This is a genomic window from Aeromonas sp. MdU4 (genome assembly GCF_041929505.1).
In the GTDB taxonomy this organism is placed as follows: Bacteria; Pseudomonadota; Gammaproteobacteria; order Enterobacterales; family Aeromonadaceae; genus Aeromonas.
Genome location: NZ_JBHFMW010000050.1, coordinates 1 through 46780 on the forward strand (window position 1 = coordinate 1; position 46780 = coordinate 46780).

The 46780-nt window shown below is 59.8% G+C and carries 44 protein-coding genes; 14 read left to right on the forward strand and 30 right to left on the reverse strand.

The genetic code is table 11. The features are described 5' to 3' along the window. The 3 genes from ACE1BR_RS22520 to ACE1BR_RS22530 form a co-directional block, all read right to left on the reverse strand. A partial coding sequence (locus ACE1BR_RS22520) for a retention module-containing protein (RefSeq protein WP_374874237.1) occupies positions 1-1721 on the reverse strand: 1721 nt, incomplete at its 3' end. Positions 1722-1952: 231 nt separating this feature from the next. Then, positions 1953-3614, reverse strand: coding sequence for a putative transporter (locus ACE1BR_RS22525; protein ID WP_374874239.1), 1662 nt, complete (start codon positions 3612-3614; stop codon positions 1953-1955). Between the two features lie 117 nt (positions 3615-3731). After that, on the reverse strand, positions 3732-4367 hold the full coding sequence (locus ACE1BR_RS22530; RefSeq protein WP_374874241.1) for a hemolysin III family protein: 636 nt from the start codon (positions 4365-4367) through the stop codon (positions 3732-3734). A gap of 174 nt (positions 4368-4541) precedes the next feature. Here ACE1BR_RS22530 and ACE1BR_RS22535 point away from each other — a divergent pair, with 174 nt between their 5' ends. From ACE1BR_RS22535 to ACE1BR_RS22545, 3 genes are all read left to right on the forward strand, one after another. Then, complete coding sequence (locus ACE1BR_RS22535; protein WP_374874243.1) at positions 4542-6065, forward strand: aminotransferase class V-fold PLP-dependent enzyme; 1524 nt, start codon at positions 4542-4544, stop codon at positions 6063-6065. A 90-nt stretch (positions 6066-6155) separates the two neighbouring features. Then, positions 6156-6707: a septation protein A gene (locus ACE1BR_RS22540; protein ID WP_263718680.1), complete on the forward strand. Its 552-nt coding sequence runs from the start codon at positions 6156-6158 to the stop codon at positions 6705-6707. Positions 6708-6731: 24 nt separating this feature from the next. Next, positions 6732-7028 carry a YciI family protein gene (locus ACE1BR_RS22545; protein WP_069556199.1) on the forward strand — a complete coding sequence of 99 codons (297 nt, stop codon included), beginning with the start codon at positions 6732-6734 and terminating at the stop codon, positions 7026-7028. Between the two features lie 88 nt (positions 7029-7116). Here ACE1BR_RS22545 and cysQ read toward each other — a convergent pair whose 3' ends face one another. The 11 genes from cysQ to rpoE all read right to left on the reverse strand — a co-directional run bounded on the left by cysQ (position 7117) and on the right by rpoE (position 16813). After that, on the reverse strand, positions 7117-7899 hold the full coding sequence (gene cysQ, locus ACE1BR_RS22550) for a 3'(2'),5'-bisphosphate nucleotidase CysQ (protein WP_374874246.1): 783 nt from the start codon (positions 7897-7899) through the stop codon (positions 7117-7119). Between the two features lie 201 nt (positions 7900-8100). Further along, positions 8101-8838, reverse strand: a complete 738-nt coding sequence (gene pdxJ, locus ACE1BR_RS22555) for a pyridoxine 5'-phosphate synthase (RefSeq protein WP_374874248.1) — start codon at positions 8836-8838, stop codon at positions 8101-8103. A gap of 85 nt (positions 8839-8923) precedes the next feature. Next, positions 8924-9634 carry a DNA repair protein RecO gene (recO, locus tag ACE1BR_RS22560; RefSeq protein WP_139694230.1) on the reverse strand — a complete coding sequence of 237 codons (711 nt, stop codon included), beginning with the start codon at positions 9632-9634 and terminating at the stop codon, positions 8924-8926. Continuing rightward, complete coding sequence (era, locus tag ACE1BR_RS22565) at positions 9635-10534, reverse strand: GTPase Era (RefSeq protein WP_042062104.1); 900 nt, start codon at positions 10532-10534, stop codon at positions 9635-9637. Then, positions 10531-11202: a ribonuclease III gene (rnc, locus tag ACE1BR_RS22570; protein ID WP_374874251.1), complete on the reverse strand. Its 672-nt coding sequence runs from the start codon at positions 11200-11202 to the stop codon at positions 10531-10533. The genes era and rnc overlap by 4 nt, the downstream gene beginning before the upstream one ends. Continuing rightward, positions 11203-12126, reverse strand: a complete 924-nt coding sequence (gene lepB, locus ACE1BR_RS22575; RefSeq protein WP_374874253.1) for a signal peptidase I — start codon at positions 12124-12126, stop codon at positions 11203-11205. Positions 12127-12129: 3 nt separating this feature from the next. After that, positions 12130-13923, reverse strand: a complete 1794-nt coding sequence (gene lepA, locus ACE1BR_RS22580; protein WP_374874255.1) for a translation elongation factor 4 — start codon at positions 13921-13923, stop codon at positions 12130-12132. Between the two features lie 116 nt (positions 13924-14039). Continuing rightward, positions 14040-14501, reverse strand: coding sequence for a SoxR reducing system RseC family protein (locus ACE1BR_RS22585; RefSeq protein ID WP_374874305.1), 462 nt, complete (start codon positions 14499-14501; stop codon positions 14040-14042). Positions 14502-14595: 94 nt separating this feature from the next. Continuing rightward, a complete protein-coding gene (locus ACE1BR_RS22590) occupies positions 14596-15576 on the reverse strand; it encodes a MucB/RseB C-terminal domain-containing protein (protein WP_374874257.1) in 981 nt (326 codons plus the stop codon). A gap of 21 nt (positions 15577-15597) precedes the next feature. Beyond that, positions 15598-16209, reverse strand: coding sequence for an RseA family anti-sigma factor (locus ACE1BR_RS22595; protein ID WP_374874259.1), 612 nt, complete (start codon positions 16207-16209; stop codon positions 15598-15600). Positions 16210-16231: 22 nt separating this feature from the next. Next, positions 16232-16813: an RNA polymerase sigma factor RpoE gene (gene rpoE / locus ACE1BR_RS22600; protein WP_005335411.1), complete on the reverse strand. Its 582-nt coding sequence runs from the start codon at positions 16811-16813 to the stop codon at positions 16232-16234. A 182-nt stretch (positions 16814-16995) separates the two neighbouring features. On the opposite strand from rpoE, the gene nadB reads away from it, so the two are divergent. Then, positions 16996-18603, forward strand: a complete 1608-nt coding sequence (nadB, locus tag ACE1BR_RS22605) for an L-aspartate oxidase (protein WP_374874261.1) — start codon at positions 16996-16998, stop codon at positions 18601-18603. A gap of 122 nt (positions 18604-18725) precedes the next feature. Here nadB and ACE1BR_RS22610 read toward each other — a convergent pair whose 3' ends face one another. Both ACE1BR_RS22610 and ACE1BR_RS22615 read right to left on the reverse strand, forming a co-directional pair. Next, positions 18726-19103 carry a protein YgfX gene (locus tag ACE1BR_RS22610; RefSeq protein ID WP_374874307.1) on the reverse strand — a complete coding sequence of 126 codons (378 nt, stop codon included), beginning with the start codon at positions 19101-19103 and terminating at the stop codon, positions 18726-18728. 19 nt (positions 19104-19122) lie between these two features. Then, positions 19123-19392: a succinate dehydrogenase assembly factor 2 gene (locus tag ACE1BR_RS22615; protein WP_374874263.1), complete on the reverse strand. Its 270-nt coding sequence runs from the start codon at positions 19390-19392 to the stop codon at positions 19123-19125. Between the two features lie 111 nt (positions 19393-19503). Between ACE1BR_RS22615 and ygfZ the strand changes: the two genes are divergently transcribed. Continuing rightward, positions 19504-20412: a tRNA-modifying protein YgfZ gene (ygfZ, locus tag ACE1BR_RS22620; RefSeq protein ID WP_374874265.1), complete on the forward strand. Its 909-nt coding sequence runs from the start codon at positions 19504-19506 to the stop codon at positions 20410-20412. A 6-nt stretch (positions 20413-20418) separates the two neighbouring features. Here ygfZ and ACE1BR_RS22625 read toward each other — a convergent pair whose 3' ends face one another. Next, positions 20419-21300: a LysR family transcriptional regulator gene (locus ACE1BR_RS22625; RefSeq protein ID WP_374874267.1), complete on the reverse strand. Its 882-nt coding sequence runs from the start codon at positions 21298-21300 to the stop codon at positions 20419-20421. Between the two features lie 137 nt (positions 21301-21437). Between ACE1BR_RS22625 and ACE1BR_RS22630 the strand changes: the two genes are divergently transcribed. After that, positions 21438-21863 (forward strand): PACE efflux transporter, encoded by a 426-nt coding sequence (locus ACE1BR_RS22630; protein ID WP_374874269.1) that lies wholly within the window; start codon positions 21438-21440, stop codon positions 21861-21863. A gap of 123 nt (positions 21864-21986) precedes the next feature. On the opposite strand, the gene ACE1BR_RS22635 is transcribed toward ACE1BR_RS22630, so the two are convergent. Further along, positions 21987-22343 (reverse strand): hypothetical protein, encoded by a 357-nt coding sequence (locus ACE1BR_RS22635; protein WP_374874271.1) that lies wholly within the window; start codon positions 22341-22343, stop codon positions 21987-21989. A 224-nt stretch (positions 22344-22567) separates the two neighbouring features. On the opposite strand from ACE1BR_RS22635, the gene cutA reads away from it, so the two are divergent. From cutA to ACE1BR_RS22655, 4 genes are all read left to right on the forward strand, one after another. After that, the gene (cutA, locus tag ACE1BR_RS22640) at positions 22568-22885 is read left to right on the forward strand and encodes a divalent-cation tolerance protein CutA (RefSeq protein ID WP_374874273.1); all 318 of its coding nucleotides are present in this window, start codon (positions 22568-22570) and stop codon (positions 22883-22885) included. Then, a complete protein-coding gene (locus ACE1BR_RS22645) occupies positions 22882-24678 on the forward strand; it encodes a protein-disulfide reductase DsbD (protein WP_374874275.1) in 1797 nt (598 codons plus the stop codon). Before cutA ends, ACE1BR_RS22645 begins: the two co-directional genes overlap by 4 nt. Continuing rightward, positions 24668-25159 (forward strand): GNAT family N-acetyltransferase, encoded by a 492-nt coding sequence (locus ACE1BR_RS22650; RefSeq protein ID WP_374874277.1) that lies wholly within the window; start codon positions 24668-24670, stop codon positions 25157-25159. Before ACE1BR_RS22645 ends, ACE1BR_RS22650 begins: the two co-directional genes overlap by 11 nt. 79 nt (positions 25160-25238) lie before the next feature. Then, complete coding sequence (locus ACE1BR_RS22655; protein WP_323886502.1) at positions 25239-25652, forward strand: hypothetical protein; 414 nt, start codon at positions 25239-25241, stop codon at positions 25650-25652. 43 nt (positions 25653-25695) lie between these two features. On the opposite strand, the gene ACE1BR_RS22660 is transcribed toward ACE1BR_RS22655, so the two are convergent. From ACE1BR_RS22660 to ACE1BR_RS22710, 11 genes are all read right to left on the reverse strand, one after another. Continuing rightward, positions 25696-26166, reverse strand: coding sequence for a hypothetical protein (locus ACE1BR_RS22660; protein ID WP_374874279.1), 471 nt, complete (start codon positions 26164-26166; stop codon positions 25696-25698). Between the two features lie 335 nt (positions 26167-26501). Then, positions 26502-27806 (reverse strand): NAD(P)/FAD-dependent oxidoreductase, encoded by a 1305-nt coding sequence (locus tag ACE1BR_RS22665; protein WP_374874281.1) that lies wholly within the window; start codon positions 27804-27806, stop codon positions 26502-26504. Positions 27807-27964: 158 nt separating this feature from the next. Next, positions 27965-29044: a class II fructose-bisphosphate aldolase gene (gene fbaA / locus ACE1BR_RS22670; protein WP_374874283.1), complete on the reverse strand. Its 1080-nt coding sequence runs from the start codon at positions 29042-29044 to the stop codon at positions 27965-27967. Positions 29045-29159: 115 nt separating this feature from the next. Continuing rightward, positions 29160-30323, reverse strand: a complete 1164-nt coding sequence (locus tag ACE1BR_RS22675; protein ID WP_075113155.1) for a phosphoglycerate kinase — start codon at positions 30321-30323, stop codon at positions 29160-29162. 61 nt (positions 30324-30384) lie between these two features. Next, entirely contained in the window at positions 30385-31395 is a 1011-nt protein-coding gene (epd, locus tag ACE1BR_RS22680; protein ID WP_374874285.1) for an erythrose-4-phosphate dehydrogenase, read from the reverse strand. A 60-nt stretch (positions 31396-31455) separates the two neighbouring features. Then, on the reverse strand, positions 31456-32385 hold the full coding sequence (locus tag ACE1BR_RS22685; RefSeq protein WP_374874287.1) for an ROK family protein: 930 nt from the start codon (positions 32383-32385) through the stop codon (positions 31456-31458). 110 nt (positions 32386-32495) lie between these two features. After that, entirely contained in the window at positions 32496-33563 is a 1068-nt protein-coding gene (gene hemE, locus ACE1BR_RS22690) for a uroporphyrinogen decarboxylase (protein ID WP_058053227.1), read from the reverse strand. A gap of 180 nt (positions 33564-33743) precedes the next feature. Further along, positions 33744-34523, reverse strand: a complete 780-nt coding sequence (gene nudC, locus ACE1BR_RS22695) for an NAD(+) diphosphatase (protein WP_374874289.1) — start codon at positions 34521-34523, stop codon at positions 33744-33746. Between the two features lie 247 nt (positions 34524-34770). Next, positions 34771-37935, reverse strand: coding sequence for a bifunctional proline dehydrogenase/L-glutamate gamma-semialdehyde dehydrogenase PutA (putA, locus tag ACE1BR_RS22700; protein WP_374874291.1), 3165 nt, complete (start codon positions 37933-37935; stop codon positions 34771-34773). A 336-nt stretch (positions 37936-38271) separates the two neighbouring features. Continuing rightward, on the reverse strand, positions 38272-38877 hold the full coding sequence (locus ACE1BR_RS22705) for a TIGR04211 family SH3 domain-containing protein (protein ID WP_374874293.1): 606 nt from the start codon (positions 38875-38877) through the stop codon (positions 38272-38274). Between the two features lie 143 nt (positions 38878-39020). Beyond that, positions 39021-39842: a potassium channel family protein gene (locus ACE1BR_RS22710; RefSeq protein WP_374874295.1), complete on the reverse strand. Its 822-nt coding sequence runs from the start codon at positions 39840-39842 to the stop codon at positions 39021-39023. Between the two features lie 32 nt (positions 39843-39874). Here ACE1BR_RS22710 and ACE1BR_RS22715 point away from each other — a divergent pair, with 32 nt between their 5' ends. Next, positions 39875-41125: a methyl-accepting chemotaxis protein gene (locus ACE1BR_RS22715; RefSeq protein ID WP_374874297.1), complete on the forward strand. Its 1251-nt coding sequence runs from the start codon at positions 39875-39877 to the stop codon at positions 41123-41125. Positions 41126-41270: 145 nt separating this feature from the next. Here ACE1BR_RS22715 and gltX read toward each other — a convergent pair whose 3' ends face one another. Further along, positions 41271-42686: a glutamate--tRNA ligase gene (gene gltX / locus ACE1BR_RS22720; RefSeq protein WP_374874299.1), complete on the reverse strand. Its 1416-nt coding sequence runs from the start codon at positions 42684-42686 to the stop codon at positions 41271-41273. Between the two features lie 272 nt (positions 42687-42958). Between gltX and ACE1BR_RS22725 the strand changes: the two genes are divergently transcribed. The 3 genes from ACE1BR_RS22725 (at position 42959) to ACE1BR_RS22735 (ending at position 46313) form a co-directional block, all read left to right on the forward strand. After that, entirely contained in the window at positions 42959-45061 is a 2103-nt protein-coding gene (locus ACE1BR_RS22725) for a methyl-accepting chemotaxis protein (RefSeq protein WP_374874301.1), read from the forward strand. A gap of 99 nt (positions 45062-45160) precedes the next feature. After that, positions 45161-45829: a LysM-like peptidoglycan-binding domain-containing protein gene (locus ACE1BR_RS22730; RefSeq protein WP_374874303.1), complete on the forward strand. Its 669-nt coding sequence runs from the start codon at positions 45161-45163 to the stop codon at positions 45827-45829. Between the two features lie 274 nt (positions 45830-46103). Further along, on the forward strand, positions 46104-46313 hold the full coding sequence (locus ACE1BR_RS22735) for a cold-shock protein (protein WP_040095890.1): 210 nt from the start codon (positions 46104-46106) through the stop codon (positions 46311-46313). Positions 46314-46780: the final 467 nt, after the last annotated feature.

Genomic DNA, 46780 nt, shown 5'->3' on the forward strand with positions numbered 1-46780 from the left:
TTGACTGTGGCCGTGTCGGTATCGCCGTCAGCGTCCTTGGCCACGTAGTCAAAGCTGATGTCACCGTTGAAGTCCTTGCCCGGCACAAAGCTGATGCTGCCATCCGCCGCAATCACGACATTGCCGCCCTGGACCGCGATGGTCTGCGCACCACCGGTCAGCTCGACGCCGTTGATAGACTTGATCGCCAGCCCGCCATCCGGCGCCTTGTCGTTGGCCAGCAGGGTCAGGGTCACCGAGCCATCCTCGTTGACCTCGTAGCTGTCGTTTACCGCATCGACCGGATCGTCCTGGGCAGCCACCTTGATGCTGACCGTGGCGCTGTCGGTATCGCCGTCAGCGTCCTTGGCCACATAGTCAAAGCTGATGTCGCCGTTGAAGTTCTCGTTCGGCTTGAAAGTCATGCTGCCATCGGCGGCAATCTCCACGGTGCCGTTGGTCACCGCAATGCTCTGCGCACCGCCAGTCAGCGCGACGCTGTTGATGGAGACAATTTTCAGCCCGCCATCCGGCACCTTGTCGTTGGCCAGCAGGTTCAGGCTCACCGAGCCATCTTCGTTGACGGTGTACTCGTCATCGACCGCATCGACCGGATCGTCCTGGGCCGCCACCTTGATGCTGACCGTGGCGCTGTCGGTATCGCCGTCAGCGTCCTTGGCCACATAGTCAAAGCTGATGTCGCCGTTGAAGTTCTCGTTCGGCTTGAAAGTCATGCTGCCATCGGCGGCAATCTCCACGGTGCCGTTGGTCACCGCAATGCTCTGCACACCGCCAGTCAGCGCGACGCCGTTGATGGAGACAATTTTCAGCCCGCCATCCGGCGCCTTGTCGTTGGCCAGCAGGGTCAGGCTCACCGAGCCATCCTCGTTGACCTCGTAACTGTCGCTCACCGCATCAACCGGATCATTAATATCCACACTCCCCTGATCAGTCGCAGCTGCGGTATTCCCTGCAGGATCGGTGACACTGGCCGTAACGGTATAAAAGCCCTCAGCCAGGGGCGTGACAACATCGACAGTGAAAGTGCCGTTTGGATTGACTATCGCGATAAGGGTTTGCTGATTACCATTCGCATCGGTAACCAACAGGGTCACGATACTGCCAGCCGGAGCATCTGTGGTACCAGTCAGAGTGGGAGTAGTGTCATTGGTGTTATCAGGTGCAGAAACAGTGATCACCGGCGGCACGAGGTCGATCAACTGATTGTCGGTTCCAGGCAAGGCATTGGCGATGACGCCGGTATCGACTGGATTGGTCGTATCAAACCCCGCTTGGGAGATGGTGGCATCACCGACGCGGTCGATGGTAACGAAACCGCCATTTCCGCTGGCGCCAGCGACACCACCTACGCCACCACCACCCGCGGCAGGCGCACCACCCGCAGCAGAGGCTTCAAAGGCCTTGGTCGGGTCAGCGCCACCCAAAATGGCTTGTTGCAATGCATTGATATCACTCGGGGTTCCGGCTACACCATTTTGTGCCAGCTGAGGTGCATCCCCCTCTTCGGCTGATTCACTCGGCTGACCGGCCGGCTGTACATTGAACGCCTGGTCGCCGCCCATAAAGCTGCCCCCGTCCGGAGAGACAATTACCGCCCCTTTTGGTAGTACATCCCCTTCAACCAACAGCTTCCGGCTGCCATCTGCGGCAAGCAGATAAATCTTTCCTTTGAGTTGGGTTACGGTTACGCCCTGTTCCAAGGTAATGGCATTGGTAATCATGTTCTCTCCTGAATCCTGATTTGCATGCAAAAAGCCACATCCTACTGTGCACATTGATAGTACAAATAACCAGCTCGAAAATTCGAAAGGATAGACTGATTTGAGGCTAGATCGTTCAGCTAGAGAGAAGGGTATAAAGCAGTAGGAAAAGGAAGGTAAAAACTAAATTTATCAATCATTTATATAAAAATGACAGGAGTATGAAAATTCATACTCCTGTCAGATTGAACCTTAAGCCCCCGCCCAGAGGATGATAGCCAGCAGCTGTGGCGAGATGATCCTCAGGAACATCACCAGCGGGTAAACAGTGGCATAGGAGAGGGCACTGGCACCGCTGGTAGGATGCATGGCGTTGGCAAACGCCAGCGCGGGAGGATCAGTCATGGAACCCGCCAGCAAACCACAGATGGTGAGATAGTTCATCTTGCCATAGAGACGTGCCAACACCCCGACCACCAGCAGCGGGATCAGGGTAATCGCCATGCCGTAAAGCATCCAGGCCGGGCCATCACCGTTCACCAGGGTATCGACGAAGCCAGCCCCCGACTTGAAGCCGACCACCGCTAGGAAGAGCACGATACCAATCTCCCGCAACGCCAGGTTGGCACTGGGCGGCATAAACCAGTAGAGCTTGCCGATGCTGCCGATCCGCGACAGGATCAGCGCCACCACCAGCGGCCCGCCCGCCAGACCCAGCTTGAGTGCAGCCGGAAATCCGGGTAGATAGAAGGGGATAGATCCAAGCAACACGCCAAGACCAATCCCGATAAAGACCGGCAACATCTGCACCTGTTGCAGTTTTTGCTGCACGTTACCGACCACATTGGTCACGGCTTCGATGGCATCGAGGCGGCCGACCAGGTTGAGGATGTCACCAAACTGCAGGCTGGTCTGACTGGTCGGAACCAGCTCGATACCGGCCCGGTTAAGACGCGAGATCACTACGTCATAACGCTGCTTGATGTCGAGATCGCGGATTTTCTTGCCCAATACCTGCTCGTTGGTCACCACCACCCTCTCGACGCGCAAGTCGGTACCTCGGGTCGAGAGCGAGGTCTCAACCTCCTCCCCCAGCACCAGCAGCACCTTGTGCAGCGCATGGCGCTCGCCCACCAGATGGAGCAGATCTCCCAATTCAATCCGCGAGTCTGGCTTGGGAACCATCAGCTCGTCGCCCCGCTTGAGGCGGGAGCAGATGACATCAGCCTCGTCGAGACTCGGGATCTCGCTCAGCATCAGGCCGTGCATGTTGGGGTTGCGCACCGCGATGTTGATGGTCTGCAAGCTCTCTTTGGTCTTGCCGGTTTGTTGCTCGAACAGGGCGGCTTCATCGTCGATCTTGATGCGAAAGAAGACCCTGACCAGCCACATAGTCAATAGAATGCCGCAGATGCCGAACGGATAGGCAACTGCGTAACCCATCCCCATCAGCCCCGTCGAACCATGTGGAGCACCCAGTTCCGCCAGGATCTGCTGACCCGCACCGAGCGAGGGGGTATTGGTCACCGCACCGGAGAAGACCCCGAGGATCACCGGCAAGGGGACATCGAAAAATTGGTGAAGAGCGGCAGCAACAACGCAGCCCAGGATAACCAGCAGAGCAGCAAAAGCATTGAGCTTGAGCCCGGAGCTGCGCAGAGAAGAGAAAAAGCCGGGGCCGACCTGGATGCCGATGGTATAGACAAACAGGATTAGGCCAAATTCTTGAATAAAATGAAGAGTTTGCTCATCCAGAGCGAGCTCGGACACCCCGGCAAAGTGACCGACTATGATGCCGCCGAACAGCACCCCCCCAATCCCCAGACCAACGCCATAGACCCGCCAATTTCCTAGCCAGAGCCCTAGCACTGCCACCAGCGACAATATGCTGATGGATAGCGCGATATCACTCATTGTGTGCATCCTTTGCGAATTGAACTGTCCTTAGCTTGTCAGCAAACGATGCCGCCAACTGTGTGATAACGCACGAATTTATCCTTTGGTGCAGCAAAAATACCAATTAAGGGTTAATTAAACGATATAGCCGTAAATGGCCATAAAGTGACAAATGCTGCCCCCCATCACAAACAGATGCCAGATGGCATGGTTGTAGGGAATCCGCTTGGCCACGTAGAAGATCACCCCGAGGCTATAGACCAGCCCACCAGCCGCAAGCAGCAGCAATCCTTCACCAGCCAGATGGATGTAGAGTTGATAGATGACCACCAGCGACAGCCAACCCAGCATCAGGTAGGTAAACAGCGACAACTTCTTGAAGCGATTGATGAAAATCAGCTTGAACACCACCCCGGCCAGCGCCAGTCCCCAGATCACCACCATCAGCCCGCGCGCCAGCGGCGTATCGAGCGCCACCAGCAGAAAGGGGGTATAAGTGCCGGCAATCAGCAGATAAATGGCGCAGTGATCAAACACCTTGCACCAGCGTCGCGCCTTGCCCTCCGCCATGCTGTGGTAGAGGGTCGAGGCGAGATAGAGCAGCACCAGACTGCCGCCATAGAGGCTGTAGCTCACCAGCGCCTGCGTACCCTGCCCCCACCCCTTAATCAGCAGCAACACCAGCCCGGCAATACCAAGCAACAATCCCGCACCGTGGCTCAGCCGGTTGGCCAGCTCCTCCCGGGGGGAATAATCCATCACACCACTCATGACATCGACTCCACAATAATTAGCCTCACTCTACCCAGCACCATTTCAGAGTACAAGTGTTCGCTTAAAAAATGGGGTGGCTGCCACCCGTCATCCTTTGGTGTATGCTCTGCCGCCGATGCCCGACAGAAGCGGCATAGACACCTACCCCGGTGACCTGGTCTGGAGAACCTGATGAAGTTGACTGAGCTGTTTGCACAAGCGGATCCCGCCTTTGGCGAGGCGATGAGCACCTTGCTGGAGACCTTCCACCACTCCGACGACAGTCAAGCCCCCTACCAGCGCGACCTGTTCACCCATCAGCTTGACCAGTCCCGCATGCCCACCAGCGGCTGCTCGACCGAGGCCTATCTCACCCGTCTGGCCGCTCTGGTACCCGGCGCATCCCATCTCACCTCGCCACGCTACATGGGTCATATGACGGCACCATTGCCGACCTTCACTGCCGAGCTCTCCCGTCTGGTGGTGATGCTCAACCAGAATCCGATGAAGATGGAGTCCTCCCGCCTGCTCAGCTTTCTGGAGCGGGAAGTGCTGGCCAAGCTGCACCGCCTCATCTACGGCATGGACGATGCATTCTACGGCGAACAGATGCATGCCAAGGATGCCGCCCTCGGCGTCATGACCAGCGGTGGCACCATCGCCAACGTCACCGCCCTCTGGCTAGCCCGCAACCGCGCCTGCGGCGACAACCTGTTCGCCCTCTATGAGCAGGGCTATCGCGGCGCCGTCATTCTGGGCTCGCGGCTGATGCACTACTCCTTCGACAAGGGAATGGATCTGCTGGGATTGGGCGCCCGCAGCGTCTGGCGCCTTGAGACCGACGAGCAGAACCGGCTCAGTCTGGCCGCGCTGGAGCAGGCGCTGATCCAGTGCAAAGAGCAAAAATTGAAAGTACTGGCGCTGGTCGGCGTGGCGGGCAGCACCGACTTTGGCTCCATCGATCCCCTGCCGGAACTGGTGGCCATCGCCGAACGCGAGCAGATCCACTTCCACGTGGATGCTGCCTGGGGTGGCCCGACCCTCTTCTCCCCCCGCTATCAAAACCTGCTGGCCGGGATCGAGCGAGCCGATACCGTCACCCTGGATGGCCACAAGCAGTTGCTGGTACCGCTCGGTACCGGCATGCTGCTATGCCGCCAGCCCGATCTGATGATGGCGGTCAAGCGAGAGGCCCCTTACGCCATCCGTGCCACCTCGTTCGATCAGGGCCGCTTTACCCTGGAGGGTACCCGCCCGGCCAATGCCCTCTATCTGGATGCCGCCTTCCAGTTGTTCGGCCAGCAGGGCTATGCCGACCTTATCGAGGCCAACTACGACCGGGCCAGACTGATGGCTGAGCTTATCACCAGCAATCAGGCCTTCGAGTTGATGTCTGCTCCGGTGATGAACCTGCTCTCCTACCGCTGCATCCCGCCGCATCTACAGGGCAAGCCGCTGGACGAGACGGCCAACGAGCAGATCAACGCCTTCAACGTGGCGCTGCAAAAAGCCCAGCGCGCCGAAGGGCACAGCTTTGTCTCCCGCACCCAGCGGGCGGTGGTGCGCTACGGTACCCAACAGCTCACTCTGCTGCGGGCCGTGCTGCTCAACCCCTTGATTGAAGAGCGCCATATCCGCGACCTGCTGGCCGATCAGCAGCGACTGGGGCTATCTATTGCTCGCCAACTGTTTGGCGACAGCGCGGAACCGGCTTAAAAATGAGCGGTCTTATTCATTTGCCGTTGTCCACCTTGCAGGTAGACTGGGCAAAATTTGCAGGCCATCTTTGAGGACTAGGCGCCAACAATGAAGCAATTTATTGAATTTATTCCACTTATCGTTTTCTTTGCGGTCTACAAGTTCTACGACATCTACATGGCGACCGGCGCACTGGTGGTGGTAACCGGTCTGCAGCTTGCCTATAGCTGGATCCGCTATCGCAAGGTCGAGAAGATGCAGCTGTTTACCTTCCTGCTGGTCGGCTTCTTCGGCGGCCTCACCGTCTTCTTCCACGATGACACCTTCATCAAGTGGAAAGTGACTGTCATCAACGTGCTGTTCGCACTGGGTCTGCTCATCAGCCGCTACGGCTTTGGCAAGAATCTGATCAAACAGATGCTGGCCAAGGAGCTGCAAGCACCCGATGCAGTCTGGGACAAGGTCAATCTCGGCTGGGTCGGCTTCTTTACCGTCTGTGGCCTGCTCAACCTCTATGTGGCCTTCAACCTGCCACAAGAGATGTGGGTCAACTTCAAGGTGTTCGGCCTGCTGGGCATGACCCTGATCTTCACCCTGCTCAGCGGTGTCTACCTCTACCGCCACATTCCGGCTGATCAAAAAGAGCAGCTGAAAAAATAACCCTCATCAGAAAAGGATCCTCTCATGTGGTATCTCATCTACTCCGAAGATGTTCAGGGCAGCCTGCCGCTGCGCAAGCAGGTTCGTCCCGCCCATCTGGCCCGGCTGCAAGCGCTGCAAGATGAAGGGCGCCTGCTGACCGCCGGCCCCAACCCGGCCATAGATGCCGAGGATCCGGCCGATGCCGGCTTTACCGGCAGCACCGTCATCGCCGAATTTGCCTCACTGGCTGACGCCAAGGCCTGGGCCGATGCCGATCCCTATGTGGCGGCTGGCGTCTATGCCAAAGTGACCATCAAGCCGTTCAAGAAGGTCTTTTAAAAACTGCATCAGATGCAAAGAGGCCGGAACGGGTGTGCAACCCGCTCCGGCCTCTTTTTATTGCGCGATGCTCAGCGCACCGACAAGGTCACGCTCTGGCGACAAACCAGGGGTTGAGGATGTCGGGCTTGTTGTAGGCAAGGGGTGAGCCATCGAGTTGGGTGACGCTGCCACCCGCCCCTTCCAGCACCGCCTGCGCCGCACCGGTATCCCACTCACAGGTCGGAGCTAGGCGTGGATAGAGCTCGGCGTCCCCCTCGGCAATAATGCAGAACTTGAGTGAACTGCCCATCGAGACCAGCTCGATTTCGCCCCGTCCCATATCCCCAAAGCGAGCCAGATAATCGAGCGTCTCCTGCGACAGGTGGTTGCGACTGCCAACCACCCGCCACGCCTCTCCTTCACGATGAGGCCGAGTCTGGATGGACTCTCGTTTGCCATTGGCGATGCGCCATGCCCCGAGCCCCTTGCCGCCATACCAGAGCCTGTCCAGCACAGGGGCATAGACCAGCCCCCAACGCGGTGCCCCCTCCTCAATCAGCGCGATATTGACGGTGAACTCGCCATTGCGGGAGACAAACTCCTTGGTGCCGTCAAGGGGGTCCACCAGCCAGTAGCTAGACCAGCCGTGGCGCGCCGCCATCACCTCAGGCCCCGACTCCTCCGACAATACGGGGATGTAGGGAGTCAGCCGTGCCAACGCCTGAACGATCACCTCATGCGCCGCCTTGTCGGCAGCAGTCAGCGGACTCTCGTCGCTCTTGTACTCCACCGCGAAGGGCTGGCTGTAGATGGCCATGATGGCCGCCCCCGCCGCGCGGGCGACAGGTTCAAGGTCGGTGATATCGGGGTGATACAGGGGATGCGCCATAACAATCTCGTCCAGCTCACAGGGTCAACCAGTGTAACTTTTTTGACATCAACTGCTTATAGCTGATTGTGCTGGGTTATTACGGCGCGGAAGCCATCAGGCCATTCGCTTAAGTGAACAGAGCCAGAAACAACAAAGGACGCCGTGGCGTCCCTTGTTGTTTCTGGCGACCTGTCTCAGGCAGCAGGTCTATCAGGCGGATCAGATCCCCTGACGGGCTTCCTGCATCAACAGGCGCATGTCGCTCACGGCCTTGGCCAGACCGTCGAAGGCGGCGCGGCCGATGATGGCGTGACCGATGTTGAGCTCATAGAGCTCGGGGATGGCGGCAATAGCCTTGACGTTGTGGTAGTGGAGACCGTGGCCAGCATTAACCTTGAGCCCCTTGCCAGCGGCATAGGAGGCGCCAGCGGCGATGCGCTTGAACTCGGCGTTGCGCTCGGAATCTGTGGTGGCATCGGCGTAGCGGCCGGTATGGATCTCGATAAAGGGAGCGCCACTCTCGGCAGCTGCATCGATCTGGATTGGGTCGGCATCGATAAAGAGGGATACCTGAGCACCCACGGCAGAGAGACGGGCCACGGCATCAGTCACCTTGGCCAGCTGGCCGGCCACGTCCAGACCACCCTCGGTGGTCACTTCGGTGCGCTTCTCAGGTACCAGACAGACGAAGTGGGGCTTGATGCGGCAGGCGATGCCGACCATCTCCTCGGTCACCGCCATCTCCAGGTTCATTCTGGTCTGGATGGTCTGGCGCAGGATCTCCACGTCACGGTCGGTGATGTGGCGGCGATCTTCACGCAGATGCACGGTGATGCCATCGGCCCCCGCCTGTTCAGCGACAAAAGCGGCCTGTACCGGATCCGGATACTGGGTGCCGCGGGCGTTGCGCAGGGTGGCGATATGGTCGATGTTCACACCCAGATAGATTGCACTCATTGAGAACTCCTTGAAACTCTTCATCTGTTGACTGCGCGGTCAGCGAATCACCCCGCGCCAAATATCCGTATGTCTGTAATCTGTGTCAGCCTTGCATGCTGGCTTTGCGTTTTAAAAACAGCTCCCGGCTCTTTAACTGGCGCTTGCCCAGATAGGGTTGCAGCGCCAGTCGGCTGAAACGTTTGGCCGCCTGCAGCAAGGGAGGGGTATCGAAACGTCCCTCGGCAAAGGCGAGCAGGTGGGCACCGAGAAACAGGGTACGGGGATCCGGCGCCCGCTCGCAAGCAACAAAGCCCAATTCACGCTCAAAGCCATAGAGCAGGGTCGGCTCGATGGGCGACTCGTCGTCCGCCGTGTATTCGAAATCCACCGCATAGCCCAACGCCTGCAACAGCAGGAACTCGAAGCGGCGCAGCGGCAGCTCCGGCGTCTCGCCATCGGCCAGCGCCATGATGGCACGGGCATAGGCGTCGAACACTTCGGGGAACGGGGTATGGGCTTCCAGCAGGTAGTAGACCAGCTCGTTGAGATAGAGGCCGTAGAAGAGGCGATCGCCGCCGAGGCGCAGGGAGTGGTCGGGGCACTCGACCTGGGTGAGATTCTTGAGATCCCCCTTGCCGCGCCAGGCGATGGTGAGCAGAGTAAAGGGTTGCAGCAGCCCCTTGAGAGGGGAGCGTGGCCCGCGAGAACCGCGAGCCACCAGGGTAAAGCGGCCACTATCCTGGGTGAATACCTCGACCAGCTGGCTGGTCTCACGATAGGGCCGGCTATGGATGACGAAAGCCGGGCTCAGCAATCAGTCATCACCATATCCGAGGCTCCGCAGGGCGCGCTCGTCATCAGCCCAGCCGGACTTGACCTTGACCCACAGCTCGAGATGCACCTTGTTCTGGAACAGTCGTTCCATGTCGAGGCGCGCTTCGGTGCCGATGGTCTTGATCTTCTCGCCCTTGTTGCCGATGACCATCTTCTTCTGACCATCGCGCTCGACCAGGATCAGGCCGTGGATGTGGTAGAGGCCGTTCTCTTCCACCTTGAAGCGTTCGATCTCCACCGTCACCGAGTAGGGCAGCTCCTCGCCGGTGAAGCGCATCAGCTTCTCACGGATGATTTCGGAGGCCATGAAACGGGACGAGCGGTCGGTCACGTAATCTTCCGGGAAGAAGAAGTTGTTCTCTGGCAGCAGATCCTTGGCCCACTCGCGGATCTTCTCCACGTTGGTGCCCTTCTCGGCACTGATGGGCAGGATATGGGCAAAGTTCATCTGTTGACCCAGCCACTCGAGGTGCGGCAGCAGATCTTCTTTCTCTTTAACGTTGTCGATCTTGTTGACCGCCAGCACCACCGGGCACTTGAGATGGCGCAGCTTGCCCAGCACCATCTCGTCGTCTTTGGTCCAGTGGGTACCGTCGACCATGAACACCACCATGGCCACATCACCCAGCGAACTGGTGGCGGCGCGGTTCATCAGGCGGTTGATGGCCCGTTTCTCCTCGATGTGCAGACCCGGCGTGTCGACATAGATGGTCTGATAGTTCTCCTCGGTGTCGATCCCCAAAATCCGGTGACGGGTGGTCTGGGGCTTCTTCGAGGTGATGCTGACCTTCTGGCCAAGCAGCTTGTTGAGCAGGGTGGACTTGCCCACATTCGGGCGGCCCACGATGGCGACAAAGCCGCAGTAGGTAGTATCTGTCATGACAGTTTTTCCAATGCTTGCTGCGCTGCGGCCTGTTCGGCCTTGCGACGGCTGGTGCCGACCCCTTTGATCGGACCATCCAGACCTTCCACGTCACACTGGACGGTGAACTCCTGGTTGTGGGCCTCACCCTTGACGTTGGTCACGGTGTAGGTCGGCAGGGATTTGCGGCTTCCCTGCAAAATTTCTTGCAGACGGGTCTTGGGATCTTTCTGCTCGATGCCGGGCTTGATTTCATCCAGGCGGCTGGCGTACCAGCTCAGCAACAGTGTCCGCACCGTCTCAAGATTGGTATCCAGATAGACGGCACCGATCACCGCCTCGACCGTGTCGGCCAGAATGGATTCGCGGCGAAAACCGCCGCTCTTCAGTTCGCCGGGGCCGAGGATCAGGTGATCCCCGAGGTCAAACTCCCGGCCCAGCTCGGCCAGGGTCTTCTCGCGCACCAGGGTGGCACGCATCCGGCTGAGATCCCCTTCCGCCGCTTGCGGGAAGCGGTGGAAGAGATCGTCGGCAATCACCAGACTCAAAATGGAGTCGCCCAAAAATTCCAGTCGCTCATTGTGACGGGAACCGGCGCTGCGGTGAGTCAGCGCCCGGGTCAGCAGTTCCAGATCCGCAAAAACATGCCCGAGACGGGACTGCAGTCTGTTCATCTTGATATTCATTTACTTGATTCCGCCAATGCGGTTGAAGCGCACCCCTGTCGGTACCCAACTCGGCAGCAGGGAGCCCTCTTCGCGCTCGAATTCAAAACTTATCCAGATAGCGACCGCCTTGCCGACCAGATTCTGCTCGGGCACAAAGCCCCAGAAACGGCTGTCGGTACTGTTGTCACGGTTGTCGCCCATCACGAAGTATTGCCCTTCCGGTACTACCCACTCATCAGGATAGGTGCCGGGCTGACGATAGTAACGGCCAACCAGATCGGGCATCAGCGGGTTGCGCAGGGTCTCGTGGGAGACATCACCCAGCTGCTCGGTATAGCGATCAAGGGGGATCCCCATCTGGGTAAATTCGCCTCTTTGTTCAAACTTGACATCGAGCTTCTGGAAGCCCGGGCACGTTTTCCCTTCCTGCTCTTCGCACTTGGGCCGAAGCATCAGCTCCTTGTTGCGATAGATGACCCGATCACCCGGCATGCCGACCACTCGCTTGATGTAGTCCACGCGAGGATCCAGCGGATACTTGAACACCACCACATCGCCACGCTTTGGCTCGCCGGTCTCAAGGAACTTGGTGTTGGTCACCGGATCCCGCAGACCGTAGGCAAACTTCTCCACCAGGATGAAGTCGCCCACCAACAGAGTGGGCATCATGGAGCCTGACGGGATCTGGAACGGTTCAAAGATGAACGAACGCAGGATCAGCACAAAGGTGATGACCGGGAAGACCCCGGCAGTCTGTTCAATCCAGACCGGCACGGGGGCCACCTTGGCCAGGGTTTTGTCATCCAGATGAGCGCCGCCATGGGCACGGGCCACGGCAATTTTGGCGGCTCGCTGTTTGGACCAAATCATCTTGTCCAGACACCAGATAACACCGGTGATCGCGCAGACCACCACCAGGATCAGGGAAAACGTGCTTGCCATCTATTAATCCTTTCCGACGTGGAGAATTGCGAGGAAGGCTTCCTGCGGCACGTCGACACGGCCGACGGACTTCATCCGCTTTTTACCTTCTTTCTGCTTGTTCAGCAGCTTTTTCTTCCGGCTCACGTCACCACCGTAACACTTGGCGGTTACGTCCTTACGCAGTGCCTTGACGGTGCTGCGAGCGATGATCTGGTTGCCGATGGAAGCCTGAATAGCGATGTCGAACATCTGGCGCGGAATCAGCTCGCGCATCTTCTCAACCACCTGGCGACCGCGATACTGGGCATTGTCCTTGTGGGTGATGATGGCCAGCGCGTCGACCCGCTCACCGTTGATCATGATGTCCAGACGGACCATGTCAGAGGTTTCGAAGCGCTTGAAGCCGTAATCCAGTGAGGCATAACCGCGACTGGTGGATTTCAGGCGGTCGAAGAAATCGAGCACCACTTCCGCCATCGGGATTTCATAGGTCAGCGCCACCTGCTTGCCGTGATAGACCATGTTGGTCTGCACGCCACGCTTCTCGATACAGAGGGTGATCACGTTGCCCATGTACTCCTGCGGCAGCAAGATATGACACTCGGCGATCGGCTCACGCATCTCTTTGATATTGTTGACCGCAGGCATCGCTGCCGGACTGTCGATATGGATGGTCTCGCCGTTGTTCAGCTCGATTTCATACACCACGGTCGGCGCCGTGGTGATCAGATCCAGATCGTATTCACGCTCCAGACGCTCCTGAATGATCTCCATGTGCAACATGCCGAGGAAGCCGCAACGGAAGCCGAAGCCCAGCGCAGTGGAGCTCTCCGGTTCGAAGAACAGGGAGGCATCGTTCAGGGAGAGCTTGTCGAGTGCGTCACGGAACGACTCATAATCATCGCTGGAGATGGGGAACAGACCGGCATAAACCTGCGGCTTCACCTTCTTGAAACCGGCCAGCGCCTTGTCAGCACCGTTCTTGGCCTGAGTCAGGGTATCGCCCACCGGCGCGCCGTGGATGTCCTTGATACCGCAGACAACCCAACCTACCTCGCCGCAACCCAGACCCTGGGTATCCACCTGCTTGGGCGTGAAGATACCGATACGATCGACACCCCATACCTGGCCGGTGCTCATCACCTTGATCTTGTCGTTCTTCTTCAGCGAACCGTTCTTGACCCGCACCAGAGAGACGACGCCCAGATAGGAGTCGAACCAGGAGTCGATGATCAACGCCTGCAGCGGGGCATCCGGATCACCTTCCGGAGCCGGGATGCGGGCAACGATCTCTTCCAGCACCAGATCGACACCGAGGCCGGTCTTGGCGGAGCAGCGTACCGCGTCCATCGCATCGATGCCGACGATGTCTTCGATCTCTTCGGCAACCCGCTCCGGTTCTGCCGCAGGCAGGTCAATCTTGTTCAGCACCGGCACCACTTCCAGCTCCATTTCCATGGCGGTGTAGCAGTTGGCCAGAGTCTGTGCCTCAACCCCCTGGCCGGCATCCACCACCAGCAGCGCCCCTTCACAGGCCGCCAAAGAGCGGGAGACCTCGTAGGAGAAATCCACGTGGCCCGGGGTGTCGATAAAGTTCAGCTGGTAGGTGTTACCGTCTTGTGCCTGGTAGTTCAGGGTCACACTCTGTGCTTTGATAGTAATGCCGCGCTCGCGCTCCAGATCCATGGAGTCAAGCACCTGAGCCTGCATCTCGCGGTCGGACAAGCCACCGCAAGTCTGGATCAGACGGTCCGACAGGGTCGATTTACCGTGGTCGATGTGCGCAATAATCGAAAAGTTACGAATGTGTTTCATCGAGCAAGAGTCACTCAAAATTGGTTAAGGTCAGTTATGGAGGCGCGATTTTACTGGATAACCCGGCTGACGGCCATTCTTTAGTCGCCAGCGCCAGTGAAATAGCGCCTGTTCAGTCAGGGGAGGATGCGGACAGGAACGACGACGCCAAGCATCTGCGGGCCGTAGCGCCCCTGATCCAGGCGGTTGGAAAAGTAACGAACCAGTAAAAAACCCAGCACGCACCCCAGCAGGCAACAGAGGATGGTGATCCCCTCCCCGCCCGAGAGCAGTGGTGCCAGCCAGAGTTGTCCCAACAGAGCCCCCGCCAACAGGCAGAACAGCGGCAGCACATAGACCATCGCAGCCCCGCGCAACAGACTCTCCTGCGGGATGCCGAGCCTCACTTGCTGGCCGACGCTCACCTCGGCGGTCAACCTGACCCGCAAGCGGGGAGCTTTCAGAGGAAACGCCTTGGCCACAGTGCCGGTACCGCAACTGGATTGCTGCTGGCAGCCACTACAGGCGGAACGCCGTTCGCACTCCACCCAGGCATGGTCTCCTTCAATGGCCACCACGGTCGCCAGCTCTTCACTCATCTCGTTCACGGCAACACCTCGGGTTCACACAATAAGCAGATCTGAACACGGCTTGCCCTCTTCGGCAAGCCGGAGCAACCCGAAGTCCACGCCGTTATTGAACCGCTTCGTTGCGGGTCAGCGGCTGCACCGACTCGGCGATACGCTTGGCGGTCTCGGCCGGCACCTCACCGACCACGGTGATCTCGACCCCCACCTCGTTGACGTAGCTCACCAGTGACGTCGCCCCCTGACGGATCAATTGCTGACGCACCGCCTGCTTGGGATCGACCCGGGAGACATAGACCGAGAGATCCACCAGTCCGTCGGAGAGCATCATGTAATCCACCGGCATACTGGTGGTCACCAGCTGGTGGCGGTCTTGCGACAGTACCTTGAAGCCATCGGGCAGCCAGGTGATCTGCCAGTTCAACACCTGCTGCGGCGCGGGGTAAGCATCCTCCAGCGCCAACGCATCCGGTTGTTTACTGTTGGCCAGGGTCACCAGCCAGGGCGCCGGTTTGCTCTGCAGCTCCAGATCCACCCCCAACACCTGCTCCACCAGATTGCCTTCCCGCTCCACCATGTCGACCCGCAGCAACAAGTGGTTCTGCTCATCGATCCACAGCACGAAGCCGTACTTGTCGGCCTCTTTAGGCACCAGCCTCACCACCTGCGCAACCACACCGGCAACCCGGCTACGGCCAGCCAGTACGGAGTCATAGCTCTTCAGCACCTGCGCCAAGGGCATCCTCACCAGGGTCGACCAGATGCCGGGAAAACGGGCATCCTTCAGGGTGTAGGGTTCGTGGCTGTTTTCAAAAAAAGTGTATTCATCCTGACGCTGCAGATATTCGATCGCCTTGCCATCGAGGTAGCTGAGGTGGGCCACCTCCTTGCCATCGATCACGGCATGACTGATGCGGATCGGCTCAAGACGCCCCTGACGGGCCTTGACCATGGACAACTCGAAATTCTGTTGATGAACGGCACTCTGCATCTGCTGCAACAAGGCCTCGGCCGACTTATCGTCGGCCGAGGCCTTGGCACTGATCAGCAGGAGAGAGGCCAGCAAAATACGGCTGGACTGGCGCACGTTGGGATCCCTGACGATTCGTTATTGTTGGCTCTGTCTGTCTTGCAACAGGCGCTGTTGTAACTGGTGATCACGCAGGAAGGCGTTGATCCGTTCGCGCTGCTCCTGCATCTGCTGCTCGGTCAATCCTTGCTGGCGAGCACGAGCACCATCCTGTTGCGGGTAATGAACACTCACTGGAGCGGCACTGCCACCAATGGGAATGGTATTAAGCACCGGGTTGGTCGGCACGCCATCCTGCCCCTGATAATGCTGCACCCCGAAGATGACGGCGGCGGCAACAGAGGCTGCAATGGCATATTGCCCCAGTTGCTGGCCAATTCGGCGAAACAGCGGCACAACATTGGAATCATTGGAATCAGTCTTGACCGGCGCTGCGGTCGGTTGCAGCACAGGCGTAACCTCAACCGGCTTGGGTGCCAGTATGGTAGGCTCATCCTCCAGCGCAGCCATGATGCTGTCGCTGAGATCCAGTTGCAGATTGACCGGCTGGTCACCCCGCATGGCATCGCCAATCAGGTGGTAACGACCCCAGGTAGCTTGCAAGTCGGAGTCCATCTCCAGCTCGTTCAGTACCTCTGCGTCACTCAGGTCACCATCCATCAGGGCAGAGATTTGCTCTTTGTTTGCCATAAGTTAACCCGTCTTTCCCCAGTTAATTCTCGATCAGAGGTTGCAGCTTTTTGTCGATTGCTTCCCTCGCCCGGAAGATACGGGATCTGACCGTACCCACTGGGCAATCCATGATTTCGGCAATCTCTTCGTAGCTCAGCCCTTCCAGTTCGCGAAGGGTGATCGCTGTCCTCAGGTCTTCCGGCAATGCCTCTATGGCTGAAAACACGGTGCGTTTGATCTCGTCAGTCAGCGCCAGGTTTTCCGGGGTTGAGACCTCTTGCAAGGCTTCACCACCGCCATAAGACTCCGCTTCGTCAGCCTCCACATCACTGCTGGGCGGCCTGCGCCCCTGGGAGGTCAGATAATTCTTCGCCGTGTTCACGGCAATTCGGTACAACCAGGTATAAAAAGCACTCTCGCCGCGGAATGTCGGCAATGCCCGGTAGGCTTTTATAAAGGCCTCTTGCGCCACATCAGGCACATCTCCGGGATTGTTGACATACCTGGCAACCAGGTTGACCACCTTATGCTGGTATTTTTTAACCAACAGGTTGAAAGCTGCTTTATCGCCGCGCTGGACCCGTTCAACCAGCTGTTCGTCCAGTAGATTCTGGTCGCTCATCAGAGCCGTAAAACCCCCATCAGGTTATCGTTCTTCTTTTCCGGCCCTTCCTAAGCGCACAAATTCAGACAGGGAGAATCAGAGAAAGTTCACTTCTATTGAAAAAAATGTAGAGCAAGCTGCATCCTGACCCCCGCTTGGGCTACCATGGGGCCAGTTCTTAATCCAGGCCAATGATACTTATGAAAGCAAGTGTTGAATACCTTTGCGACGTACTGATCATTGGCAGCGGTGCCGCCGGTCTGACTCTCGCGTTGCGATTGGCAGATCAGGCTAAAGTCCTGGTTCTGAGCAAGGGGCCCATCAGTGAAGGGGCCACTTTCTATGCGCAAGGAGGCATCGCTGCCGTTTTCGACGAAACCGACAGCATCGAATCCCACGTGAGCGACACGCTCAACGCCGGGGCCGGGTTGTGTGACCCGGCCGTGGTGGAGTTCACCGCCCGCCACGCCCGCGAGTCGATCAAGTGGCTCATCCAGCAAGGCGTTCCCTTCGATCAGGAGGAGAATGCCGACGGTGAATCCCAGTATCACCTGACCCGGGAAGGGGGCCACAGCCATCGCCGCATCTTCCACGCGGCAGATGCGACCGGCAAGGCAGTGCAGCTCACCCTGATCGATCAGGTGCGGGCCCACCCCAATATCCAGCTGATGGAGCGCTTCAACGCGGTCGACCTCATCACCACCCGCAAGCTCAACCTGCCGGGCAACAAGGTGCTGGGAGCCTACGTCTGGAACCGCAACGCCGAACAGGTCGAGGTAGTCCGCGCCCGCTTCGTGGCGCTGGCTACCGGCGGCGCCTCCAAGGTCTACCAGTACACCTCCAACCCGGATGTGAGCTCTGGCGATGGTATCGCCATGGCATGGCGCGCCGGTTGCCGGGTGGCAAATCTGGAGTTCAACCAGTTCCACCCCACCAGCCTGTTCCACCCCGACGATCCCAACTTCCTGCTGACCGAAGCGCTGCGTGGCGAGGGGGCCTATCTGCGCCGCCCGGACGGCAGCCGCTTTATGCCGGAGTTTGACGAGCGAGCAGAGCTGGCACCGCGGGATATCGTCGCTCGCGCCATCGACCACGAGATGAAGCGACTCGGGGCTGATTGCATGTATCTGGATATCAGCCACAAACCGGCCGATTTCATCATCAAGCACTTCCCGACCATTTATGAGCGCTGCCTCGCGGTCGGCATCGACATCACCAAGGAGGCGATGCCCATCGTGCCTGCTGCTCACTACACCTGTGGTGGCGTGATGATCGACAACAACGGCCAGACCGATATCCCCGGCCTCTACGCCATCGGCGAAGTGACCTACACCGGTCTGCACGGTGCCAACCGGATGGCCTCCAACTCCCTGCTCGAATGCGTGGTCTACGCCCAGCAGGCGGGGGCCGACATTCTGGCCAAGCTGCCGATGAGCGTCGAGCCACCGCGCCTGCCAGTGTGGGACGAGAGCAAGGTGGAAGACTCCGACGAACTGGTGGTGATCCAGCACAACTGGCATGAGCTGCGGTTGATGATGTGGGACTACGTGGGGATAGTGCGCACCAACAAGCGTCTGGCCCGTGCCAAACGCCGCATCGACTTGCTCAAGCAGGAGGTGCAGGAGTACTACGCCCACTTCCGGGTCTCCAACAACCTGCTGGAGCTGCGCAACCTGCTGCAGGTGGCCGAGCTTATCGTCAACTGCGCCCTGCAGCGCAAGGAGTCTCGCGGCCTGCACTACAACCTGGATCATCCGGATATGCTGCCGGACTCCAAACCGACAGTGCTGACCCCGGAACGGGATTGAGCCCCTCTCCTGCCATACCAATGACCCCGCTTCGGCGGGGTCATTTTTTAGGGCCATCCGGACAAAGCGCCACCTAGTTCCTTGCTCATGCAAAAAGGTTACGGGAAAAGGGATGAGAGCGCTCAGCGCCGGTCAGCGGGAAAGTTGATTGCCCGAGCCAGCAGGCGGTAGTGGTCGGGAGCGAGCGCATCGGCGAAGAGCCAGAGAGCACTGGCACGCCCCTGCTCGGGATGCAGCTCAAGACGCAACACGCCGGGCAGAATGCGGCTCTTTTTGCCAAGCCGATAAGCGCGTTCCTGCCAGCGCAGCCACTGGCCGTCCCACTCCAGCTCGAACGGGGTACGGGACAACGCCCGCCAGCTCAGGGCAAGCGCCAGCAACCAGACGGGCAGCAACAGCCCCCACTGCCAATCAGTGATGAGACCGCTGATCGGCCAGAGCAGCAACAGAAAGAGGGCCACCAGCCAGTAGCGCTGGTGGCGGGAGGGGTGAACCGGGATGATCACCCGCTCCACGGCCTTAAGCCTGGCGGTCGTGACGAGCCTGATTGCGCGCCAGGATCATCGTGATCATGGTGCTGAAGGCGGGATCGGCTGGCACTGCGTGACCCATGGTCCAGCGGAACAAGTCCGGATCATCGCTCGCCAGCAGGCGGATAAAGGTCTGCTGATCGGCGTCGTTCAGGGAGTCGAACTCGTGTTCGAAAAAGGGCATAAAGATCACATCCAGCTCGAGCATGCCACGACGGCAGGCCCACTTCAGGCGGGATTTTTCAACTGGGCTCAACATGGAACTCTCCTTACAAAGACCCGAGGATGGTACCAGCTCGATTTTCCGGCTGACAAACATTAGTTACGTCTTTACCATGCAGCTCACATACTTTCTCTCTGGAATGCCATCGTGAGCCTGCAACCGCCTGTTTTTCCTGCCGAACCGACCCGCTTCGCCCTGACCAACATTGCCATCACCCGCATCAGCGGCGAAGAGCGAGCCAAATATCTGCAAGGTCAGGTCACCTGTGATGTCAACGCGCTGCAGCCGGGGCAGAGCACACTGGGTGGCCACTGTGATCCCAAGGGCAAGCTGTGGAGCGATTTTCGCCTGCTCTGCCTTGAAGAGAGCTTGCTGCTGCTGACCACGCCTTCGGTACTGGAGCGCCAGTTGCCGGAGCTGAAGAAGTTCGCCGTCTTCTCCAAGGTCGAGATTGCCGCCGACCAGCGCCACGCCACCGGTCTGGCAGGCAAGGGTACCGATGCATGGATCGCCGCGCAGTTTGGTCTGGAGCAGAGCGGCCTGGTCCCTGGCGGCATGGCGGTGAAGATCGAGCAGGATCGCTGGCTGCTGGTGAGCAGTGAGCAAGCCGACGTGCTGCCGGCGGGTGACGAATCCCTATGGTGGGGTCTCGAGATCAAGGCCGGTCTGCCGCACATGGAGGCAGTGCATCAGGGCGAGTTCATCCCGCAGATGCTCAACCTGCAGGCACTCGACGGTATCTGCTTCAACAAGGGCTGCTACATGGGGCAGGAGACAGTGGCTCGCGCCAAGTATCGCGGCGCCAACAACCGTGCCCTGTTCCTGCTGGCTGGCAACACCGGCGAACCGGCTGCCAGTGGCGACACGCTGGAGATCCAGCTCGGTGACAACTGGCGTCGCAGCGGCATGGTGCTCAACGTCTGGCAGCATCAGGGTCAGGTGTGGCTCACCGCCGTACTGCCGAAAGATACCGAGGCTGACGCCCAATTCCGCCTCAAGCAGGACGAAGGCTCCCGCCTCACCCTGCAACCCCTGCCTTACGAACTGGTCGAGTAAGCTCGGCTAGCGAGGCACCCGCGCCAGCAGTGCCTCCTTCAGCCAGTGCCCCGCCTGCCCCAGCGGGCGGGCGCGATGCCACTGCAGCTCCAGCGCCAGCGCGTGGCTGGCGATAAAGTCCGGCTCCAGCACCACTACTTCGCCCCGCTTCAGCGGCTGATGCAGCAGAAATTCCGGAATGGCGGACCAACCCAGCCCTCGCTTGACCAATTCCAGCACCCCGAGATCCCCCTCGACCCACCACACCTGAGCCGAGATACGAAAGCGCTGACGCTCAGCACCTTCCCGTCGTCCGGTGACCATCAGCTGACGCGCCCCTTGCAGATCAACTTCCCGCAGCGGCCGCTTGCGTGCCAACGGGTGTTCGGGGGAGACCACCAGCGGCATCGCGACTTCTCCAAGGGAACGGGCGACGATCTCCCGCTGGGGATGCACTTTCTGATAGCTGATGCCAAGCTGGGCGCGGCCGGTTACCAGCATCTCGGTCACATCCTCCATCAGCGGGAAGAGCAGCTCCAGCTCCACCGTGGGGTAGCGGGTGGCAAACTCCTCCAGCAGAGTACCCAGCCAGGGCAGATGGGAATCATCGTCGATGGCCAGGGTGAGACGCGACTCCACTCCCGCCGCCAGCTCCCCGGCAATGGCCTGCAACCGCTCACTCTGGGCCAGCAAAATGGCCGCCTCCTGCACCATGCGCGCCCCCGCCTCGGTCAGCTGCGGATAACGGCCACCCCGGTCGAACAAGGTCAGCCCCAGATCAATCTCCAGATTGGCGATGGCGCTGCTCACTACCGATTGCGCTTTGCCCAACTTGCGAGCGGCGGCAGAAAAGGAGCCGGTCTCGGCAGCGGCCAGCAAGATTTTGAGTGGTTCCAGCGATGGATTCATCCTGTTACTCCCCTGTATGAGCCCGGTTGGCAGACTAATCCATCTATTTTAGCGATAGATACCAACGTGAATCCATTACCAAAAGGCGATAGATTGAGCCGGTAATTTGTTAACACACCTGCTAAAGAGAGTCATTTATGCGTACCCGTAACGACCGCCTGCGCCATGCTATCGGCTTTGAACTGATGGGCCTGTTCATTGCCGCCCCGCTTGCCAGCTGGGCCACAGGCATTCACCTTAGCCATATGGGACCATTGGCGATCTTCTTCTCCCTGCTGGCTACCGCCTGGAACTACATCTACAACATCGGCGTCGACAAACTGCTGCAGAAGTATCAGGGCCATACCCACAAGACCATGTGGCAGCGGGTGATCCATGCCATTGGTTTCGAGGGGGGGTTATTGCTGGCCGCCATGCCAATCATGTCTCTGTGGCTTGGCATTACGGTGCTGGAGGCCTTCTTCCTGGATCTGGGCTTTGCGATCTTCTATTTGATTTATGCCTTCTTCTACAACCTGAGCTACGACAAGATTTTCCCTATCCCCCGTGCCGTCGCACAATAAGGGCAGTCAGACCGGATGAGATAAGCCTCTGGCGAGGTGCTAAAGCAAGGCACCATCATGACAAGGATGATGGTGCCGGGAGAGGGGCGAAGGCAACTTGCAGGAGGGGGGAAAGGAAAAGATTCAGGCCTGAGCCTTGAGTGCTTCATCCCCCTCGTCAGCAACCGTCGCCTCCTCCGGCTGAGCCTGAGCGGCTTGCAGCGCTTCCAGCTCGCTTTGATAGTCGCTCAGGATCTGCTGGGCTACCGCCATATCCCCCTTGTGCTTGCGCTCGAACAGATGGTGCTGCACCACGCCATTGAGATACTCCACCGTGATGGGCTGCTCCAGGGTTCCCATCAGCTCCTCTTTCTCCAGCTCGGCATTGATTTCATCGGCGGTGTTGCGCAGCAGCCCGGCCAGTTGAACCAACATGCGGCGCTCACCTTCGCGCAGCAGGCTCAACATGCGGTTTCTCTGCTGCTCATTCTGTTGGGTCATACATTTCCTTACGTCGATAGGGTACAAGCCAGCTCATTCTGCCCTGTCCCCCCGATAGCGTCTATCTCATGCCCCCCCTCATTTTTGGCGCTGGCTCACAAATGGCGACAGATGCTATTTGAAGCAGCTCTGGGGTATAGTAGCCGCTGATTTTCGGGCTCTTTTCCACGTTCACACTACGCAGGAGCCCTCCGGTTTACCCCATCGAGGTGAAGATCCGCTTTATGACCGACGCCATTGTGGTGCTCTGCACCTGCCCAGACCAAGCCAGTGCCGACCTTATCTGCGAACAGCTGCTCCAGCGGCGACTGGCCGCCTGCATCAACCAGCTGGCGGGAGTTACCTCCGTCTATCGCTGGCAAGGCAAGGTGGAACGCGCCACCGAGCTCCAGCTCATCATCAAATCCCGCCAGCCGCTCATGGCCGAGCTGCAAGCGTGCATTCTGGCCCATCACCCCTATGAGGTGCCGGAGCTGCTGGCCCTGCCGGTGAGCGCCGGTCTGCCAGCCTACCTCGACTGGCTTACCGGGGAGACCTCATGACTCGCACTCGTCTGCGCTCTCCCCTGCTGGCACTCTGTGCCCTGCTCATGACCATGGTAGCCATGACCCCGGCACACGCCAGCGGTGGCGATATCCTGAGCTCGCTTGGCATTGCCGCCAGTGCCAAACCCAGATTTTTGCAGGTGGATGAGGCCTTTCAGCTCGAGAGCGAACAGCGGGGCGATCAGCTGCTGCTGACCCTTCATATCGCCGACGACTACTACCTCTATCGCCACAGCCTGCGCTTCAAGGGCAACAATCTGACCTTTCGGGACCCCGACTTGCCTGCGGGCACCGAACATCAGGATGACTTCTTCGGCAAGACCCGGGTCTATTACCAGCAGGTGACCATTGCTGTGCCACTGCGCGAGGTGGGGGAACACGCCTCCCTGCGCCTCAGCTATCAAGGCTGTACCGACGGTCTCTGCTACCCGCCGACCGACAAGCTGATCGATGTGACCCCGCTGGCCGCGGTCCCCACTGCGACGGATGCAACGCCAGCAAACGCGGCAACTGTAAGTCAGCAGGATCAGCTGGCCGCCGCCCTCGGCAGCCAGGGCTTCTGGCTCAGCATCGTTGCCTTCTTCGCGCTGGGGCTGGGGCTTGCCTTTACCCCCTGCGTCTTCCCCATGTACCCGATCCTGACCGGCATTATCGCCGGTGCAGGTCATCGCCTCTCCACCGGCCGCGCCTTCCTGCTCTCCCTGGTCTATGTGCAGGGGATGGCAGTGACCTACACCTTGCTCGGACTGGTGGTCGCCTCGGCAGGCCTGAAGTTCCAGGCCGCGCTGCAACATCCCTACGTGCTGATCGGCCTCTCGCTGATGTTTGTGCTGCTCGCCCTCTCCATGTTCGGGCTCTACACCCTGCAGTTGCCGAGCAGCCTGCAAACCCGCCTCTCCGGCCTCTCCAACCGCCAGCAGGGGGGCTCGGTCGCCGGGGTCGCCATCATGGGGATGATCTCGGGGCTGGTCTGCTCCCCCTGCACCACGGCCCCGCTCTCCGGCGCACTCATCTACGTGGCCCAAAGCGGCGATCTCTGGCTCGGCGGCGCGGCCCTCTATGCCCTGTCGCTCGGGATGGGACTCCCGCTACTGCTGCTCGGCACCTCGGGCGGCAAACTGCTGCCCAAGGCGGGCGCCTGGATGGATGTGATCAAGCAGCTGTTTGGCTTCGCCCTGCTGGCGGTACCGATCCTGCTGCTCTCAAGGCTCTGGAGCGATCAGGTCACCACCCTCGCCTGGCTCGGCTGGGGACTGCTGCTGTGCGGCTACCTCTATCATCACAACCAGCACCAGCCCCACTCGGTGGCCAAGAGCCTGCGCGGCTTCGTGCTGCTGCTGGCGATGATCAGCGCCGTGGTGGTAGGCAAGGATCTGCTGCAACCGCCCGCAATAGGCACGGTCACGGCGGGCAGCAACCAGAGTGCCCCGCAGTTTGTCCGCATCAAGACCCTGGCTGATCTCAAGGTGCAGTTGGCAGCCGCCCGCGGCAAACCGGTGCTGCTCGACCTCTACGCCGACTGGTGCGTCGCCTGCAAAGAGTTCGAACACAAGACCTTCAGCGACCCGGTAGTGCGCGAGCGTTTCGGCCAGATGGTGCTGCTGCAGGCAGATGTCACCGCCAACGACGATGCCGATGTCGAGCTGCTCAACAGCCTCAATGTGCTGGGGCTGCCGACCCTCATCTTATTCGACCGTGAGGGCAAGGAGCTGACAGGCCAGCGGGTCACCGGCTTTATGGGGCCGGTCCCCTTTGCCAAACACCTCGAGACAGTGAGCGATGCCAACTGAGTTGCGCCGACTGGTGGCAAGCGATGCGCCTGCCTTGCAGCGGCTGCTGGAACTGGCCCCTGCCTATCAGGCGGCAGTGAGCAATGAGCCCCTCTCCACACACGCTGCAGAGGAGGAGCTGGTAGCCTGCCCACCCGGCCTGCCGCTCTCTGCCAAGCACCTCATCGGCCGCTGGGAAGAGGGGGAGCTGACCGCCGTCATCGATCTGCTGCGCGGCTATCCCAATCCGGATACCGCCTATCTGGGACTGTTACTGGTGGGTGAACCCTGGCAAGGGGCTGGCCGGGGGCAGGCACTCTATCTTCACGCCTGCACGCTGGCTCGCTCGTGGGGAGCAGCCCGGCTGCGGTTGTCGGTGATTGCCAGCAATGAGGCCGCCCTCGCTTTTTGGCGGCGCAGAGGGTTCACCGAGTGCTATCGCCGCGAGGTGCCCGGCTATCGGGCCGAGGCCATCGTGCTGGAACGTTCACTGGAACCGTGAGCCGAGGTTTGCCGCCGCTGGTTCGCGTGGCACAATCTGCCCTCCCGTTTTGCTCTTTTTGCACCTGTTCGGAGTTTTGATGAAAAAGTGGTTCATCCCCCTGCTGGCCCTCTGGCTTTATGGCTGCAGTGCAGGGCCCGGAGAAGAGGATATCCGCCAGCAGGTCACCGCCAAACTACTGGCCGAGACAGATGCCAACCTGTTCGAGATCAGCGACTTCACCATCCTCGGCAAGGAGGAGCGGATGGAGGGGGTCTATCTGGTCAAGGTGAGCTACCAGCTCCACTTCAAACAGGGGCTGGATCAGCTGCAGGTACTGCACGACGAGGATCTGATTTATGACCGGGTTGGCCCCTTCCAGCAAGAGATGGGGCTAATGGAGCTGGAGCGCAAATATGGCGAATTTGAAGCCGGTCAGGTGCTGCCGCAAGAGGCCGAGGTGTGGATGATGAAGAGTGAACAGGGGTGGCGGCTGGCCGAACCAACCCGGTAACAGGCAGATCCGGCCTCACTGCAACGTAGCGGCTCAACCTGACTCACACCTGGGTATCGACCTGATACCCTTTCCGCTCAGGGGGATCGCTCGGGATTTTGTTGACCAGCTCTGACAGCACATCCTTGAGAGTGACTCCGCTATTGACCGCCCCGCTACTCTCCAGCAGCTTGGAAAACTGGCGCTGCAACGGGTCTACGGCTTCGCTCTGTTTCTCTTGCCCGACTGCTTTTCCCGCTTCACCCTGTGGATCCAGCTTGTCCAGCAGGCGCATTACATCTCTCTTCAACGGGCTCTCACTGCCGGTGTTTAGTGCAGCCTTGCGCTGTGCCTGCTCTTGCATCTGCTGTTGTTGCAGCGCTTGCTGTTGCTCTTGCTGCTGTTGCAGAGCTCCCATCATGGTGTTGATGAACGCCTCCATTGAATCCCTGATTGAGATGCTGCTCCCGCTGCGGCTCTCCCCTTTCGGCGACAGCCCGAGGTTGGCCAGCACAGAGCCCAGATCGCGTACCATCCGGCTATCACTGCCAGCCAATGACGACGGCGTAGCCCTCTCCGCGACCTGTCCAGTGGGAGAACGTTGCCGTTGCGCCAATGGGCTGAGCCCACCTGACGCTACCACATTCATCTCCATCTCAGCCCTCCTTCACTCCTTTTCTGGCTAGCGGATCCGCCCTTGTCCGCCTGGCAGAGAATCACTCTCCTACCTAAAAGATAGCGCCAACCGGAAGGGATTGGCGCGAATGCATTTTTTGGTCTATCAGGCGGAATGATAGTGCCAAGCCGCTATAAACAAGGGCCAGCAACAGAGCCGCTTTCAGCCATCACCGTACGGGCTGACAATACGCATCAGAAGATATCCTTCATCCGGTGCCACAGCATTCCCAGCGCCAGCAGCGGGGAGCGCAGCGCCGGACCGCCCGGGAAGGTGATATGGGGCACGCTGGCAAAGAGATCGAATCCCCGGCTCTCGCCGCGGATCGCCTCGGCCACCAGCTTGCCCGCCATATGGGTCGCGTTGAGACCATGACCGGAGTAAGCCTGGGCATAGAGCACGTTGGGGTGCTCCTTCAAGCGGCCAATCTGCGGCAGCCGATTGGCACCGATCCCGATCATCCCGCCCCACTGGAACTCGATGGCAGTCTCGGCCAGCTCGGGGAAGACCCGCAGCAGCTTGGGTAGCATAAATGCCTTGATATCCTTCGGGTCTCGCCCCGAATAGTTGCAGGCGCCGCCAAACAGCAGGCGCCCATCGGCGGAGAGTCGGTAATAGTCGAGCGCCACGTTCTGGTCGCACACCGCCATGTTTTGCGGCAGCAACCGCTGGCGCAAGCGGCGATCGAGCACCTCGGTGGCGAGGATGTAAGAACCGGCGGGCAGCACCTTGCCACCCAGATCGGGATTAAGATCATTGAGATAAGCGTTGCAGCCAATCACCAGATAATCGGCAGTGACCCGACCGTGGGCGGTGGTCACCTCCACCTGCTTGCCGTAATCGATATGGGTCACCCGGGAGTGTTCAAACAGGGCTACGCCGAGGCTGGCGGCTGCACGAGCCTCGCCGAGCGCCAGATTGAGGGGATGCAGATGGCCGGAGCCCATGTCGATCAGGCCGCCGATGTAGCGATCCGATCCCACCACGCTATGGATATCTTCGCGCGGCACCAGCTTCAGCTCGTGCTCATACCCCAGACTCGCCAAATGGTCGAGATCCTCCTCGAAACCGGCCAGATGGCGCTGACGGGTAGCGAGGTCGCAGTAGCCCCAGGTGAGATCGCACTCGATGTTGAAGCGCTCAACCCGCTCGCGCACCAGCTGCACCGCCTCCAGCCCCATCAGGTCGAGCTCGCGTACCCCTTGCTCGCCAATCCAGCGGGCAAACTGGCTGGTATCGTGGCCGATACCGCGAATAAGCTGGCCACCGTTGCGGCCTGAAGCCCCCCAACCGATTCGGTTGGCCTCCAGCTGCACCACCTTGTAGCCTGCGTCAGCCAAGTTGATGGCGGTGTTGAGGCCGGTAAAACCGCCGCCGATGATGCAGACATCCGCTTTCAGCTCGGCTTCAAGTTCCGGCCACTGCTGCGGATCGTTACGGGTCGCGGCGTAATAGGAGGCCGCATGCTCCTGATATCCGATGTGCTTTCCTGCCTGCATGTTCAGCATCCTGCCTTGTTGCAAATTGTTTAATAAAATAAGCAAACTTGTTTCGATAATACCCAGCTAAAGCACGGCAAACCAGCAGCACCGGATCACAGAAATGCAAAAGGCGCCCCGAAGGGCGCCTTTTCATGCAATCAAGGTGCTGTAACGAATTACAGTACGTCGATAGCGTTCAGGTCGGAGAATGCTTTCTCCAGACGAGCGATCATGGAAGTCTGACCTTCACGCAGCCATACGCGCGGATCGTAGAACTTCTTGTTCGGCTTGTCGGCGCCTTCCGGGTTGCCCAGCTGGCCTTGCAGGTAAGCTTCGTTCTTCTTGTAGAAGTTCAGCAGACCTTCCCAAGTTGCCCACTGGGTGTCGGTGTCGATGTTCATCTTCACTACGCCGTAGGAGATGGACTCGCGGATCTCTTCCAGAGTGGAACCTGAACCACCGTGGAATACGAAGTCCAGAGACTTGGCAGGGATGCCAAACTTCTCGGAAACGTACTTCTGGGAAGCGTCCAGGATGGACGGGGTCAGCTTGACGTTACCAGGTTTGTATACACCGTGTACGTTGCCGAAGGAGGCAGCGATGGTGAAACGCGGGCTGATCTTGGACAGACGCTCGTAAGCGTAAGCAACATCTTCCGGCTGGGTGTACAGAGCGGACTGATCCATGTGGCTGTTGTCGACGCCGTCTTCTTCGCCACCGGTGCAACCCAGTTCCAGCTCCAGAGTCATGTTCATCTTGGCCATGCGGGTCAGGTACTCGCAGCAGATGTCGATGTTCTCTTCCAGAGACTCTTCGGACAGATCCAGCATGTGGGAGGAGAACAGCGGCTTGCCGGTTTCAGCAAAGTGCTTCTCGCCCGCTTCCAGCAGACCGTCGATCCACGGCAGCAGCTTCTTGGCAGCGTGGTCGGTGTGCAGGATCACCGGTACACCGTAAGCTTCGGCAACGGCGTGAACGTGCTTGGCACCGGAGATGGCACCCAGGATGGCAGCTTTCTGACCTTCCAGCTTCAGACCCTTACCGGCGGTGAACACGGCACCACCGTTGGAGAACTGAACGATAACCGGGGCTTTAACCTTGGCGGCAGCTTCCAGTACGGCGTTAACGGAGTCGGTACCAACGCAGTTTACGGCCGGCAGAGCAAAGCCGTTCTCTTTAGCGATGGCGAACACTTTCTGAACGTCATCACCAGTGATCACGCCGGGTTTTACGAAGTCGAAAATTTTCTTAGACATGTTTAATCGTCCTGTCTCGTATGCCGTTAATAAAAAATGGGGGGTTCATCATGAACCGGCACAGCGGGCACATGATAAACGAAACGGGAGGCTTTTGCCCCCCGTCTCGGGTCAATTAGGCTTTGGCGCGCTGTTCCAGAATCTCAACAGCCGGCAGAACCTTGCCTTCTACGAACTCCAGGAAGGCACCGCCGCCAGTGGAGATGTAGGAGACTTTGTCAGCGATGCCGAACTTGTCGATGGCAGCCAGGGTGTCACCACCGCCAGCGATGGAGAAGGCCGGAGAAGCAGCGATGGCTTCAGCGATGATCTTGGTGCCTTCAGCGAACTGGTCGAATTCGAACACGCCAACCGGGCCGTTCCACAGGATGGTCTTGGCGTTCATGATGATGTCAGCCAGGGCCTTGGCAGAGTCAGGGCCGATGTCGAAGATCATGTCGCCGTCGGTCACATCAGCAACAGACTTGATGGTAGCCGGAGTGGACTCGGAGAACTCGGCACCTACAACCACGTCGGTGGTCACAGGAATGTTGGTCTCGGCAGCCAGTTTCTTGGCGGTGTCGATCAGGTCGTGCTCGCACAGGGACTTGCCGACGTTGTGACCGGCAGCAGCGATGAAGGTGTTGGCGATGCCACCACCGACAACCAGCTGGTCAGCGATCTTGGAGAGGGATTCCAGAACGGTCAGCTTGGTGGATACCTTGGAGCCGCCAACAATGGCAACCATCGGGCGCTCGGGCTTCAGCATGGCTTTGCCCAGAGCTTCCAGTTCACCCGCCAGCAGCGGACCGGCACAAGCAACCGGCGCGAACTGGGCCACACCGTAGGTGGAACCTTCGGCGCGGTGAGCAGTACCGAACGCGTCCATTACAAAGACGTCACACAGGGCGGCGTATTTTTTGGCCAGCTCTTCGGTGTTCTTCTTCTCGCCTTTGTTGAAACGGCAGTTTTCCAGCACAACCAGCTCACCGGCGGCGACTTCTACGCCATCCAGGTAATCCTTGGCCAGGCGAACCGGGCAGGACAGAGCGTCTTTCAGATAGTTGACAACCGGAGCCAGGGAGAATTCTTCGTTGTATTCACCCTCGGTCGGACGACCCAGGTGGGAGGTGATCATCAGCTTGGCGCCTTTTTCCAGAGCCAGCTTGATGGTCGGCAGAGTCGCAACGATACGTGCATCGGAGGTGACCTTGCCGTCTTTTACCGGTACGTTCAGGTCAGCACGGATCAGAACGCGTTTACCCGCCAGATCCAGGTCAGTCATCTTGATAACAGACATATTCAGTCCTCTATATTTTCCAGGTAATGTTAAAAACAGTAACCTTGTCCCCGGGGCAGGCTCAGCCTGCGGCCATCATGGCCCGGGTGGTATCCAGCATCCGGTTGGCGAAGCCCCATTCGTTATCGCACCACATCAACATCTTGACGAGGTTGGCATCGCTCACCCGGGTCTGGGTACCATCAATGATGCAGGAGTGTGCATCATGATTGAAGTCTACGGAGACCAGAGGTTCTTCCGTGTAATCCAGAATACCGTGTAATGTACCTCTGGATGCCCGTTGCAGGGCTTGATTTACGTCACTAACTGTCACTTTTTTACGAACAGTAATACTGAGATCCATCGCTGTTACATTGATGGTCGGCACCCGCACCGCGATCGCCTCGAACTTGCCGGCGAAGTGAGGCAGGATACGCTCCAGCCCCTTGGCCAGCTTGGTATCCACCGGAATGATGGACTGACTGGCAGCGCGGGTTCGGCGCAAGTCACTGTGGTAGGCGTCGATGACTTGCTGATCATGCATGGCCGAATGAATTGTCGTAATAGTACCACAATTTATCTCGAATTCTCGATGCAATGTTTCAATCACCGGCACCACGCAGTTGGTGGTACAGGAGGCGTTGGAGACGATCCGCTCCCGTCCGGTCAGCGCCTGATGGTTGACCCCGTAGACCACGGTGGCATCCACATCCGCGTCGGCCGGATGGGAGAAGAGCACCTTGCCCGCCCCCGCCGCCAGATGCAGCTCGGCATCGGCTCGCGAGCCGAACACCCCGGTGCAATCGAGCACCACATCCACCCCCAGCGCCCGCCACGGCAGCTTAGACGGATCCCGCTCGGCAAACAGGGAGATGAGATCCTCCCCCACCAGCATGCTGCTGCCCGCCAGCTGCACCGGATGGTGGAAACGACCGTGACTGGTATCGTAACGGGTCAGATGCACCATGGCCTCGGGGGCTGCCAGCTCGTTGATGGCGACGATCTTGATGGTCTGGTCGCGCCCGCTTTCATAAAGGGCGCGCAGCACATTGCGACCGATCCGCCCGTAACCATTGATGGCAATCTTGATCATCGAGAATCCGTTTCCTTAAACCAGCAACAGGGCGACGCACCGGCCGCCCGGGAGCCCCGACTACGACAGCAGGGCCTCCTTGAATTCACCGCGGGCCAGCAGTGCGGCCCCGAATACCCCGGCACTGTCACCAAGGGCAGGAGCAATAATGGGGGTTGCGAAGCGGGGATTAAAGAGGAAGGGCAAAATAGTCTCTCGTCCCACGCTGTAAAGGCTCTGCACATTACCCACCCCGCCACCGATGACGATCACATCCGGGTCGAGAATGTTGACCACGTTGGCCAGCGCCTGACCAAACAACAGATGCAGCCGGTCGATGGTGAGCTTGGCGATGTGATCGTGGGCGGTGGCGGCCGCAATCTGGGCGAGCGAGAGGCGACGCTTGGCTTTGGCCTCGTACCAGGCCTCCAGCGCCGGGCCGCTGATCAGGGTCTCGACGCAGCCACGCTTGCCGCAGTAGCACTCGGGACCATCGGGGGAGAGCACATTGTGGCCCCACTCACCGGCGATGCCGTGGTGACCGTTGAGGATCTGGCCGTTGATGACGATGCCGGAGCCGACCCCGGTGCCCATGATGATGCCGAACACCACTTTTGCATCGGGATGGTGCTGGCGCACCGCCCCCAGATGGGTTTCTGCCAGCGCGAAACAGTTGGCATCGTTGGCGATCAGCACCGGAATACCCAGTTTACGCTCCAGATCTTCCTTGAACGGCTTGCCGTTGAGCTCGGTGGTATTGCAGTTCTTCATCAGGCCGGTCTGCGGATCCCGCGCCCCCGGTGTGCCCATGCCGATGACGGTCGGACGCTGGCCGATCTTCGCGGCGCACTCCTCAACCAGCTTGGCGATCTGGCCGATCATGTGGTCATAACCGCCAGCCCGCTCGGTGGGAATGCGGTGGCGCAACAGCACCTCGTCGCCATCCAGCACCACGCATTCACACTTGGTACCGCCAAGATCGATACCCCAATCCAGTGACTTGCTGTTCATCTTGCCTCCTGCGCTGGCGCCGCGGCTCATTGGTGGCGACGCCTTTTTAAATGTAAAACGGGGCCTTGCGGCCCCGGATATCAATCAGTCTCTCTTCGCTCGCCCCGGCCTTAGCGGCCGTGATACTGGGCGGAGAGCTCGTGTACCGCGTTGACGAACACGCCAGCGTGCTCCGGGTTTACATCCTGATGGATGCCGTGACCCAGATTGAAGACGTGGCCGTTGCCCTGACCGAAACCGGCCAGAATGGAGGCGACCTCTTCACGGATGCGGGCCGGGGTGGCGTAGAGCATGGAGGGATCCATGTTGCCCTGCAGCGCCACCTTGTCGCCGACCCGGCGCTTGGCGTCGGCGATATCGGTGGTCCAGTCCAGACCCAGCGCATCGCAACCGGTGGCGGCGATCTGCTCCAGCCACTGACCACCATTCTTGGTGAACAGGGTGACCGGCACGCGGCGACCGTCGTGCTCGCGGATCAGGCCATCGACGATCTTGTGCATGTACTGCAGGGAGAAGTCGCGGTAATCGCGCGGAGTGAGCACGCCGCCCCAGGTGTCGAACACCATGACCGCCTGGGCACCCGCCTTGATCTGGGCGTTGAGATAGGCAATCACGCTGTCGGCCAGCTTGTCGAGCAGCAGATGCAGGGTTTGCGGCTCTGCGTACATCATCTGCTTGATCTTGGTGAATGCCTTGGAGCTGCCCCCCTCCACCATGTAGGTGGCCAGGGTCCAGGGGCTGCCGGAGAAGCCGATCAGCGGCACTTCGCCCTTCAGTTCGCGGCGGATGGTGCGCACCGCATTCATCACGTAGCCCAGCTCATCTTCCGGATCCGGAATGGGCAGCGCCTGCACGTCGGCCATGGAGGTGATCGGGCGCTCGAAGCGCGGGCCTTCGCCCTGCTCGAAGTAGAGACCGAGCCCCATGGCATCGGGCACGGTGAGGATGTCGGAGAAGAGGATGGCGGCATCGAGCGGGTAGCGGCGCAGCGGCTGCAAGGTGACTTCACAGGCCAGTTCGGCGTTGCGGCACAGGGACATAAAATCCCCCGCCTGGGCGCGGGTCGCCTTGTATTCCGGCAGATAACGGCCAGCCTGGCGCATCATCCATACCGGGGTCATGTCTACATCCTGACGCAGCAAAGCACGCAGGTATCGATCGTTCTTCAGCTCTTTCATCCCAGTTCCTGAATTCATATCACGCATAAAATGGCGGCCATAATAGCACTTTGACCACCGGAGCGGACTGCCCAAAACGTGGCAAATGGACGATCGGTTGCAAAGATGTGAAGGGGCGCAAACCAGAACGCCCCGTTTTTAAAAAGAAGTGCAAAGAGGTTGGCGAAAAGATAAGCGCTGTTACCTCTCGCCAGCCAGCGACAACTCGATCAGCCGCCGGGCTATGGTGCCATGGGGCGGCAAACGCGGCAGTCGATCGGCAGCAAAGAAATCGGCGGCGACCAGCTCGTCATCCTGCACCCTGATCTCGCCGCTCTGGTAATCGGCGGTGAAACCCATCATCAAACTGTGGGGGAAGGGCCAGGGCTGGCTCGCCACATAGCGCACATTGGTTACCCGGATGCCGCTCTCCTCGAACACCTCCCGTGCCACGCACTGCTCGAGGTTCTCCCCCGCCTCGACGAAACCGGCCAGCACGGTATACATGGGATCGTCTGCCTGATAGTGACGGCGATGAGCCGCCAGCAGGATCTCCGGCCCCTTGCGTACCGCCACGATAATGCAGGGAGAGATGCGCGGATAAGCCGCGTGGCCGTGCTGGCACACCTGCGCCCACTCATCCTCTTTCGCGGTCATCGGGGCGCCGCACTCGCCGCAGAAGCGGTGGGTACGGCGAAAGATAGCAAGCTGCCAGGCTCGACCGGCGAGGCGAAAACCCTCCTCGTCCCCCGCCACCATCAGCTGGCGCAGCGGGGTCATCAGCGCCGTGTCGGCCCCGGCCCCCAGATCCAGCAGATAGCAGGGCAACCCCTGCCACTCGTCAAAACGCTCGAACTTGGCGTCGGCCAGCGCAGCGGGCAGGCATGTTTTACTTCCTTGCGGCACCAGCCCCTGCGGATCGAGCAGTAGCAGATGCTCGCCCCCCAGTACGAACCAGCGGGCTTGTTCGGTTAATGACATCAGATAAACACTCTCGTTAAGTCAGATTAAACAATGCAGCAGCCACAGCAGGCCCGCCAAGGGGCAAAATCCGCACGAATGGCCCCCATCTTACGACCGGCAACCGCTGCTGACGACCCCGCCGCCACAACAAAATCTCCTCCGATCCTCGCCCGCCCCGCGAGCAAGAGCCTGCCACCAAAAAAGAGGCCGCCCGAAGGCGGCCCACTGTTATCCGGTATCCAGTATCGGCTTCTAGCGACGCCGATCAGGCATCGCCCATCGCCAGCAGGGAGGCGTTGCCGCCCACCGCCGTGGTGTTGATGGTGCGGGTCTTCTCGGTGACGAAGCGACTCAGATAGTGAGGACCACCCGCCTTGGGACCGGTGCCGGAGAGCCCCTGCCCGCCGAACGGCTGCACCCCGACCATGGCGCCGATCTGGTTGCGGTTGATGTAGACGTTGCCCACGTTGATGCGGCTCGCCAGCTCCTCGGCGTGGGATTCATTGCGACTGTGGATCCCGAGCGTCAGACCGTAGCCGGTGCCGTTGATGTCGCCGATCACCTTGTCCAGATCCCGAGTGGCGTAGCGCACCACGTGCAGGATGGGGCCGAACTGCTCTTTAGCCAGCTCGCGGATGGAGCCGATCTCCAGCGCGGTCGGCTGGACAAAGTGCCCTTCCATGGTCGCGGCCGGCATCGGCGCCTGCGCAATCAGGCGAGCACGCGGCATCATGTAGGCGAGGTGAGCATCGAGACCGGCCTTGGCATCGGCATCGATCACCGGGCCGACGTCGGTGTTGTGCTCGGCCGGGTTGCCCACTTTGAGCTCCTGCATGGCGCCGGTGAGGATCTCCAGCACCCGCTCAGCGATCTCCTCCTGCAGGTAGAGCACCCGCAGGGCCGAGCAGCGCTGACCGGCGCTCTGGAAGGCGGCGCTCACCACATCGCGTACCACCTGCTCCGGCAGGGCGGTAGAGTCGACGATCATGGCGTTCTGACCGCCGGTCTCGGCGATAAGCGGCAGGATGGCGCCATCGCGCTGGGCCAGGGTCATGTTGATCAGCTTGGCGGTCTCGGTGGAGCCGGTGAAGCAGACGCCGCCGATGCGCGGATCCGCCGTCAGCTTGGCGCCGACGGTGGCGCCGTCACCGGGCAGCAGTTGCAGCACGTCGCCCGGAATACCGGCCTGATGGGCCAGGGTCACCGCCAGATGGGCGATAAGGCCGGTCTGCTCCGCCGGTTTGGCGATAACGGTATTGCCGGTGGCCAGCGCTGCGGCGACTTGTCCGAGGAAAATCGCCAGCGGGAAGTTCCACGGGCTGATGCAGACAAACACCCCGCGCCCCTGCAGGAACAGCTCGTTCTGCTCGCCGGTGTAGCCCGGCAGCAGGGTCGCCTGCCCCATCATGCTGCGCGCTTGCACCGCGTAGTAACGGCAGAAGTCGACCGCCTCGCGCACCTCGTCGATGCCATCCTGCAGCAGCTTACCCGCCTCGCGGGTGCACAAGGAGATGAACTGCTCGCGGTTCGCCTCCAGCAGATCCGCCAGCCTCTCCAGCGCAGCGGCCCGCTCGCTCACCGGGGTTTCACGCCAGCGCGGGAAGGCGGCGTGGGCGGATGCCAACGCCTGCTCCACCGCCTGCTCGTCGGCCCAGTGGATCTTGCCGACAGTCAGGCTCACATTCTGCGGGCTCAGCACGGTGCGGGCTTCGCTGCGCTTGAGGGTCTCGCCATCAACGATGGGGCCAGCCAGCCACTGCTTGCTCTCCAGCTCTTGCAGGCGAGCAAAGAAGGGGCGCTGGATGGAGAGGATGTTCATGTTGACGCCGCTGGAATTCTTGCGGTCGCTGAACAGGTTCACCGGCTGCGGAATGCGGTCGTTGGCAAAGCTCGAGTAACGCTTGAGGGTGCGCAGCGGGTGCTCGGCCAGCGAGTCGACCGGGGTGTTGGGATCCACCAGCTTGTGGACGAAGGAGGTGTTGGCCCCGTTCTCCAGCAAACGGCGCACCAGATAGGGCAGCAGATCCTTGTGGGCTCCGACCGGCGCATAGATGCGGCAGTGCAGGCCGGGATTGTCATTCAGCACCGCGTTATGCAGCTCCTCGCCCATGCCGTGCAGACGCTGGAATTCGAACTGGCGATCACCGGCCATCTCCAGAATGCTGACCACGGTATTGGCGTTGTGGGTGGCGAACTGGGGGGCGATAAAGCCGCGGGTCGGCTCGCTCAGCAGATAGCGGGCGCAGGCGAGGTAAGAGATATCGGTGCCCGCCTTGCGGGTAAAGAGCGGATAGCCGGGCAGGCCCGCCTGCTGGGCATATTTCAGCTCGCTGTCCCAGTAGGCGCCTTTCACCAGTCGCACCGGAATGAGGTCACCCTGCTCGCGGGCCAGCGCGGTGAGCCAGCAGAGTACCGGCAGGGCGCGTTTGGAGTAGGCCTGCACCACCATGCCGAGCTTGCCCCAGCCACGGTTGGCGTCGGAGCGGTAGAGCTGCTCGAACAAGTCCAGCGACAGCTCGAGACGGTCCATCTCCTCGGCATCGATGCTGATGGCCACATCCTTGTCGCGGGCCAGACGCACCAACCCCACCAGCCGCTCGCACATCTCGCCGAGCACCCGCTCGCGGTTGGCCACGTCATAGCGCGGATGGAGCGCCGACAGTTTGATGGAGATGGAGGGAGCCGGGCCGCCGTCGCTGATCCGCTCGTTGCCGACCGCCTCGATGGCGTTGCGGTAATCGGTCAGGTATTTGTCGGCATCCTGTAAGGTCAGTGCCGACTCACCCAGCATGTCGTAGGTGTGGGTGTAGCCCAGCTCGCGGGATTTGCGGCTCGCCTTGAGGGCTTCTTTCATGTCGCGCCCCAGCACGAACTGCTTGCCCATGATCTTCATGGCGGCGTACATGGCGGAGCGCACCACCGGCTCGCCCAGCTTGTTGACCATCCGCCCCAGCAGGTTGGCCGGGTTGCCGTCGAGCTTCTTGTCCAGCTTGATGATCTTGCCGGTCAGCATCAGCCCCCAAGTAGAGGCGTTCACCAGAGTGGAGTCACTCTTGCGGAAATGGGAGGACCAGTTGGCGCCGGAGAGCTTGTCCTTGATCAGGGCATCGGCGGTCTCGGCATCGGGAATGCGCAGCAGCGCCTCGGCCAGACACATCAGGATGATCCCCTCCTGAGTATCCAGACTGTACTCCTGCAGGAAGGCGTCGATACCGTCACCGGAGCCGCTCTCCTTGCGTACCTTGGTCACCAAAGTGCGGGCGCGCTGGGTCACCTGCTCCAGCGCAGCGCCATCTCCCGGCAGCATGGCCGACAGTTCGGCCAGATAGGCATTTTCATCCACCACGTAGTTCTGGGTAATGGCTTCGCGCAGGGCGGCCAGATCGGAGGGGATATAGTCAGCGGCAAGCACTTGAGTAGCTTTGAACATATGGGGTCTTCCTGTACGCCCTAGGGCTGATATCGACAGAGGCGGCAGCGCCGCCGAAACGCCGACAATGTATACAATATTGCACCTTATATGAAATGAATTTGTTGCCTAAATTTAACAAGGATCGCTATTTGCCCGTTATAGCCTCTATAAAGGCCACCTTGTTGCCTCTCTTGCGGGTCAACTGGCATCGTTTTGTATACAATTTTCTGCCATCCCACCAGGCCATCAGCGCCTCTGGCAACAGGCAAACGGCCTGGGCCAACAACGCAGACAAGTAGCTAAAAAGAAGGGCCGCCACGGCGACCCTTCATCAATTCATTCAGTCAAATGCTGTCAGTTCATCCAGCGATCGCCGCGGCGTCGGCGACGGGGCAGCATCGGCAGCAGGATGCCGAGCAGGATCCCCGCCCCCACCATGGCACCACCACGGATAAACCAGTCCATCTGCATGTCGTGCTCCTGATTGTCGTAGCTCTGGGTCAGGGCGTCGTTCTGCTCCTTGAGACTGCTCATCTCCTCACCCTGACTGGCCAGCTGGGCCTTGAGGGCGGCGATCTCCTTGCTCTGGGCAGCGATCTGGCCATCCTTCTCGGTGAAGCGTTTCTCGTTGTCACCGTTGAGGTTCTGCAGGCGATCTTTAAGCTCATCTCGCTCCTTTTCTACCTGAGGCAGGCGTTCGCGCAGGCTGATCTGGCTCTGCAGCTCGCTGCTTTTGATCCACCCCTCGCGGCCGCGACCGTCCACCACCTGGGTGAAACCGGCTTCGCCGTTCTCCGCCTTCACCTCCAGCGGTTCACCAGCCTTGATACTGCCAAGGATCCGGTACTGGGTACCCGGGCCATTGTGAATAAAGGTAAAGATGTTGTCTGAAACATAACGGGTATCGGCCAGTGCCTGTTGGGCACACAAGCAGATCAGAATCCCGAGAAGGGCGCGCATGGTCGATCGATTCTCTTTTTCAGGTTTGGACAAGAGGTTGAATGTTAAGCCGCCAGCAGGTTAAAGGACAAGCAAAGAAAAAGCACCTCCCCACGGATAAAGAGCGCAGAGTTGCGAGTCACCTCGCAACTTGCGCCACCCCGTTATGGCTTGTTTTTCAGCTCGCGCACCTCGGCCCGCAGCGCCCGCAACTCGTGCAGCAGCTGCTCCTGCTGGTTGTTGTAGTGGTGACGCCACTTTTCGGTCTCGCTCTCCCTGGCTGGCTGCAAAAAGATGCTGGCCATGAAACCGCTGATGGCACCGAACAAACCGACCCCAAACAGGATCAGCAGACTGGCGACAAAGCGTCCCTCCTCGGTCTTGGGCACCAGATCGCCGTAGCCCACGGTCGACAAGGTCACCAGGGTCCACCAGAACGCATCGTATGGGGTCTCTATCTGGCTGCCGGGCTGACCCGACTCGATCCAGTACATGACGCCGGAGCCCACCCCCAGCAGCAGGAAGAACAGGAACAGGATGCCGGAGAGGGTGGTCTCGTTGCGCTCGCGGCGAAACATGGCCCAGAAATCAGGGTGCTCCCTGAACAGTTGGTAGACCCGCCACAGCTGGAGCAGACGGGCCCAGCGCAGCTGCTCCACCATCGGCAGACTGCCCGGCAGATAGATCCAGTTAGCCTTGAAGAAGGCGGTGCGATCGGGAGCCCGCAGCCAGCCGTAGGCGAAGTGGGCAAGGAAGAAGTAACAGATCAGACTGTCGAGGTCATAGAAGAGCTGCAGGGTCTGTGGCGTCAGGCTCTCGTGGCCCCACCAGCGGGCAGTGACCAGCACGACCGAGATCACCGACAGGAAAGCCATCAGCAGATCCATCGCCCGCAGATGAGTTAAGTGATGTCGCATACATTTTCCAACTTTAAGCACAGTGCAAATTAATAAAAGAGAAGATAATGCCGATAGCCCGGAGGGCAAAGGAAAAAGCAGCTTTTACAAGGAGAATGACAATGCAGCTGAACCTGCTGGAGAAACGGATGAGCAACATCCGGCTGGTACCCAAAGTGGTGTTGCTGATGGTGTTCAGTACCATTTTGCTACTGACCAAACTCTGGTTTGATGCCAACAATCTGGAGGCAACCCTGCTCGCCGAGGGGCTGGATCCGGAAAAAGCCAATGCCATTGCCGACCGCCTGCTCTGGAACGGCCTGATGGAGACCACCATCATGGGGCTGATGTTCGTGGTTCTGCTGCTCACCGGTTCGCGCCTGATGGTCAAGCAGGTTCACTATCTGGTCAGTCTGCTGGAACGCTTCGCCAAGCGGGATCTCAGCCACAAGGTACTGCTCAAGTCTCGTGACGAGTTCGGTGACATCGCCAAGGCGGTCTCCCATTCGCAGGAGAACCTCAAAGAGGTATTCGGCAGCCAGCGCGCCGCCTGCAAGGAGCTCAACGACATCGCTTCCCAGGTGACCCTCTGCATGGAGGAGGCCAACGAGGCGATCAGCGAAGAGTTCGCCCAGATCGAACAGTTGGCCAGCGCCATGAGCCAGATGGTCGGCGCCATTCGCGAAGTGGCCGCCCATGCGGATCAGGCCTCCCACGCCACCGCCGAAACCAGCCAGCTGGCGGAAGAGGGGAGCCGCTGCGTGGCACAGACCGTCAGCACCATCGATACCCTCTCCGGCAATATCCAGCGCTCCGCCGACGTGGTCAATCAGGTGGAGCAAGGGGTCGAACAGATTGGCTCGGTGGTCGACACCATTCGCGGCATCTCGGAGCAGACCAACCTGCTGGCGCTCAACGCCGCCATCGAAGCTGCCCGTGCCGGTGAAGCGGGTCGCGGCTTTGCCGTGGTCGCCTCCGAAGTGCGCGAGCTGGCCAACCGGGCCCAGGCCGCCACCGTCGAGATCCAGAAGATGATCGAGCAGTTGCAGGGCAATGCCGGTCAGGCTGCCGAACTGATGGCCCAGAGCGTGCGCCAGGCCGACAAGGGGGTGGAGCAGGTCACCCAGGCGGGTACCCAGCTCGCTACCATAGTGCAGCGGGTACAGGGTGTCGCCGACATGAACCGTCATATCGCCGCCGCCTCCGAGCAGCAGAGTTCGGTCGCCGAAGAGATGCGCGGCAATCTGGAGCAGGTCAGACAGATCGCCGAAGGCTCCGTCGTGGTGCTGCGCGAACTGCAGGAAGCCTCCGAGCTGGTCGAGCAGCACAGCAAGGAGCTCGACGGCCAGATCCAGTCCTTCAAGCTCGCCTGACAGCTCGATCTGTGGCATGACCGCCGTGGAGCCCGGCTTCCGCCGCTCCCGACCATAAAAAAATCCGAAACCAGTGGTTTCGGATTTTTTCTATTGAGCATGTGGCATAACGAGGTTATCCCCTCGCCTGCCACCTCGGCAGCAGTTACTCGGCAGCCATGCGGGCTTCGATGTAAGCCAGTGCGCGGTCGATACGGGCCAGTACCCGCTCTTTGCCGACCAGTGCCATTACGGCGTCGATGCCGGGGGACTGACCGAGACCGGTCACGGCCACGCGCAGCGGCATGCCGACCTTGCCCATGCCCTGACCCAGCTCGGCGGCAGTCGCTTCAATCAGCTCGTGCAGCGCTTCGGTGGTCCAGCTATCCAGTGCAGCCAGCTTGGCTTTGGCCAGGGTCAACGGCTCGGCCGCGACGCCACGCAGGTGCTTCTTGGCAGCCGCTTCGTCGATCGCCTCGTACTCTTCGAACAGATAGCGGCTCTGGGCGGCCATCTCTACCAAGGTGTTGCAGCGCTCGGCCAGCAGAGTCACAACCTCTGGCAGTGACGGGCCCTTGCTGGTGTCGATCTTCTGATCGGCCATGTGCCAGGCCAGATGCTTGGCGACATAGACAGGATCCAGGCTGCGCATGTAGTGGTTGTTCAGCCACAGCAGCTTGTCGGTATTGAAGGCAGAAGCAGACTTGGAGATGGCATCCAGGCTGAACAGCTTGATCATCTCGTCCAGGCTGAAGATCTCCTGATCGCCGTGGGACCAGCCCAGACGCACCAGATAGTTCAGCAGCGCTTCCGGCAGGTAGCCGTCATCGCGGTACTGCATCACGGAGACTGCACCGTGGCGCTTGGAGAGCTTGGCACCGTCGTCACCCAGGATCATGGAGACGTGGGCAAATTCCGGCACCGGCGCGTTCAGCGCCTTGTAGATGTTGATCTGGCGCGGGGTGTTGTTGATGTGGTCTTCACCACGCACCACGTGGGTGATCTCCATGTCCCAGTCATCGACCACCACGCAGAAGTTGTAGGTCGGCGCGCCGTCGGTACGGCGAATGATCAGATCGTCCAGCTCGGTGTTGGCGAACTCGATACGACCACGGACGTGGTCGTCGAACACCACAGAGCCTTCGGTCGGGTTGCGGAAGCGGATCACGTGCGGCGCATCGGCCGGGTGATCGTGGGCGTGGTCGCGGCACTTGCCGTCATAACGGGGCTTCTCGCCGTTGGCCATCTGGCCTTCGCGCAGCGCTTCCAGACGCTCCTTGGAGCAGTAGCACTTGTAGGCGCGGCCATCGGCCAGCATCTCGTCGATGATACCGTTGTAACGGTCGAAGCGTTTGGTCTGGTAGTAGGGGCCCTCATCCCAGTTCAGCTCCAGCCATTCCATGCCCTCAATAATGGCGTCGATCGCCTCCTGAGTGGAACGTTCCAGGTCGGTATCCTCGATACGCAGCACGAACTCGCCGCCCTGGCTCTTTGCAAACAACCAGGAATAGAGTGCGGTACGGGCACCGCCGACATGCAAAAAGCCGGTCGGGCTGGGAGCAAAACGGGTTTTGACTTTCATCTTTAAGCCTTGTGTAGAGGGCCTTGGGCCAATTCGTTAGAAAAAACCGTCGCATTTTAGCACCGACAATCACGGATGGGAAAACCATGACGCCATTGCGGGCGAAACTATGAGGATTAAATGTGCAGCGCTGCTGCTGGCCGCCTGATATTTGAAGAAGATCGCAAAACAGAAGCCAGCTTTCCGATTTGCTATGAAATGTGCTGGAGAGCTGCCTCCTCCGGTCGATACTCAGATAACGCTCACCACACCTATCACGCAAGGAAGAGACGATGCAGTTCCGTTCTATCCAGAATCGCATTCTAGTGATGGCCGGGATCGCCATGACCGCAGCACTGGTCATCCTGATCCTGCTCAACCAGTACTCGGGTCAACAGACCCAAAAGCTGACCATCAGCTCCAGCCGCGAGGCGCTGCAGCAAGAGGCATGGCAAAAGGTCAGCGCCAACGCCCGGGCCGAGGCAGCCACCATCACCCAACTGTTGCAAAAAGCACTCTCCTATACCCAGCAGATGGCCAGCACCCTCGCCCTGCAGCAACAGGGCAAGCTGCCGCTCGATCGCCAGCAGGCCACCGACCTGCTCAAGGCCCAGCTCGCTCTCGAACCACAGCTCTACGGCGCTTTCGCGGGGTACGAGCCTAACGGGTTCGATGGCCAGGATGCCAGCTTTGCCGGCCAAACGCCCCTGGGCAGCGACAGCAAGGGGCGCTTTGTCCCCTACTTCTATCGCGACAAGGATAGTGTCGGCACCGACCTGCTGCTCTCCATCGAGAAGACCGACACCGACAGTTTTGGCAATCCGGCCAACGACTACTACGCCTGCCCGAAACGGGAGGGGCGCTCCTGCCTCATCGATCCCTTCAAGGTGGATATCAACGGCCAGCAGGTACTGGTGAGCACCATTACCACTCCCATCATGGTAAATGGTCAGTTCAAGGGGATCGCCGCACTGGATCTGGCAGTGGACTCCATCAGCCGCCAAGCGCAATCCCTCAACAGCAATGTCTATGACGGCAAGGGGGAGACCCTGATCGTCAGCGCCGCTGGCGTGATCACCGGCACCAGCGGTGAGGCCAGCCTGCTTGGCAGCAGCGCCGAGAAGGTGCTGGGCAACCAGTGGCAACAGTACCTGAAACCGGAGGTGCAACGTCAAGAGCTGGACGAATCGTTCCGTATCTCGGTGCCCATCGCGGTGCCGGGGATGAGCCGCAACTGGGCCATCATCGTCACCCTGCCCTACAAGGTGGTGCTGGCGGGAGCCGATCAGCTGGAAGCCCAGCTGAACGAGATGAACCGTGCCGCCGTGACCCAGCAACTGGTAGGCGCCTTTATCGTACTGGTGCTGGCGCTGGCCACTATGTTGCTGATCGCCCGCAGCATCACCGGCCCCATCCGCCAGATGGTGAGTCTGGTGGATGACATCGCCGATGGCGATGGCGATCTCACCAAGCGCCTCACGACCCGCTCCGTCGACGAGCTGGGGGCTTTGTCCAAAGGCATAAACCGCTTTATCGACAAGTTGCAGGTGCTGCTGGGGGATGTGCTCAAAACCGCCAGCGAAGTGAACCGCTATGCCGGTGACACCGACCGCATCGCTGGCCAGACCGACACCAACCTGCAGCACCACCAGGCAGAGATGGAGCAGATGCTGACCGCCGTGCAGGAGATGTCCTATGTCAGTCAGGAGGTCGCCACCCACGCCAACAACACCGCCGACTCGGCCAAGCAAGCCCAGGGGGCGGCAGATCAGGGCAAGGAGCGCTTCCAGCAGGTGATCCAGTCGATGCACAAGGTTGCCGCCGAAGCGGGCAAGGGAGCCGAAGTGGTCGAAGGGCTCGCCCACGACAGCGCCCAGATCACCAGCATCCTCACCGTCATTCAGGGGATTGCCGATCAGACCAACCTGCTGGCGCTCAACGCCGCCATCGAGGCGGCGCGGGCCGGTGAGCAGGGACGCGGTTTTGCGGTGGTTGCCGACGAGGTGCGCAAACTGGCGGGCAACACCCAGCAAGCGGTGCAGAACACTCAGGAGCTGATCGAGAAGATCCGCCACAGCTCGGCCAACGCAGTCAATGCCATCACCCAGAGTCAGCAGCTGACCCATCAGGCGGTGAGCGAAGCGGATCTGGCGGAAGAGGCGCTCGGCAGCATCTACAAGGCCATCTCCACCATCAACGACATGACTTATCAGATCGCCTCTGCTGCCGAAGAGCAGAGCTCGGTCTCCGAGACCGTCTCCGGTAACCTGTCAAAAACCAACGCACTGGCCAACGACATTGCTCAGGATGCGACCGAAACGGCCAAAGCCAGTCAGGCATTGCGCCAGGCGGCCGACAAATTGCAGCAATTATTGGGTCAATTTCGTCTCAGCTGATAATTTTCCTCTCACGGACTCTCCCCCTCGGGGGCGAGTCCGTTTACCATAGGCAACGAATTTGCCTGATGGCAGGCAATGTAGTGAGAGGTAAATGCCGTGCCCACCCCGGACCGTCGCCCACGTGGCCATAACAGACGAGCCCAGCAGCGTCGCCAAGACGAATCACAAGGATCCCTGCTCCATCGCATCAATGCCGCGACCCTGTCCCTGCGCCAACGTTTTGGCCAAGGGATGAGCAATCTTGGCCAACGCCGCCAGGATGCCAAGACCGGCAAATTCAAGCTGACCAGCCCGCTGCCGCGCAAAAACACCATAGGTCTGTTGATCCTGACCCCGCTCTGGTTATTGGTGCTGGCCTGGCAACCTGCCCCCTCCGCCCCGAAAGCAGCACCATCCGGCTCGCTGGCAGTACCGCTGGCAGTACCAGCTCAGGCTCTTACCGTGGGCAACGGTACGGCTGGCGGAACGCCCGTAGCCGCCAAACCGGTCGAGGAGAAGGTCAACGGCACCTGGCTGCAACACGATGTGCAGGCTGGCGAGACCCTCTACTCCATCTGGCGCAAATTCGAGTTGCCGGGAGCAGAGCTCAGCCGCCTGATCGCCATCGAGGGACCGGATCGCCCGTTGACCCGCCTGCAATCAGGCCGCTCCATCTTTATTCTGGTGGACGACACCCGCCGCATTCAGCGAGTGGAGATCCGCTCCTACGGCCAGGCGGTCTACCGCTATGATCGGCAGGGCGAAGGGTTCGCCCTCAAGGAGTAATGACCAACGGGAGGCTGCGGCCTCCCGTTTTTTTGGTCAAATTTCTTCAAATAAGCTACTGAGTTCACAATATTTTTAGCTTGTTCAAAAAACGACAGGGGTCAAATTGACAAGGATCGGCGCTAACGTACAATCGTTTGTGCTTTAGACAGGGATTGTTCTGCGTGCTACTGGGACAAAGAGACGTGGTCAGTCATGAGCCAACCCCTGCTGCAAGGCAAATGCAGCCCCGCATAGGGCTTAGTTTCATTTTGTTATTGATAGGATTTTGCACATGTCTGACATTCGCACCGGCCAGGTAAAATGGTTCAACGAAACCAAGGGTTTTGGCTTCATCGAGCAATCCCAGGGTCCGGACGTATTCGTTCACTTCTCCTCCATCCAGAGCGCAGGTTTCAAAACCCTGGCTGAAGGTCAAAAAGTCCAGTTCACTGTGACCCAGGGCAAGAAAGGCCCTCAGGCTGAGAACGTTACTCTGGTCTAAGCCCACGCCAGTGAATCATGCGGGAGGAGCCACGGCCCCTCCTATTTTTTTGCCCGCGATTTCCCCTTCACGATCGGCAGATCCCAGGCCGGGCTTACCGCCCCCGCCTGCGGGCCATTTATGGCCGCAACCAGCCGCTATAAATCAAATTTATAGATTTTGGTTAAATGCCCCGGTTTTAACTTATACCGAGCCAATGCCTGTCATTCAGGCTCTGCCAAGCCTGCGATCCGCAGGCTGAGACCTGTGCCCGATCTCAGGGACGTTGTTAGCGAGTAATACCACAGCGATCCAATGACTAAAAAGGTACGGGGAAGAAAAGAGAAAGCGGGCAAACGCCAGATACGACAAATCATCGCAACGCGATGTGATGGGCAATTCAAAGGGATGATGAGGACGTCGAAGAGAGATTGGAGCGGGAAACGAGACTCGAACTCGCGACCCCAGCCTTGGCAAGCTCGGATCAT

Bases quoted from the DNA above. Each gene is read 5' to 3' on its own strand.
- era (WP_042062104.1), bottom strand. From the start codon at position 10,534: ATGACAGATACTACCTACTGCGGCTTTGTCGCCATCGTGGGCCGCCCG.
- ACE1BR_RS22685 (WP_374874287.1), bottom strand. From the start codon at position 32,385: ATGAACAGCAAGTCACTGGATTGGGGTATCGATCTTGGCGGTACCAAG.
- ACE1BR_RS22675 (WP_075113155.1), bottom strand. From the start codon at position 30,323: ATGTCTGTTATCAAGATGACTGACCTGGATCTGGCGGGTAAACGCGTT.
- pdxJ (WP_374874248.1), bottom strand. From the start codon at position 8,838: ATGAGTGCAATCTATCTGGGTGTGAACATCGACCATATCGCCACCCTG.
- nadB (WP_374874261.1), top strand. From the start codon at position 16,996: ATGAAAGCAAGTGTTGAATACCTTTGCGACGTACTGATCATTGGCAGC.
- ACE1BR_RS22705 (WP_374874293.1), bottom strand. From the start codon at position 38,877: ATGCGCGCCCTTCTCGGGATTCTGATCTGCTTGTGTGCCCAACAGGCA.
- ACE1BR_RS22625 (WP_374874267.1), bottom strand. From the start codon at position 21,300: ATGAATCCATCGCTGGAACCACTCAAAATCTTGCTGGCCGCTGCCGAG.
- ACE1BR_RS22735 (WP_040095890.1), top strand. From the start codon at position 46,104: ATGTCTGACATTCGCACCGGCCAGGTAAAATGGTTCAACGAAACCAAG.
- ACE1BR_RS22655 (WP_323886502.1), top strand. From the start codon at position 25,239: ATGAAAAAGTGGTTCATCCCCCTGCTGGCCCTCTGGCTTTATGGCTGC.
- lepB (WP_374874253.1), bottom strand. From the start codon at position 12,126: ATGGCAAGCACGTTTTCCCTGATCCTGGTGGTGGTCTGCGCGATCACC.
- ACE1BR_RS22715 (WP_374874297.1), top strand. From the start codon at position 39,875: ATGCAGCTGAACCTGCTGGAGAAACGGATGAGCAACATCCGGCTGGTA.
- ACE1BR_RS22595 (WP_374874259.1), bottom strand. From the start codon at position 16,209: ATGGCAAACAAAGAGCAAATCTCTGCCCTGATGGATGGTGACCTGAGT.
- epd (WP_374874285.1), bottom strand. From the start codon at position 31,395: ATGATCAAGATTGCCATCAATGGTTACGGGCGGATCGGTCGCAATGTG.
- ACE1BR_RS22725 (WP_374874301.1), top strand. From the start codon at position 42,959: ATGCAGTTCCGTTCTATCCAGAATCGCATTCTAGTGATGGCCGGGATC.
- nudC (WP_374874289.1), bottom strand. From the start codon at position 34,523: ATGTCATTAACCGAACAAGCCCGCTGGTTCGTACTGGGGGGCGAGCAT.
- lepA (WP_374874255.1), bottom strand. From the start codon at position 13,923: ATGAAACACATTCGTAACTTTTCGATTATTGCGCACATCGACCACGGT.
- rnc (WP_374874251.1), bottom strand. From the start codon at position 11,202: ATGAATATCAAGATGAACAGACTGCAGTCCCGTCTCGGGCATGTTTTT.
- ACE1BR_RS22635 (WP_374874271.1), bottom strand. From the start codon at position 22,343: ATGACCCAACAGAATGAGCAGCAGAGAAACCGCATGTTGAGCCTGCTG.
- ACE1BR_RS22615 (WP_374874263.1), bottom strand. From the start codon at position 19,392: ATGTTGAGCCCAGTTGAAAAATCCCGCCTGAAGTGGGCCTGCCGTCGT.
- ACE1BR_RS22665 (WP_374874281.1), bottom strand. From the start codon at position 27,806: ATGCAGGCAGGAAAGCACATCGGATATCAGGAGCATGCGGCCTCCTAT.
- ACE1BR_RS22645 (WP_374874275.1), top strand. From the start codon at position 22,882: ATGACTCGCACTCGTCTGCGCTCTCCCCTGCTGGCACTCTGTGCCCTG.
- gltX (WP_374874299.1), bottom strand. From the start codon at position 42,686: ATGAAAGTCAAAACCCGTTTTGCTCCCAGCCCGACCGGCTTTTTGCAT.
- fbaA (WP_374874283.1), bottom strand. From the start codon at position 29,044: ATGTCTAAGAAAATTTTCGACTTCGTAAAACCCGGCGTGATCACTGGT.
- ACE1BR_RS22650 (WP_374874277.1), top strand. From the start codon at position 24,668: ATGCCAACTGAGTTGCGCCGACTGGTGGCAAGCGATGCGCCTGCCTTG.
- ACE1BR_RS22535 (WP_374874243.1), top strand. From the start codon at position 4,542: ATGAAGTTGACTGAGCTGTTTGCACAAGCGGATCCCGCCTTTGGCGAG.
- rpoE (WP_005335411.1), bottom strand. From the start codon at position 16,813: ATGAGCGACCAGAATCTACTGGACGAACAGCTGGTTGAACGGGTCCAG.
- ACE1BR_RS22630 (WP_374874269.1), top strand. From the start codon at position 21,438: ATGCGTACCCGTAACGACCGCCTGCGCCATGCTATCGGCTTTGAACTG.
- ACE1BR_RS22585 (WP_374874305.1), bottom strand. From the start codon at position 14,501: ATGAGTGAAGAGCTGGCGACCGTGGTGGCCATTGAAGGAGACCATGCC.
- ACE1BR_RS22660 (WP_374874279.1), bottom strand. From the start codon at position 26,166: ATGGTACGCGATCTGGGCTCTGTGCTGGCCAACCTCGGGCTGTCGCCG.
- putA (WP_374874291.1), bottom strand. From the start codon at position 37,935: ATGTTCAAAGCTACTCAAGTGCTTGCCGCTGACTATATCCCCTCCGAT.
- cutA (WP_374874273.1), top strand. From the start codon at position 22,568: ATGACCGACGCCATTGTGGTGCTCTGCACCTGCCCAGACCAAGCCAGT.
- ACE1BR_RS22545 (WP_069556199.1), top strand. From the start codon at position 6,732: ATGTGGTATCTCATCTACTCCGAAGATGTTCAGGGCAGCCTGCCGCTG.
- hemE (WP_058053227.1), bottom strand. From the start codon at position 33,563: ATGAAAGAGCTGAAGAACGATCGATACCTGCGTGCTTTGCTGCGTCAG.
- ACE1BR_RS22540 (WP_263718680.1), top strand. From the start codon at position 6,156: ATGAAGCAATTTATTGAATTTATTCCACTTATCGTTTTCTTTGCGGTC.
- ACE1BR_RS22530 (WP_374874241.1), bottom strand. From the start codon at position 4,367: ATGAGTGGTGTGATGGATTATTCCCCCCGGGAGGAGCTGGCCAACCGG.
- ACE1BR_RS22525 (WP_374874239.1), bottom strand. From the start codon at position 3,614: ATGAGTGATATCGCGCTATCCATCAGCATATTGTCGCTGGTGGCAGTG.
- cysQ (WP_374874246.1), bottom strand. From the start codon at position 7,899: ATGGCGCATCCCCTGTATCACCCCGATATCACCGACCTTGAACCTGTC.